At 60.2% G+C, this 57,671-nt stretch carries 40 protein-coding genes (1 of these 40 only partly in view); 3 read left to right on the top strand and 37 right to left on the bottom strand.

Annotated features, from left to right (window positions below; all coding sequences use genetic code 11):
• Positions 1–756: 756 nt before the first annotated feature.
• From PMX72_RS03200 to PMX72_RS03265, 14 genes are all read right to left on the bottom strand, one after another.
• A complete protein-coding gene (locus PMX72_RS03200) occupies positions 757–2,508 on the bottom strand; it encodes a SpaA isopeptide-forming pilin-related protein (protein WP_158567774.1) in 1,752 nt (583 codons plus the stop codon).
• A 114-nt stretch (positions 2,509–2,622) separates the two neighbouring features.
• Positions 2,623–4,293 carry a SpaA isopeptide-forming pilin-related protein gene (locus tag PMX72_RS03205; RefSeq protein ID WP_158567773.1) on the bottom strand — a complete coding sequence of 557 codons (1,671 nt, stop codon included), beginning with the start codon at positions 4,291–4,293 and terminating at the stop codon, positions 2,623–2,625.
• Positions 4,286–7,564 carry a SpaA isopeptide-forming pilin-related protein gene (locus tag PMX72_RS03210; protein WP_118266224.1) on the bottom strand — a complete coding sequence of 1,093 codons (3,279 nt, stop codon included), beginning with the start codon at positions 7,562–7,564 and terminating at the stop codon, positions 4,286–4,288. The genes PMX72_RS03205 and PMX72_RS03210 overlap by 8 nt, the downstream gene beginning before the upstream one ends.
• Before the next feature lie 506 nt (positions 7,565–8,070).
• Entirely contained in the window at positions 8,071–8,892 is an 822-nt protein-coding gene (locus PMX72_RS03215; RefSeq protein ID WP_118266222.1) for an HAD family hydrolase, read from the bottom strand.
• Between the two features lie 211 nt (positions 8,893–9,103).
• The gene (locus tag PMX72_RS03220) at positions 9,104–10,384 is read right to left on the bottom strand and encodes an MFS transporter (RefSeq protein WP_158567772.1); all 1,281 of its coding nucleotides are present in this window, start codon (positions 10,382–10,384) and stop codon (positions 9,104–9,106) included.
• A 236-nt stretch (positions 10,385–10,620) separates the two neighbouring features.
• A complete protein-coding gene (locus PMX72_RS03225) occupies positions 10,621–12,069 on the bottom strand; it encodes a glycoside hydrolase family 1 protein (protein ID WP_118266219.1) in 1,449 nt (482 codons plus the stop codon).
• A 357-nt stretch (positions 12,070–12,426) separates the two neighbouring features.
• Entirely contained in the window at positions 12,427–13,866 is a 1,440-nt protein-coding gene (locus PMX72_RS03230) for a PTS transporter subunit EIIC (RefSeq protein ID WP_271746134.1), read from the bottom strand.
• A 118-nt stretch (positions 13,867–13,984) separates the two neighbouring features.
• The gene (locus PMX72_RS03235) at positions 13,985–14,830 is read right to left on the bottom strand and encodes a PRD domain-containing protein (RefSeq protein ID WP_118266215.1); all 846 of its coding nucleotides are present in this window, start codon (positions 14,828–14,830) and stop codon (positions 13,985–13,987) included.
• A 248-nt stretch (positions 14,831–15,078) separates the two neighbouring features.
• Positions 15,079–15,663: a histidine phosphatase family protein gene (locus PMX72_RS03240; protein ID WP_118266213.1), complete on the bottom strand. Its 585-nt coding sequence runs from the start codon at positions 15,661–15,663 to the stop codon at positions 15,079–15,081.
• Positions 15,664–15,791: 128 nt separating this feature from the next.
• Positions 15,792–17,102, bottom strand: a complete 1,311-nt coding sequence (mobB, locus tag PMX72_RS10290) for a molybdopterin-guanine dinucleotide biosynthesis protein B (protein WP_271729086.1) — start codon at positions 17,100–17,102, stop codon at positions 15,792–15,794.
• A gap of 4 nt (positions 17,103–17,106) precedes the next feature.
• Positions 17,107–18,162, bottom strand: coding sequence for a GTP 3',8-cyclase MoaA (moaA, locus tag PMX72_RS03250; protein ID WP_271729083.1), 1,056 nt, complete (start codon positions 18,160–18,162; stop codon positions 17,107–17,109).
• Positions 18,163–18,397: 235 nt separating this feature from the next.
• Positions 18,398–19,435 (bottom strand): hypothetical protein, encoded by a 1,038-nt coding sequence (locus tag PMX72_RS03255; protein ID WP_271729081.1) that lies wholly within the window; start codon positions 19,433–19,435, stop codon positions 18,398–18,400.
• A gap of 215 nt (positions 19,436–19,650) precedes the next feature.
• Positions 19,651–21,549, bottom strand: coding sequence for an ABC transporter ATP-binding protein (locus tag PMX72_RS03260; protein WP_271729079.1), 1,899 nt, complete (start codon positions 21,547–21,549; stop codon positions 19,651–19,653).
• Positions 21,542–23,317, bottom strand: a complete 1,776-nt coding sequence (locus PMX72_RS03265) for an ABC transporter ATP-binding protein (RefSeq protein WP_416378024.1) — start codon at positions 23,315–23,317, stop codon at positions 21,542–21,544. The genes PMX72_RS03260 and PMX72_RS03265 overlap by 8 nt, the downstream gene beginning before the upstream one ends.
• A gap of 259 nt (positions 23,318–23,576) precedes the next feature.
• Between PMX72_RS03265 and PMX72_RS03270 the strand changes: the two genes are divergently transcribed.
• Positions 23,577–24,977 carry an MATE family efflux transporter gene (locus PMX72_RS03270; RefSeq protein ID WP_334203760.1) on the top strand — a complete coding sequence of 467 codons (1,401 nt, stop codon included), beginning with the start codon at positions 23,577–23,579 and terminating at the stop codon, positions 24,975–24,977.
• 375 nt (positions 24,978–25,352) lie between these two features.
• Here PMX72_RS03270 and PMX72_RS03275 read toward each other — a convergent pair whose 3' ends face one another.
• The 13 genes from PMX72_RS03275 to kdpA form a co-directional block, all read right to left on the bottom strand.
• On the bottom strand, positions 25,353–25,775 hold the full coding sequence (locus tag PMX72_RS03275; protein ID WP_271729074.1) for a type II toxin-antitoxin system VapC family toxin: 423 nt from the start codon (positions 25,773–25,775) through the stop codon (positions 25,353–25,355).
• Positions 25,772–26,164 carry a type II toxin-antitoxin system Phd/YefM family antitoxin gene (locus PMX72_RS03280; protein ID WP_271729073.1) on the bottom strand — a complete coding sequence of 131 codons (393 nt, stop codon included), beginning with the start codon at positions 26,162–26,164 and terminating at the stop codon, positions 25,772–25,774. The genes PMX72_RS03275 and PMX72_RS03280 overlap by 4 nt, the downstream gene beginning before the upstream one ends.
• Positions 26,165–26,432: 268 nt before the next feature.
• Positions 26,433–28,661 carry an NAD-dependent DNA ligase LigA gene (ligA, locus tag PMX72_RS03285; protein WP_271729071.1) on the bottom strand — a complete coding sequence of 743 codons (2,229 nt, stop codon included), beginning with the start codon at positions 28,659–28,661 and terminating at the stop codon, positions 26,433–26,435.
• A 250-nt stretch (positions 28,662–28,911) separates the two neighbouring features.
• The gene (locus tag PMX72_RS03290; protein ID WP_271729070.1) at positions 28,912–30,372 is read right to left on the bottom strand and encodes a S1C family serine protease; all 1,461 of its coding nucleotides are present in this window, start codon (positions 30,370–30,372) and stop codon (positions 28,912–28,914) included.
• A gap of 208 nt (positions 30,373–30,580) precedes the next feature.
• A complete protein-coding gene (locus tag PMX72_RS03295; protein ID WP_271729069.1) occupies positions 30,581–31,243 on the bottom strand; it encodes a response regulator transcription factor in 663 nt (220 codons plus the stop codon).
• A gap of 50 nt (positions 31,244–31,293) precedes the next feature.
• Positions 31,294–32,631 (bottom strand): glutamine synthetase family protein, encoded by a 1,338-nt coding sequence (locus PMX72_RS03300; protein WP_118258528.1) that lies wholly within the window; start codon positions 32,629–32,631, stop codon positions 31,294–31,296.
• Between the two features lie 134 nt (positions 32,632–32,765).
• Positions 32,766–33,788, bottom strand: coding sequence for a LacI family DNA-binding transcriptional regulator (locus tag PMX72_RS03305; protein ID WP_271729068.1), 1,023 nt, complete (start codon positions 33,786–33,788; stop codon positions 32,766–32,768).
• Between the two features lie 125 nt (positions 33,789–33,913).
• Positions 33,914–34,606, bottom strand: a complete 693-nt coding sequence (locus tag PMX72_RS03310) for a GntR family transcriptional regulator (RefSeq protein ID WP_271746136.1) — start codon at positions 34,604–34,606, stop codon at positions 33,914–33,916.
• 540 nt (positions 34,607–35,146) lie between these two features.
• Complete coding sequence (locus PMX72_RS03315; RefSeq protein WP_271729066.1) at positions 35,147–36,400, bottom strand: ATP-binding protein; 1,254 nt, start codon at positions 36,398–36,400, stop codon at positions 35,147–35,149.
• A 367-nt stretch (positions 36,401–36,767) separates the two neighbouring features.
• Positions 36,768–38,717 carry an NAD(P)/FAD-dependent oxidoreductase gene (locus PMX72_RS03320; RefSeq protein WP_271729065.1) on the bottom strand — a complete coding sequence of 650 codons (1,950 nt, stop codon included), beginning with the start codon at positions 38,715–38,717 and terminating at the stop codon, positions 36,768–36,770.
• A 248-nt stretch (positions 38,718–38,965) separates the two neighbouring features.
• Positions 38,966–39,556 (bottom strand): potassium-transporting ATPase subunit KdpC, encoded by a 591-nt coding sequence (gene kdpC / locus PMX72_RS03325; protein WP_148331706.1) that lies wholly within the window; start codon positions 39,554–39,556, stop codon positions 38,966–38,968.
• Positions 39,557–39,568: 12 nt separating this feature from the next.
• Entirely contained in the window at positions 39,569–41,623 is a 2,055-nt protein-coding gene (gene kdpB, locus PMX72_RS03330) for a potassium-transporting ATPase subunit KdpB (protein WP_271729064.1), read from the bottom strand.
• Positions 41,624–41,639: 16 nt separating this feature from the next.
• Positions 41,640–43,463, bottom strand: coding sequence for a potassium-transporting ATPase subunit KdpA (gene kdpA, locus PMX72_RS03335; protein ID WP_271729063.1), 1,824 nt, complete (start codon positions 43,461–43,463; stop codon positions 41,640–41,642).
• A 334-nt stretch (positions 43,464–43,797) separates the two neighbouring features.
• Here kdpA and PMX72_RS03340 point away from each other — a divergent pair, with 334 nt between their 5' ends.
• Together PMX72_RS03340 and PMX72_RS03345 are read left to right on the top strand one after the other, a co-directional pair.
• Positions 43,798–46,533, top strand: a complete 2,736-nt coding sequence (locus PMX72_RS03340) for a sensor histidine kinase (protein ID WP_271729062.1) — start codon at positions 43,798–43,800, stop codon at positions 46,531–46,533.
• On the top strand, positions 46,526–47,230 hold the full coding sequence (locus PMX72_RS03345) for a response regulator (RefSeq protein ID WP_118328368.1): 705 nt from the start codon (positions 46,526–46,528) through the stop codon (positions 47,228–47,230). The genes PMX72_RS03340 and PMX72_RS03345 overlap by 8 nt, the downstream gene beginning before the upstream one ends.
• 98 nt (positions 47,231–47,328) lie before the next feature.
• Here the strand turns inward: PMX72_RS03345 and PMX72_RS03350 are convergent, their stop codons facing one another.
• The 10 genes from PMX72_RS03350 to PMX72_RS03395 form a co-directional block, all read right to left on the bottom strand.
• Complete coding sequence (locus PMX72_RS03350) at positions 47,329–47,475, bottom strand: hypothetical protein (RefSeq protein ID WP_271729061.1); 147 nt, start codon at positions 47,473–47,475, stop codon at positions 47,329–47,331.
• Between the two features lie 46 nt (positions 47,476–47,521).
• Positions 47,522–47,722 (bottom strand): hypothetical protein, encoded by a 201-nt coding sequence (locus PMX72_RS03355; RefSeq protein WP_148331710.1) that lies wholly within the window; start codon positions 47,720–47,722, stop codon positions 47,522–47,524.
• 175 nt (positions 47,723–47,897) lie between these two features.
• Positions 47,898–50,225: a ferrous iron transporter B gene (gene feoB / locus PMX72_RS03360; RefSeq protein ID WP_271729060.1), complete on the bottom strand. Its 2,328-nt coding sequence runs from the start codon at positions 50,223–50,225 to the stop codon at positions 47,898–47,900.
• A 123-nt stretch (positions 50,226–50,348) separates the two neighbouring features.
• Positions 50,349–50,570, bottom strand: a complete 222-nt coding sequence (locus PMX72_RS03365; protein WP_006234774.1) for a FeoA family protein — start codon at positions 50,568–50,570, stop codon at positions 50,349–50,351.
• A gap of 39 nt (positions 50,571–50,609) precedes the next feature.
• The gene (locus PMX72_RS03370; RefSeq protein WP_271729059.1) at positions 50,610–50,852 is read right to left on the bottom strand and encodes a FeoA family protein; all 243 of its coding nucleotides are present in this window, start codon (positions 50,850–50,852) and stop codon (positions 50,610–50,612) included.
• A 188-nt stretch (positions 50,853–51,040) separates the two neighbouring features.
• Complete coding sequence (locus PMX72_RS03375) at positions 51,041–51,289, bottom strand: HPr family phosphocarrier protein (protein ID WP_035136856.1); 249 nt, start codon at positions 51,287–51,289, stop codon at positions 51,041–51,043.
• A gap of 297 nt (positions 51,290–51,586) precedes the next feature.
• Positions 51,587–52,906, bottom strand: coding sequence for an IS256 family transposase (locus PMX72_RS03380; RefSeq protein ID WP_271729058.1), 1,320 nt, complete (start codon positions 52,904–52,906; stop codon positions 51,587–51,589).
• Positions 52,907–53,223: 317 nt separating this feature from the next.
• Positions 53,224–54,687, bottom strand: a complete 1,464-nt coding sequence (locus PMX72_RS03385; protein WP_271729057.1) for an amino acid permease — start codon at positions 54,685–54,687, stop codon at positions 53,224–53,226.
• Between the two features lie 153 nt (positions 54,688–54,840).
• Positions 54,841–55,296, bottom strand: coding sequence for a NanQ anomerase/TabA/YiaL family protein (locus PMX72_RS03390; protein WP_271729056.1), 456 nt, complete (start codon positions 55,294–55,296; stop codon positions 54,841–54,843).
• 3 nt (positions 55,297–55,299) lie between these two features.
• Positions 55,300–57,671 carry the 3' portion of a glycoside hydrolase family 2 TIM barrel-domain containing protein gene (locus PMX72_RS03395; protein WP_271729055.1) on the bottom strand. 637 nt of this gene lie beyond the right edge of the window, so 2,372 of the gene's 3,009 nt are visible here — the last part of the coding sequence; the start codon falls outside the window, past its right edge — the gene reads right to left on this strand; it ends in the stop codon at positions 55,300–55,302.

Raw genomic sequence — 57,671 nt, forward strand, 5'->3', positions numbered from 1 at the left:
TTGCGCTTTCGGCGCAAATGCCTTCTACCGTCCGCACCGCGCGTGCGCCTACGGACCTTAAACCGAACCTCATACGAGTCAAGAAACGCGATGATGAACGAGCCCACCGCCGCGAGGGCGGCGAGCGCGTTAAGGAATTTCAGCATTTGGGGACCTCCGATCGAGTCGTCGGCCGCCCGCGCACGGGATGCGTCGCAAGGCCATTTTACTGCGAGCGCATGCACCCACGGCTGGTAAACGCGATTTTGACAAACATTTGTTCGATAGTTACACACACGGCTCCTCGCCCAGCGGAGCCTGGCCGCATTGTCCGGGTTTGCCCGACGTGTTTGCGTTTTCAAATGTCCCGAATCGGCGGGGCGATTCGGGATACAATCGTTACAGGAAACGACACGCCCCGCGTAAGTGTTCGAAAGCGCGAGCGAGCAGTTTCCGGTGTTGTTAAATGCCCGGGCCTCTAACCCCGGGCATTCTTATTTGCGCTTGTTGCGGCGCAAATGCCTTCTACCGTCCGCACCGCGCGTGCGCCTACGGACCTTAAACCGAACCTCATACGAGTCAAGAAACGCGATGACGAACGTGCCCGCATCGGACGATGGAGGCTGACTGCGTTATCCCAAAAAATCGGGGCAGACTCCAGTGCGGAGTCTGCCCCGAAAAGAGAATGGCAAAGCAAGAACGTCGATGGACGAGAAAAGTGTCCGCAAGTCTCATGGCCATCACATCCCACCTGCCAAAGGGATGGGTGAGCGAGCGTTACTCCTGCTCGGACTCCTCAGCCTGCTTACGGCTGCGGATGAGGTGCGCCACGCCGATGCACAGCACCGCGCCACCAGCGATCCAGGTGAAGGTCACACCGTTGAGGCCGGTGAGGGGAAGGCCGGAGCCCTGCTGGTCGGTGACAGTGAGGTGTACCTTGCCGTCAGCAGCCTCGGTATTAGTTTGAGCCACCTTGACGAGATTCTCATCAGTACCATTAGCAAGAGTGCAGCCCGGGTTAACAACAGTCGTATCGTCTGCCGGAAGCGCCCCGCGAGTAATGGTGAACGTGATGCCAGCGCTGTGGGAGTTGTTATATCCAGGCGCCGGCTTGACCTCCGTAAGGACGTAAGTACCCTCATCAAGACCAACAACGTTGATCTTGCCGCTTGCGTCGGTCGTCAGCTTGGCCTGCTCGCTATCAGGCGTCTTGGTACCATCCGCCTTGATATAGTTACCATCATCGCCCTGCTCCTGCAGCGTGAACTCAACGCCCGCGAGCCCCTTATTTTCATCATCGGAGCCCACCTTGGTGACATCGATGCCATAGGTGTAGTCATAAGCAGAGTGCTCAACCGTGGTGCCGATTCCATTGCCGTGCGGGTTGTTAGAATAGGTCAGCGTAACCGTATTTTTCTGGGGTTTGCCAACCAAACCCTGGAAAGCATCTTTAATCTTACCCTTATCATCAAAGATCTTGGTAGAGTCGAGTTTTGCCTCGTATTCAACCGTCACATTAGACGAACCGTTAACGCTAATTGCATTATTTTTTTCATCAACGCAGGACTTGAGGTCTACAAAGCTAACGGTGAGTACGCCGCCCGAATAGCTTTTTGTGTAGCCGGATGCAGGATCAGCCTTGACGGTCTTGCCATCAATCTTGACATCGACGATCGGCGAGCCGTCCTCGTCGCACTTAACCGTCATGGAGCCAGGCAGATTATCCGTAAATAAATACGCATAGGTGCTGTAGGTGTTGATGTTGCTCGCAACTGTACCGGCAAGCTGGTACTTGATAGGCTGATCCATGCGGGAGTCGGCGGACTTATTAAACGTGGCATCCGTCGCGTCGTCCTTGACGGCCTTGGTCACGTTGGGGACGCTCTTCTTGGGGGCTACATTAACGTCAGAGCCACCGACAATGGTGAAAATCGGCGAAGTGTACACGTCAGTATTGCCGGTCTTACTGGGCACATCGGTCACGAAAAGCCAGTAGCCTTGGTCCAGACTCTCAAAGTTACCCTTGTTGGAACCGCTCGGTTTTGCCCAGGTTAGATTCGAGTCCTCAAGTGCGGCAGCGATCTTGTCGAGCACGCTTCCGGCATTGACGTTATTACCATCTTTATCGTTCCCGTGTTTTTTGATGAACTGGGCCCACGCCTGAGGAGATTTAGCGTCTGCGTCGGTTGGGAAACCAGCAGGCTTGGGCTCATCAGTATCGAACGCCGTAGTCACTGCCCTCATTACGGAATCGTTTGCCCAAGCAATGTCGGAAAGTGTCTTGTCGCCAGTCCAAACGCCCTCATCCTTATTCTGTGTGACCGTCGCCTTGAAAATCTGGATGCCCTTGAAAGATGTGTCGGCATATTCAGCAGTGCCAGGGTCAGTGATAAACACCTTGCCCTTCTCCGTAGCCACCGTTGGCACACCCTCAGCAAACGCCATGGTCACCGGGGCCATGACGCCGCCGAAGCTCAACGCCGCCGTGAGGCCTGCTGTCACTGCCAGGCGTGCAATGTTCTTGTTCATGCTCATCTTCTTTTCCTCCGTTTTCCGTTTGATTCTCATTCGATCGGTCATCATCTGTCTGTGTCTTAGCATCTGCTTCGCTACGTCTCGCCCCGCTCTCTGTGGGGCTGCCAGCTACTCTTTATGGCTGCCACCTCCCCGCTTGACCAGGAGCGCGACCACGATGAGCGCGGCTCCGGCGACCGCTGCGGCGGCCGCGGCGTACATTGCCATATCGCCAGTCGAGGGCATAAAGCCTCCGGTGGTAATGCTAGGGGGTGTGCCGGTGGGCGTGTTAATGAGCGACGCCTCCAGGCTACCCGTCGACCCGTCCGCGCTGTCGGCGCGCAGGGGCGACTCGGCCGTGATGGTGAGCTTGGGCTTGGCGGCGGCCACCTGGTCGACGTCCAGCCCCTCGGCCTTGACCGTCACGGAGCGCGTGCCCTCAAAGGCGGTGTAGCCCTTGGGCGCCTTGAGCTCGCGGACCTCCAGCTTGCCCGAGTCCACGCCCGAGACGGTCACGCGGCCGTCCTCGCCCGTGGTGACGGTGGCCTTGCCCTCTGCATCCCACGTGCCGTCGGCCGCTAGCGTGCGGTCGCGATCGTCAGCGATGCTCAGGACCGCCCCGGCAAGCGGCTTGTCGCCGTCACTGCCGCGCTTGGTGAGCGCGAGATCCCAGGTGTAGGCGCACGCATCGTCGCTCGGCGTGTGGGTGAAGCCGGCGTCGCCGGACTGGTCGGCAAAGGGAGAGCGCGGGTAGCGCAGGTAGACCTCGTTGGGGTTGCCCTTCGCGATGCCGTGGTTGCAGCCGGCGGCGAGCGGTGCGTCGTACACGGCAACCACGCGGGCGCCCGCAGTGAAGGCGTCGGCCCCGCCGAGCGAGGCGATCAGGTCGCCGGTGCGCACGGTGAAAGTCTTACCGTCCGCCGCTACCTTGGTGGCGCACTGGGCCGTGATATCGGTCCAGCCCTTCGCGGGCTCGGTGCCGACACGGTCGTCCTTACCGACCGAGACGGCGTCGAAGCCGCCGTCCGTGCCCGCCGCCGCGTACACGCGCATGCTCGCGGCCACCTTGGAGGGGTCGAGCCCCGCGCCCATGGTGTCGACGAACTGCACCGTGTAGGTGTCGTAGGCGGTGAGCCCCGCCGGGACCGTGGCCGAGAGGCGCCAGTACAGGTCGTCGCCGACCGTGGCGTCGGCGGCCTTGCCCCAGGCGGCGGTGCTGTCCTCCAGCACGTGCTTTTGGACCTTGGGCGTCGCCGCCTTGGGCTTGACGGTGACGGCGGCGCCGCCGACCAGGGCCATGATCGGCGCGGTGCCGGCCTCGCCCTGGGCGATGGCGTCGTCGTCGGCGACGATGAGCCAGTAGCCACAGGGCAGCTCGGCCGCCGTGCCCGCGTTAAGGGCCACGAACACGGCGCCAGAGCTCTGGAGGGAACGAGCGAGCTGTGCGCTCAGCGCGCTCGTAAGGTGGGAATCGGTGTTGAGCCACTCGGCAGCTTCCTGCGCGGTGGTCTGGGAATTGGGCATGCCGGCGCTGTGCAGCACGGGCAGCGCGGCGTCGCGCGCGGCGTCGCTTGCCCAGGTGAGGTCGGTGGCGATCTTGGCGTCGCTGTCGCCGTCGACGACGTTGGCGCTAAAGATCTGGTAGGCGCCGTAGCTGCTCGCCACGGTGCCGCTCACCGTGATGGAACCGGTCGAGGTCGGCGCGGCCTGCGCGGAAGCGGGGAACACAACCGCGCAGGTGCCGATCAGGAGGGCAAGCAGCGCAAACAAGATCGGGAAGGAGCAAACTTTCTTATTCACGACGCTTACCTCCCTTCGCATTCGCCTTGCGACGAATGTGCATCCAGGCCGCAGCAGCGCAAAGCACCGCCGCGCCGGCAAGGTACGTCAGAGTGACGCCCGACATACCAGAAAGGGGCAGAGTGGTGGAGTAGGTGTTGGTGAAGGTGGAGGCGGGAATGGCGTTGGGCGCGGCGTCCTTGCCGATGGTGTTACTCACGGTGTTGCCCATGTCGTCCTTCACCTGCGTGACCGTGGTGGAGGTGGTGAGGCCGGAGTACTTGCCAGTGGTCTCATCCATGACGGCCTTCACCGTGACGGCCACCTGGTACTCGGCCTTGGAGTAGCGAAGCTTGTCGATGGCACCGGTGGTAGGCGCGACCTCCTTCACCGTGTAGGTGTAGGTCTTGGCGCCAGTCGGGTTCGAATCGTCGATCTTGGCGAGGTACTTTTTGGAGAACGAGATACCGCCAAAGGATGCCACGATGTCGTTGACCTTGGTGGAGCCCGCTGCGGGAGCGACGGAAATAGTCGTCGGATCAAGCTTAGGTGCGCTATCCTTATTTGCCCCCGTAGCCTCGATGCTGAACTCGAACGGCACATATTTGTCTTTATCGCCCTTCGGCCAGTCCGTATTGCGAACAGATTTGGTCACCGGGATCTTCACGGACGTAGTGGTAAGGGCGTCGGAAATGTAGACGTTGTTCCCGTCAATCGTCGGGCTCTTTCCCTCGGTCCACGTGACGGAACCGTCCTCGTTGGACACCGTGAACTCATAAACCGTGGTGTTCAAGTTGTAGCCAAACGGAGCCTGGGTCTCAACAAGCGTGTACGTACCCGGCAGCAGACCCTCGAGCGTGAACTTGCCAGGCGCGGTGTCGGTGTCTGCCCACGTGGTATCGCTCGAAGTCGACTGGTCGCTCTCCCGGTCGATCACGGTCCAGGACTGGTCGGCCGTACCATCGGCGTCCTTTTTCTTGGTGAGCTTCCACTCAGAACCAGGCAAAGGAGTGTGTTTTGTGTCGTCCTCCGCCACCTTGGTCCAAGACACCGTACCGGTGATCCTGGCGTTGGGAATGGCACCCGTGGGGTTATTCTCGAACGGAACATTTTTGCCGTTCTCATCCACGTAACCCTGAACGTAGTTCGGCTTCTCGCCAGTATTGTTCATAGTGGCATAGTAGATGGTGTCTGACTTCTGGTAGCCAGCCGGCGCCGTCTCCTCTTTGATGTAATACGTGAAGTAGTTGGTATCGTTGGAATTGCCGATGTTTGCCTTCTGGTTCAGATAGTTGAACTGAAGCTTGCCATCACCCGAAGCGTAATCATTTGCGCCACCGTCAGTCACCGTCACGATAGCGTCCTTGCCCGCGACAGCATTCTCGACAGAACCATAGATAGCCCACGAGGAACCAGGAAGCGACGTGTTGCCGTTCGCCGCATCGACCTTGCTCCACGCAACGGCGGAGCCGTCGGGCGTATACGACCCAGACCACGGGAAGTTGTGACGCTCCTGATCCATATCGATGACGGAAGCCGAGTTACCCTCACCAAATGCTGCGGCAACCTTCGGGCTGTTCATTGAGAAATCGACGCCCACATAAACGCGGCCGTTGGTAGTCACATGGTCGTCGAAACTTCCGTTGGGAACGAGAATCGATCCGATCATAGCCGCCGCAGGATCGTCGTCAGTCCACTTGGCACCGGTGGCTGTGCCGCCGTATCCCCAGTCCGCGCGGTTTTCTCCCGCGATGCCGCCTCGAATGGTAAGGCTTTGCGTATCGACAAAGTTCCACATGATGGACTGGGAAGCCGTCGCGTATGCCTCGCCCAGCTCCTTGCCGGAATATTGAGTTTCGTAACCACGCGAAATCTCGGTACCGTTCCACCAAAAGCGCCAGCCATTGTGAAACTCAATATTCGAAGATCCGGTAACGTTCACAACAACCGAGGCGCCCTTGGGAATGCCCTCGAATGCGAAATCAACGCCACGATAATACTCGTTGTTGTATGTATTGCTCAGCTGAGAAGCATCGATGGTGAACACCTGCTGCATAGAGGTGTTGTCGCCCTTAAACGTGATAAGACGCTCGCTATTCTTGAATTTCTTACCATTGAGCGACGTATCGGCGCAGTCCGAATATATGGTCTTATACGACTCATCAAACACCAGGCCATAATTACAATCCGTCTTGTCGTACTTGTTGATTACGTAGTTGTTGTGATTGCTCGCGAAACCAACCTCGAGCGTGCCGGTATTTGCAAACGAGTTGAGCTGTTTCGATAGCTTCGAGAGGTACCCATCTTCACCGTTGTAGCTCGAATAATCGTTATTGTTGACATTAGTCAAATCAACAGTTTGATTGAACAGGTTGCTTTCCTGAGAGTTCATGCCCTCGTACCAATTACCCTGCGTTGTCACCACGGATTGGCGTTCATTGTTATCGCGCCAGTATGTGATGGGGCCTGCGATCTGCGCAGTGTAGGCAAAGCCGGAAGGAGTCGCGCCCTCAGAAGATTTCTGCCGTCCGACCCAAGCGCCTTTCTTCCAAGCGCCAACGGTAGTCGTCTCCGGCGAGTCGCCGCTATAACCAACGCTCATCTTGGTGATCGCACTTTTAATTCCGGCCACCGCAAGCACGGTGCTGCCGGCGACAGGACGGAACTGGGAACCAAAACCAACGGTGCCAAAGCGGAAACCAGCACCAATTGATTGATAGGGCCAGCTCTCTTTGACTGGATTCATGGCAAGCTTGCCACGGACCAAGGTAAGGCCCTCCGCCTCAGCGGCATATGAGCCGGTGGGGGCGTTCTTCGCATCAAGATTACTAGTGTCGCTCGGCTTACCACCGATGTACATGTCGCGGCCGACGTAGGTGGCCACGCCGGGATCGGGGGTGGAGACATCGATATTCGTACCGATACCGATAGACGTGGGAACATAAATTCCCTTCTCCACGGTGGCCGTCGCTCTCGCTGAAGCCGCATTCGCACTCTGAGCCTGCTCAGCACTATTTGAAGAGCCAGCCTCGCCGCCATTGGTCTCGTCGCTATTCTGGTTTTCGGCATCCTCGCTGGTGTTATCTACAGCAGCGGACTCACTTGAGGAACCCCCCCCCATTACAGTTTCCTCGGTAGAAACCGTCTGGGTGTCGCTGGCGATGGCCTGCGAGATCGGGGGCATAACGAGCGACAGTACCAGGCTCAAAACGGAGGCTCCGCACAAAACGCCTGCCAGTACACGGCGCGTCGCTTTATTACTCTGCTTAGATTTGTCCGAATTCGCTTTCATCGATGTCTCCTCCCCAAGAGACCGCGATCTTGCTCTTTCACCATCAAACGTATCTGCGCAATCTGTAATTGCGCTCGTTTAGTAATGCAATTATAACGATTGTTTAAACATCTGAGCAAATAAAACCGATAGTTTTGTAGTGAGTTCTCAATTCTCTTGACAATTGCTCGGATTTGCCTTCGTTTATTCGCTATCTATTTTTTGTTTCTGCTGGTAATTTAGTTGCGTATTATTTTTTAATGGCATTAGATTTATTTGCACAACATTTTGCTCAAGAGCAAACATCCTGTGAACGGTCGAAAATCGACCGTGAGCGGTAGGTCATTAACCGTGATGAATATCCTGCCAAATTGATGAGAATATCTTAAACCCATCGGTGGTTAGAAGTATGATGTTCAGACAACAATATTTGAATTTTCCCACAGATTTTAGGTATCAATTCGCCCAAATCGCCTGAGGCCACCGCAAAAGAGCCTGCCCCCTTCTGCGGTGGTTCTCCCCCAGCGCTACAGCAGATGTTCCTCGATAAAGATCGCGATGCCGTCTTTGTCGTTGCTGGCGGTTACAAAATCGGCGGCGGCGCGGGTGGCGGCGCTGCCGTTTGCCATGGCCACGCCCACGCCGGCGTCAGCCACCATGCAGGTGTCGTTATCGGCATCGCCAAACACGCAGATGTCCTGGAGCTCCATGCCGTTGAGCTCCGCCACGCGCACAAGGCCGCGCGTCTTGGACACGCGCGGATCCATGAACTCGTAGAGCCGCTGCGTGGTTTGCAGAGCCGCCGCCTTAACAGTGTTATCGGCAAACGTCGACGCCCGCTCAATCACCCGCGGCATTACCTCGGGCGCCATGGTAAACATCACCTTGGGCTGCGGCTCGCGCAAAAACTCGGCAAAATCGACCACCTGGTAGGGCACGCCATCGACGCGCGACAGGTGCTCGACGCACGCGTTGCTCTCGGGCACGTAGAACACGCCGTCTCGGGGGCAGACGGGCGTTGCCGGAAGGTCCGCCATGTGCTTGCAGATGCGCGCGATGGTCTCGCCCGGCAGCGGATAGCTCAGCTCGTTGATGTCGTGTGCGCGGTCGATGACCTCGGCGCCACCGCAGCCCACGAGCACATCCACCAGGCCTTCGATGCCCCAGAGCTCGTACATGGCCTCGGTCGCGTGGGCGTCGCGCCCGGTGCACAGGCCAAAGAGCACGCCGCGCTCGCGCAGGGCGCGGATCGCCGCCACGGTGCGCGGGGACACCGTGTGCCGGCTCGTGAGCAGCGTGCCGTCGATATCGCAGAACACGGCTTTGATGTGGCTGAAGGTGGTGTCCATGGGGGCCTTTCTGGGATGTGCGGCGGTGTGGGGTGTATTCGTGAACGGCGTACATGGTATACCAAGGCACAGGCGCGGCCCGTCAAAGCAAAAACCACCACAAAGGTGCCTGGCCCCTTTGCGGTGGAAGTGACGTTTGCGGGCCAAACCATCACAACATTCGATGTTTTTCGGCAAAATCGCGATTTTCATCGAATGTTGTGATGGTTTCTTACCGCTTTGCGGCACGATCCAGATGCCGGCGTCCAAACAGCAGCAACGCCGCGGGAACCGCCGTCACGACCATGCCCGCCCCTACGAGCGTCTGCTGCACGCCAAATGTCGCCGCCAGCCACGGGGCAATCGCCAGCGGCGCCACGCCGGCAAACATATTGCCAAAGCCCATGACCGAGTTCACGCGACCGAGCTGCTCGAGCGGAGCCGTCGTTTGCACAATGGTGTTGTGGAGCGGGTTGACGACACCCCAAGCTATGCCCAGGGCGATCTGGCCGACGAGGGCCACGCCCACGTACGGTGTCCCCACATAGAGCAGGCTTCCCAGGCCCACGGACATGAGCGCCACGAGCAGCGTTTTTAGGTTTACCAAGTGCGGCGGCATCCGGAGCGCGACCATGGCGCCCAGCACCGCGCCGACACCGCAGGCCGACGAGAGCCAGCCCATCCACTCAACGCCAACATGCAGAACATCGCGATAGAAAAACGACTCGAGCGGATCGAAGGCTCCGTAGCCAAAGTTCGAAAGAAAAATGATGCAAAACAGCAGGGTGAGGACGCTGTTGGTAAAGACCGTCTTGATGCTGGCTGCGAAGGTGGCGCGGGCGGACGTGCTGGGGTTGGAGCTTTGTCCCGCACGTTCCCCTTCCTCTGCCGAATCGGCATCCGCATCCCCGGCGACATGGCTGGTCTGCGGCCTAAAGCCCCAACCGACGACGAACGCCAGCACAGTAAAGAGCATCATGAGCACGAACACCGCGCGCGACGACGCAGCCGCCGCGACAAAGCCGCCCAGCGTGGGGCCAACGATGATACTCACATTTGAGAACATGGCGATGGCGGAGTTGATGTCTTTGAGCTCGACGGGATCATCGGTGAGGTAGGCCGGATAGGATGTAGCAATGGGCTGGGCGAATCCCATCGTAAAGCCTAGAAACACCGCGCCGAGCAGGACGACGCCGGTCGCGCTACCAAAGGCGATGATTGCCGTGCCAGTTGCGAGCGCGCCGATGATGCTCAGCAAGAAATGGCGGCGCGGACCCCATGCGTCAAGCGCAGCGCCACCCGCAAAGGATCCCAGGATCACAAAGACGTTCATAAACAGGACCGCCAGCGATGTCGCGACGACCGAGGCATCGTCCGCATAGGTAAGCGTTCCGATGACGCCGATAAAATAACTGGTCTGAAACCCGGTGTAAATGAGAAAGCGCATAGCCACCAGGCGTTTAGCCTGCGCGGACAGCGAAGGTTGAGGTTTTGAGAGAAGAGATGCGAGCATGGAGACTCCTTGTTTCATACGAATACGGGCGGTGGGCATTCGCCACCGTCTATCGAATCAATCTATCCGCATGAAACATTAAGGACACATCAGGACCCTTCTCTCCGTTTTTCGCCCGTCATGAACTACTTGGTAGATTGTAAGGCATGTCACACACATCTACCAAAGCAAAAACCACCACAAAGGTGCTTGGCCCCTTTGTGGTGGTTGCGACGTTTACGCTGGTTGAGACTTGGCTAGGCCAGGTCAGCGCCGTTGGACTCGATGACCTTCTTGTACCAGAAGAAGCTGTCCTTGCGGCTGCGGGCGAGCGTGCCGTTGCCGTCGTTGTCCTTGTCGACGTAGATAAAGCCGTAGCGCTTCTTCATCTCGCCGGTCGAGGCGCTCACCAAATCGATGCAGCCCCACATGGTGTAGCCCATCAGGTCCACGCCGTCCTCGATGGCAATCTCCATCTGCTTGATATGCTCGCGCAGGTAATCGATGCGGTAGCTGTCGTGAATCGAACCGTCCGCCTCGACCTCGTCCACCGCGCCCAGGCCGTTCTCGACAATCATCAGCGGCACCTGGTAGCGGTCGTAGACCTCCTCCAGGTAGTAGCGCAGGCCCTCGGGGTCGATCGCCCAACCCCAATCGCTCTTCTTGAGGTACTCGTTGCCGGCGCCACCAAAGATGTTGCCCTGCTCCAGCAGCACCGGGTCGGCCGTGGCCGTGGCGCTCATGTAGTAGCTAAAGCTATAGAAGTCGACCTTGCCGGCGGCCAGCGTGGCGGCATCCTCGGGCGAGACCTCCACGCGCGCGCCTTCGCGGCGCCACACGCTGGGCGCCCACGAGGGATACGCACCGCGCACCTGCACGTCGCCGCAGTAGAAGTTCATCTCGCGCTGCTGCTTTTGCGCCGCCAGGACGTCAGCCGGATTGCACGTATGCGGGTAGCAGGCGTTGCCGGCGATCATGCAGCCGATCTTGTTCTGGGGATCGACCTGATGACCCATGGTGACGCACTTGGCGCTTGCCAGGAACTGATGGTGCAGAGCGTCGAAGCGCGCCTGCGGATCGTCCCAGTCGCAGTTGCCAAAGGCCATGGGCGTGTCAGTTGCCTCGGGCACCATGCCGCCGCCCATCACCCCGCCAAAGCCGCCCATGAGCAGGCAATTGATCTCGTTAAAGGTGAGCCAGTAGCGCACCAGCCCCTTGTACTCGGTCATGACGGTGCGAGCGTAGTTGAGGTAGAAATCGATGAGCTTGGGGTTCTTCCAGCCGCCGTAGTTTTTGGACAGGCCATAGGGCAGCTCGTAGTGGCTGAGGGTGACCATGGGCTCGATGCCCTGCTCCTGACAGGCCTGGAACACGCGGCGGTAGAACTCGATGCCGGCCTGGTTGGGCTCGGCCTCGTCGCCGTTGGGGAAGATACGGCTCCAGTTGATGGACATACGGTAGCACTTAAAGCCCATCTCGCCAAAAAGCTTGATGTCGTCGAGATAATGATGGTACATGTCCACGGCCTCGTGGCTGGGATAGTGGTACTGGGGCAGAATGCCATCGGTAATGTGGCGTGGCTCGGAGACCGTGCCGCCGGTCATGATGTCGGGAACACCGAGGCCCTTGCCGTCCTCGTTGTATCCGCCTTCGCACTGATTGGCGGCAGTGGCGCCGCCCCACAGAAATCCATCGGGAAAAGCCATGTTGGCTCCTTTCGTACGTGTTGGGAGGGTTCCACGGACGCTGGGACGGCGTCCGCAAGGTAATTTGCGTCCCGATCGGGGTTCGCGTTGAGTCGGCCGCCACGAAACCGGCCCATCTACTACGTTTAGTCGTGAACCCCCGACCACGCCGCAATTGTCAAAAATAAAACCGCAGGTAGACGGCTTGGCGATTTTTGGTAAACCGCCGTATGGTTGGCCCCTACCGTTAAAAGGTAGTAGATAGGCCAGTTTCGTGGCGAGGCCTCTATCGACGCCTGTGCGGGACCCCTCGTCCATTTGAAAAAAGCCGGCGGGGCGCTCCCCCGCCGGCCTGGTACCGAGTCTTTGTCGTTTGGGCTACTTGGCAGCCTCGGGCTTGTAGGTGACGAACTCGATCGCAAAGCCCACGGCGGCACCCACGAGCGAGGCAACGATAGCCCAGATCATGTGGTTGATGCCGTTAACACCGGAGGGATCGATGAAGGACAGCCAGTTGAAGACGCCCAGACCACCGGACATGTACACCACGGCGCCGGAGATACCGATGATGAGGCCGCCCACGGCAGAACCGATGCTGGCGTTGATGAAGGCCTTCTTATCGGGCAGGGCGACACCGTAGATAGCGGGCTCGGTGACACCAAAGAAGAAGGCGGAGATCATGGCAGGCAGGGCGATGCCGCGGAACTTCTCGTCCTTGTTCTTGAGGTACATGGCAAAGAGCACGGCGCCCAGCGAGAAGGAGTGGGCGATAACGGAGCCCAGGATGTAGTCGTGGCCCAGAGTGGACAGGTTGACCAGCGCGATGGGCACGAGCGACCAGTGGAAGCCAAAGATGACCAGGCACATCCAGAAGGCACCGACGAGGGTGCAGCCCAAGAGGGAGCCGATCATGGGCAGGCCAAACAGCAGTGCGAAGAACTCACCGAGCAGGTTGGTGATGAGCGTGGCGATAGGGCCAATGACCAGGTAGCCAAGGGTAACGGTGACGCTGACGACGATCAGCGGGGTGAAGAACATCTTCATAGAAGCGGGCATCCACTTCTTAACCCAGTGCTCGAGGGTGGAGCCAAACCAAACCATGAGCAGGATGGGGATAACGGAGCTGGTGTAACCCGAGGCAGGCATGATGAGCGGCAGGCCCAGGAACGTGGTGTACCAAGAGAAGGTACCGGCAAAGCCGAGCTCGACGGAGCCGACGACCTCACCCGAGGTCAGGGCAACCATGGTGGGGTACACAAGCGCAAAGGCAATGGCCATGCCGTTGAACTCGCTCATCTTGAACTTCTTGGCCGCGGTAAAGCCAAGCACCACGGGCAGGAAGTAGAACATGCCGTCAGCGACGGTGTAGAGCAGCGTGTAGGCGCCGTCGTTGGCAAAGCTCGGGACCAGGAAGGTAGCGAGCGCCAGCAGGCCCTTCATGATACCGGCAGCGGCGAAGGTGCCGAGCATGGGGGCGAAGATGCCCGAGATGAGGTCGATGATCACATCGGTAGCGCTCTTGGGAGCGGCCTCGTCGTCATCGGCGTCGACGGCGCCGCCGTCGCTAAAACCGCCGGCCTTGAGGACGGCATCGTAGACGTCCTCGACGATGTTGCCCACAACAACCTGGTACTGGCCGTTGGCGCGCATGACCTTGATGACGTTGGGCAGCTGAGAGATTGCCTCGTCATTGGCCTTCGACTCGTCCTTGAGCTTAAAACGAACACGGGTAATGCAGTGTGCGACGCATTTGACGTTGGACTTGCCGCCAACCAGCTCTACGATCTGGGCAGCAAGATCGTCGTATTTACCTGCCATGATCTGTCCTCTCTTTTCCAAATTTCGACAAAAATATCCCCTACCGCGAGCCGGTACCTTGCCCGCAGTTAGAAACCAAAAAGAATTGTTGCGATTGCCGCCAGGCTGGCGGCTTTACTCATTCGGTCTGCGAAGCCGATCGCAGACGGTTGATATGCATCATCAGATACAAGAGTTCCTCGTCCGAACAGCTCTGCTTGAACTCTTTCTCGAACACGCGGTTGATGGCGTACGCGCACTGGTAAGCCTCGGGAAAATCGCGGGCGGCCTGCATAAACAGCGAGGAGTTCTCGGTCTGCGTGCACTTGCCCTTAACGAGGCGGCGAACCAAAAAGCGCAGGTGCGCAAGAAAGCGGATGTAACTATACGATGCCGTGTCGAGCGAGCAGCCGAGCTGCTTTTCCACGGAATGAGTCACCTCGTCGAGCACGCGGGTGCTCTTCATGATGAAGTCCATATCCTTGGCGCGGCCCATGCCGTCGACCTCGGCGTTAACGATGTGGAGCGCGATGCTCGTGGCCTCGTTCTGACCCAGCTTGGCGCCGGTGCGCTTTTGCACGATGGCGAGCGCGGCCTGGCCGATCTCGAGCTCGCGCGGGTAGATGAAGGCTACCTCGTGCTCGAGCGGGTTGGGAGCGCTGAGCTGGTCGTCGTCGCGCTGGACGGCAAACTGCAGGTGATCAGCCAGGATAAAGGGCAGGCCACCGGATAGCTTGCAGCCAAGCTGCTGCGACGCGAAGCAGGCAATGTCGCTTGCCGCGAGCAGCACATCGTCGGGAAGGGTGCCGACCATATCCTGCAGGCTCTCGGGAACGTTATAGAATTTGCGCTGGATGAGGGACTCATCGGCAAGCTCGTAGGGCATCTCGTGGAAACCGATGCCCTTGCCAAAGACAACAACCTCTCGGCCGTCATCGCTGGCGGCAAGAGCAACGTTATTGTTGATCTTCTTTAAAATGAGCATGAAAAAACTCCTCGGACATCGGCGCTAGACGACGGGGCGATATTCCTCGTCTTCTATTATGCGCAAGTGATGCCTCCCAAGGAGTAACAAACTTGTGAGCATGTGGGCAATTGTAGGATGAAACTTGCATGCGGCGTAAGCCCCATTGGCGCGAAAGTCCGCCGAACGGTAGGAAATCGCCCGTAAACGGCAAAACCACCGCAAAGGAGTCTGGCCCCTTTGCGGTGGTTTTGGCTGATGCCCCGATGCTACTCGCGCGGGGTGCCGTAGGGGTTGTACAGATCTGCGAGAGCGAATGTGCTGGTGGCAGGATTAAAGTCGAGTTCGAGCACGCAGCAGTTGCCGATGCGGTTCTTCATCTTGAGCGGCTCCACGCCCACGCCGCGCATAACCTGAGCCGCTGCGGCGCCATGGCTCACGCATAACACGCTCTCATGCCCAGGGCGCTGCATGAGCTCGGTGATGGTCGCCATGATGCGCTCGCGAAACTCGTCTTCGCCCTCGCCGTCATACTGCTTGTAAAAATCGCCGTACGGCAGGCGCGGATTCAAATCCTCGCTCGCGCCCTCAAACTTGCCAAAGTTCCACTCCTTAAGGCCCTTGACGCGCTCGTAAGGCTGATCAGGAAACGCAAGCTCAAGCGTGTCGCACGCACGCTCGGAGGTGGAACTGTACGCATAGTCGAACGCAAGGCCACGCTCTCGCAGGGTCGCGCCGACAGTTTTAGCCTGCTCGATTCCCAGCTCGGTAAGCGGCGAGTCACACCAGCCCTGCTTGCGACGAAGCAAGTTAAAGAGCGTTTGACCGTGACGCATAAAGTACAGTTTTGGCATGAGACCTCCGTAATCGCAATCGTTTGTCAGCGATTATTGCACCTTGAGGTAGGTTTAAGTCAAAGCCTCTTTGGCAAAAACCACCACAAAGGTGCCTGGCCCCTTTGTGGTGGTTTTGGCTGATGTCCCTAAAGTCTACCGAGATGATCTTGGATGAGATCGCAGATGGCTCGGGCGTCGTTGATGTTGATGGCTCGGGTCGCAAAGCCGGCGTCGAAGGCCTGACGTGCCAGTGCCTCGTTGCAGGCAAGGGCCAGCGTGTGGCCATCGACCAGGTCGAGTGAGCTCTTGCCGCGCAGACGGTCGACACCCGAGCGCGCGACCACGATGTTGTCGAAGCCCTCGGTCTTGTAGCCCTCGATGATCACCACGTCGACATCGTTGTAGCGCGACAGCAGCTCGCGCGCGGGCATCTCGTCCTCCTCGCGCGTGTCGGCGTACTCCGCCCAGCGCGTGGCGCAGATGAGGCCCACGTGCTTGGATCCGGCTTGGTGATGGCGCCACGTATCCTTAGCGGGCACATCGATATCAAAGCCATGATGCCCATGATGCTTGAGCGAACCCACGCGAAGGCCGCGGCGAGTGAGCTCGGCAATGACCTTCTCGACGAGCGTGGTCTTGCCCGAGTTTTGGTAGCCGATAAACGCGATCGCGGGGACGGCCGGTGTCGGAGCTGCGGGTGCGACGGCGACGGGTGCGCTCGCGGGCGCGGCACCGTCAGCGGCCACGGCCTCAGCAGCAGCGGCCTGACGCTCGGCACGATCCCACACGCCCGAGCGGCCGCCCTCCTTGTGCAGCAGGCGCACGTCGACGATCTCCATGCCACGATCGACCGCCTTGCACATGTCATAGATCGTTAGGCACGCAGCGCTCGCGCCGGTCAGGGCCTCCATCTCGATACCCGTCTTGCCCGTCACGCCGGCCGTAACCAGTACGTGAAAGCCAACCTGCCCGTCTGCGCGCGCCGGTGCCCAGCCCTCGGGCACGTCATCGGCCGGCGTCCCCGCCGCAGCGATGGGCGCAATGTCGCACTTGCTCTTAGTAATGAGCAGCGGATGGCACATGGGAATGATGTCGCTCGTGCGTTTGATGGCCATAATGCCCGCCACGCGCGCGCAGGCAAGCACGTCGCCCTTTTTGGCGCGGTCCTGCAGCACCATGGCCTGCGTCTCGGGATGCATGAGGATGGTGCCCTCGGCGATGGCAATGCGATGGGTCTCGGCCTTGTCGGACACGTCGACCATGCGCACCTCGCCCTTGGCGTCCACGTGCGTAAGCTCGTCGCGACGGGCGTCGCGGGCGGGCTCGGTGGCAGCACCGGCAGTCGGCTGCGCGGACGCGTCGGCGTTGCCAGCATTCGCCGCAGCCGTGACTTTGTGGGCAGACATCGCGGCCCTGCGAGCGGCCTTGGTGGCATCGGCGTACCTGCTCTTGGCCATATGATCATCCTCCGATTTGGGACATAAATCGTTGCGTGCCCTCAATTATCGCGTGTTCCTGCGGTTTGTGGGCCACAGCATCGCGCCAAATCGAAAGTACCTGCATATCATCACCACGGCGCAGCGCCTCACGCACCGAATACTCGGCATCGCTGAACAGGCACGGACGCACGTTGCCATCGGCCGTCAGGCGCAGACGGTTGCAATTCGCACAAAAATGGTTGGACATGGCGCTAATAAAGCCAACCGTTCCCGCCGCGCCCGGAAAGTGCCAGTACCGCGCAGGACCCGCGCCGGCAGGAGCGTCGTTGATGTCGAGCGGCTCGAGCTCGCCCAGTCCCGCCGCGGCGGCCCCGGCATTGATGCGCGTCCGCAGCTCGTCGCTCGGCACGGTGTCGCTCGCATCCCACAACTCGGGATTGAGCGCGGGCGCATGCGGGTCCACAGCGCAATGCGAGCTCGTGTGTTCGTCGCCAATGGGCATGTATTCGATAAAGCGCAGGTGGATGGGGCGGTCGACGGTCAGCCGCGCGAGGGCCGCCACATCTTGGTTGAGTCGGCGCACGACAACGCAGTTGACCTTAACGGGCTCAAAGCCCCAAGCCAGCGCCGCGTCGATGCCAGCCATGGTCTGCTCGAGTCGACCCAGGCGCGTGATCTTTCCAAAGAGCGTAGGGTCGAGCGTGTCGAGCGAGATGTTGACGCGGTTAAGCCCCGCGTCTTTGAGCTGCGGCGCCAGCTTGGGCAGCAGGGCGCCATTGGTGGTAAGCGAGATGTCCTCGATCTGCGGAATCGCGCGGATGTCGCGAATAAGCGGAATGATACGACGGCTGACCAGCGGCTCGCCGCCCGTCAGGCGCACGCGGCGAATGCCCTCCCCCGCCACCAAGCGCACAAAGCGGGCGATTTCCTCGGCGCTGAGCAGCTCGTCGTGTGCGCGGGGTGCCACGCCATCGGCCGGCATGCAGTAAATGCAGCGAAAATTGCACTTGTCGGTAACGGCAATGCGCAGGTAGTTGATATCGCGGCCAAAACCGTCATGTTGCACGTGCCCGTCCACGCAGCCCTCCCCTCACGCGGCGTTTTATTCTTCGGAAAACATAATACCCCACGAGAGAATCATGCCGACACCCGTACGACAGGACAGGTCGCTTTGAGCAAAACGGACTTTCCAAGCCCATCCTCAGCATACAAACCATCACAACATTCGATGCTTTTTTCGATTTTGAGGAAAAGCGTCGAATGTTGTGATGGTCTGCCTGCCCGCAGCGCCCCGTAGAAGGACCAAAACGCCCCTAAAGGCCGCCGTCCCAGTGTCGAATCACGAATTCTCGCAGGTCGTTTTGACGTTTCTGGAACGCTTCGCTTCGGTCGCACTTAAGCCCCATAGCGAGTGCGATGGCGTTCATCGCCCTGTGCAATTGCAGCTGGTGGGCAAACTGAGTCCCGGTGAGGACGATCATCCTAAAGCCCAGCGCGCTCAGCACGGTCATACGCTCCGCGTCCGACGCGCTGCGCTGTTTATCAAGATGGTCCGAGCCGTTGTATTCAATCCCCGTACCGCTCGCGGGCGCATATACGTCGATCTCGAAATACCCGGCCTTAGCGAGATACTTGAACTCGTTGGGGACATCGACCCGATGGTTGAGCTCGATCTTGACGTATCCTAGCCCGCCCTGGGAACGTTTTGCTACGACCATGATTGCGGTGGCCGTCTCCATGGGCGACCGCGCGCCATCGTGCACGCGCTTGAGCACAGCGACCGCGCGTATAGCCCCCTGACGAGATCGGTTCTCATTGCAATAGGCAATCAAATCGGCAACGGCATACCTCTGCCCCATCTCGATATAATCGCCTGTCGACAGATGATTCAAATGGTATCGGGCGCAGATTTCATACCCATATTCCAACTGCTCGGGCTCGCTCATCCACGAACCCGCTTGGACAAAGCACATGGCCTCATCAACCACCAGAAGGCCCTCCGCCACCTCGATAAGATGGCCTGGAGGCACCGGCGCCCCAAACACGTGGCACCTAAATCCAGCCGGCGTCGAGCGCTCAAAATCGAAGTTGACGAGCGTGTCGATATGATCGAGCTCTTCTCGTGGAATACCAAGCGAAACCAGATAGTCGGTAACGATCCCAACTGCCGTTGAAGCCCTCAGCCCCTTGGCATCGAGTCCCAATTTGGGCAGGCTCGCGGTCGGCTCCGCCTCGTTAGCAAGCGAGTCCTCATCGTATAGGCTGCTTGCTCGCGAGAGCGGCTCGGACGGGCGCGCCACGTTGTGGTACAGCCAGGCAGTCTTATGGGACAGGACGATCGGCAGGTCCATGAGCCCTCCAATGGAGTCGGATAACCAACCTTATTCCCCTGCCCACGGGTCCGCACACCTTCGTGCGCAAGAAAGCGATTCCGCCCGATCGAGTGGTAGAAAAACCATCGCAACATTCGATGCTTTTCCCGTTTTTGGCAAAAAACGTCGAATGTTGTGATGGTTTGAGGCGAGGTGAGGGGCACGGAGGGGTCAAAGCATCGTGCTCGAACGGGTTAATCCAGCTCTTTTAAGCCATGTGCCAGCTGCCAGTACTCGCCGTGCTGGGCGAGCAGCTCTTCGTGCGTGCCGCGCTCGATGATGCGGCCGTGTTCGAGGACCATGATGGCGTCGGCGTCGCGGACGGTGGACAGGCGGTGCGCGATCATAAACGTGGTGCGGCCGCGCATGATGCGGTCCATACCGCGCTCGATGAGCTTTTCGGTACGCGTATCGATGGAGCTCGTGGCCTCGTCCAGGATGAGCACCGGCGGGTCGGCGACGGCAACGCGCGCGATGGCGAGCAGCTGGCGCTGGCCCTGCGACAGGTTGGCGCCATCGGCCGTGACCGGCGTATCGTAGCCTCTAGGCAGGCGGCGGATAAACGAATCCGCGCAGGCGGCCTCGGCGGCGGCGCGCACCTCCTCGTCGGTCGCGTCGAGCTTGCCAAAGCGGATGTTCTGCGCGATGGTGCCGCTAAACAGGTGCGTGTCCTGCAGCACAATGCCGAGCGATCCGCGCAGGCTGGCCTTGGCAATGTGCTTGACGTCGATGCCGTCGTACGTGATCTCGCCGTCATCGACCTCGTAAAAGCGATTGATGAGGTTGGTGATGGTCGTCTTTCCGGCGCCCGTCGAGCCCACAAACGCGATCTTTTGCCCCGGCTTGGCAAACAGGTTGAGGTCCGTGAGCACACGGGTGCCCGGCACGTAGGAAAAGTCCACGGCATGGAAGCGCACGTCGCCGGCAAGCGGGACCAAGCCGCAAACAAGCTCGGTACCGTCGGCAGCCACCGCACGGCCCGACTCATCAACGGCTGCCACGTCATGCAGGTGCCCGTACGCGCCCACGCCCTGGCCCTCGGGAATCTTCCACGCCCACGCGGCGTCGCCCGTCTGCACCAGCTCCACGCAGCCCTCGTCAACCTCGGGCTTAAGGTCCATGGCGGCAAACAGGCGCTCGGCGCCGGCCAACGCGTTGAGCAAAAAGTTGCCCAGCTGCGTAAACTGGTTGATGGGCATGGCGGCCTGGCGTACAAAGACCAGGTAGCTTGCAAGCGCGCCTACGTCGGCGAGCCCCTTGATGCAGAGTATGCCGCCCGCCACGGCAACGATGGCGTAGTTGGCATAGCCGATCACCACGGTCATGGGAACCATCGAGTTGGCGTAGGCCTGCGCGGCACCACCGGTGCGGCGCAGCTCTTGGTTGCGCACGTCAAAACCGGCCACGTTGGCCTGCTCGTGATTAAAGACCTTGATGACCTTTTGGCCCGAGACCATCTCCTCGACGTATCCGTCCAAATCGCCCAGCGACGCCTGCTGAGCGGCAAAAAAGCGCTTGGAACGCATGCCCGAGTAGCGCGCGTACAGCACAATGGCCGCGTCGCACACGAGCGTGATAATCGTGAGCTGCCAGTTGAGAATGATGAGCATAGCCGTGGTACCGACCATCTGGATGCTCGCCTGAATCACGTTGGCAAAACTGTTGTTGAGCGCCTCGGAGACGGTGTCGACGTCGTTGGTAAAGAAGCTCATGATGTCGCCCGAGCGTGTGCCGTCGAAATAACTGAGCGGCAGCGTCTGAATGTGGGCAAACAGGTCGCGGCGGATATCGGACACCACGCGCTGGGCCGCGCGCACCATGATCTGCGAGTAGCCCAGAGCCGAAAGCACGCCCGCGGCGTAGATGGCGGCAGTAAAGATGACCTGCCTGGCAAGCAGTTCCTCACCGCCCGTTGCCAAACCGTTGACGATGGGACGTACCATGTAGGTGCCGGCAAGGCTTGCGATGGCGGCCACAGAGGCAAGCACACCAACTGCGAGCAGCGAGAACTTGGCGTGACCCATGTAGGAGAGCAAGCGGCGAAGCGTCTGCGTCAGATTGGTGGGACGGGCCTGAGCGGATGTCTTAGGCATGGCGCTCACCCCCTTCCAAGGTCAATCCGCTGGGGACGGAGGAAAACGGATCATTCGCGCAGCCATCGTCGCGGCCGTCACCGGCGTCCGCATCCCCCGCAAACTCCATCTGCGAGGCATAAATCTCCTGATAAATGGCGTCGCCCGCCAGCAGATCCTCATGCGTGCCCACGCCGTGGACACGTCCGTCGTCCAGCACAATAATGCGATCGGCATCCATGACGCTCGCGATGCGCTGCGCAATGACAATCACGGTTGTATCGGGAATCTGCGCGATATGCTCGCGGATCTTGGCGTCGGTCGCCATATCGACCGCGCTGGTCGAATCGTCAAAGATGAGCACACGCGGATGCTTGAGCAACGTACGCGCGATGCACAGACGCTGTTTTTGTCCGCCCGAGACGCCGGCACCGCCCTGGCCCAGATAGCCGTCGAGTCCGCCGATGCGATCTAGGAACTCGTCCACGCATGCCGCCCGGCAGGCACGCAGCAGCTCCTCGTCGGTGGCATCGGGCGCGCCCCACTGCAGGTTCTCGCGCACGGTACCCGTAAACAGCACGTTCTTTTGTAGCACGATGCCCACGGCGTCGCGCAAGGCGGCCAGGTCGTAATCGCGCACATCGCGCCCGCCCACGAGCACGGCGCCTTCGGTGGCGTCGTACAGGCGCGCGATCAGCTGCACAAGCGAGCTCTTGCCCGAGCCCGTGCCGCCGAGGATGCCCACCGTCGAGCCGCTCTCGATGCGAAGGTCGATATGTTCGAGCACATCCTCGGCTGCATCCTCGCGGTACTTAAACGACACGTCGCGAAACTCGATGCTTCCGTCGGCCACCCCGTGCACGGCAGTGGCAGCGTCGGGCGCCTGGATAAGCGAACGCTCGTCGAGCACCCGCGAGATGCGCTCCACGCTGGCAAGTGCGCGCGTGAGCAGCAAAAACACGTTGGAAATCATCATGAGCGAGTTCATGATCAGCAGCACATAGCTCATGAAGCCCGTGAGCGAGCCCACGCCGAGCTCGCCGGCAAGAATCATGCGACCGCCGATCCACAGAATGGAAAGCGCCGCCACGTACATCGACAGCTGAAACACCGGCAAGTTGAGCACAGCGTTGCCAAAGGTCTTCGTCGCGGTGCGCGCAAGCTCGGTATTGACGGCATCGAACTTGGCCTCCTCGTGCTCGGCGCGCACGTACGCCTTGACGGCGCGCACGGCGGTGAGGTCCTCCTGCACCACGCCGTTGAGATGGTCCATCGAGGTCTGCAACTGGCGGTAGAGCGGACTGACGCGATAGGTGATAACGCCCAGTACGATCGCCAACACCGGCAGGATGATCGCGAAAACGGTGGCGAGCGGACGCGACAGCACCAACGCATAGACCAAGCCGACGATGAGCGTCACGGGACCGCGCACCATGGGGCGGAAGCCGTTACCTACGGCGTTTTGAATCACGGTGATGTCGGTGGTCATGCGTGTGACAAGCGAGCTGGCGTCGTAGTTGTCCAGATTGCCAAAGGCGAGCGTCTGGATCTTGCGATACTCGGCCTCGCGCAGGTTAGCGCCGAGGCCTGAGGCGACGCGAGCAGACGTGCGTGCATAGCCCAAGCCAAGTACCAGCGAACATGCGGCGCATGCCAACATATACGCGCCCTGCAACAGCATGTAGTTGATGTCGCCCGCGGGCACGCCTACATCGATGATATTTGCCATGATGACCGGGATAAACAGCTCGAGCGCCGTCTCGGCCGTCACAAAGAGCACGCCGAGCATGGCATCGCGGCGGTATGCCCCCAGATAGGAAAACAAAATCTTGAGATTGCGCACGCAGATTCATCCCCCATCAAACGTTGTTCGCAAACCCACGTATTATGGCGCGCCGTGCGGCGGTGTCAAGTGATGCGAAATCGATTTCTGCAAGGCTAGTGCAGACGCCATGCTCACAGGGCACGCGCCCGTATTCAATTAGAAATGAACGCGAGCGTGACTTTTTCGCCCTGCCGCCAATACAAACCTTGACTCTACAATCGTTATAGGGTTTTCACTACACTGGTACGTAAACAAACCCAGCCAGAAAGCCCCGCCCATGGAACACGACCTCACACGCGGCAATGTCCTCAAGACCATCGCGGTCTTTGCCCTGCCCTATATGCTCTCGTACTTTTTGCAAATGCTCTACGGCATGGCCGACCTGTACATGATGGGACAGTTTAGCGGCGCCGCCGGCATCACCGCCGTGGGCAATGGCGCGCAGACGCTCTATATCATTACCGTGACGCTCGTGGGCCTGGCCATGGGAACGACGGTCATCGTCGGCCACGCCGTGGGCTCGCGCCGCTTCGACCGCGCCGAGGTTGCCATCGGCAACACCATCACGCTCTTTATGGGTGTCTCGGTGGTGCTGGCCGCTGTCTTGCTCGCACTGTGCCCGCAGATCGTGGCACTCATTGGCACGCCGGCCGAGGCGGTCGAAGGCACTGCCGCCTACCTGCGCATTTGCTTTGTAGGCATTCCCTTTATCGCCGCATACAACATCCTCTCGGCCATCTTTCGCGGCCTGGGCGATTCGCGCTCGCCCATGTACGTGATCGGCGTGGCGTGCATCATTAATATCGCGCTTGATTTTCTGTTTATCGGCCACATGGGGCTCGGCCCCGTGGGCGCGGCACTCGGCACGGTGACCGCGCAGACAGCCAGCGTTGCCCTCGCGCTCGTGTGGCTCAAGAGCCGTCGCACAAACATCCACGTTAAGCGCAGCGACCTGCGCCCCCAGCCCGAGGTGCTCGGCAGCATTCTTAAGATCGGCGTGCCCGTGGCCGTGCAGGACGGCTGCATCCAGGTGGCGTTTATGTTTATCACCGTCATCGCCAACCACCGCGGCCTGGTCGACGCCGCCGCCGTGGGCCTGGTCGAGAAGATGATCAGCTTCTTGTTCATCGTGCCGAGTTCCATGGGTGCCACCGTCAGCGCACTCACGGCGCAAAATGCCGGCGCGGGCAAGGGCGACCGCGCGCGTCAGGTACTCAAGGATGCCATGACCATCTCGGTCGTGTACGGCTGCCTGATCACGGTGCTGATGTGGCTGGTGGCGCCGGCGTTTATTGGCTTTTTTGCCAAGGACGCCGCGGTGGTCGCGGCCGGTACCGGCTATATGCGCAGCTATATTTTCGACGCGATTTTTGCCGGCATCCACATTTGCTTTAGCGGCTTTTTCGCTGCATACGGCAAGAGCTACATCGGCTTTGCACACAACGTGCTGGCCGTGGCGCTCATTCGCGTACCGGGCGCGTGGCTGCTGTCGAACGCCTATTCCGACACGCTGTTTCCCATGGGCATCGCTTCGCCATGCGGATCGATTCTGTCGGCGGTCATTTGCGTTGTCGCGTTTACCGTGCTCAACCGGCGCGGGGCTTTTGACAAACTGGTAGCGTAGCGGGGCGACGCGAGATCACCCTGATCGATGACATCATCAGCGACGACCCCACAACCTACGTGACGCAGATCACGGTGCCGGTTGCCCCGTCCAGATAAGAACTGCCTAGAAAACGTTCAGCTGTAGGCAGAATCTTGACGTTATAGGCCATATTTTGCCTCAAAGGCATCACGTGCCGTGCCAGCAGCACGCTCCCGTTCGGCCACAGCTATGCGAGCCATCAGACGAGCCTTAGCCTGTTCCTGAACCATGAGGTCATAGTCCTCAGATCGGAGTACGACAAATTTGCTATAGCCGTTTTTTGTAACAGTCACTGGGCCGAGAGCCTCCCAACAAGCTCGCTAAACGCCGGGGACACTCCCCGGCGTGGTGGTTTTACTCCTCCGGTATCGGAAATGCACGGATGAACTCTGCGGGCGAGAAGGTCTTGATAGTCGAGCGTACAAAAGCGGCGCGATCGCGCGTGATGATAAAGTCCACACCGGCACGCTCGGCCATCGCACGAATACAGCCATCCTCAAAATCCGGCTCATCGGAATAGGCGGAGGTAAAACAAGCTTCTTGGTCGAGAGGCTCTAACGAGTAGCTCTTAAGGCAGTCGCGCACCACCTCGCGGGCGCGCGCCTCGCCGGCCTGTTTGGTGAGAATGTAATATGCGTCCTTGAGAGAGCAGGCCGAAACAACGCCCTCGATAAGCCCCACGTCAACAAGCCCCTTGATGGTTTGCGCCGCCCCATGCTCCGGCCGACCAGGAAGCACGCAATCGAGCAGAAAATTGGTATCGAGAAAAGCCCTCATAGGTAGCGCTCCCTCGCGACGCGCTTTTCATCTTCAACCGTCATCGTATCGAGCGGCGTTCCCTTTGGCATTTTAGCCACGATATCGAGATACTCCTGGTAGTCCTCATCCTCCGCGAGCATCTCGCGAATCTCCTTCCAGGTGATCTTGGGATGCCACATCGTACCCACGTCGCGCTTGGGCTTGTCCGTGCCGCACGTCGGCTTTGCGCCCCCACGTTCCTGGGCAGCGTCATATTCCACTGCAACCGGGCCTTGATAGTCGAGCGGTACGATCTTGAACAACGGCTTGCTCCGCTTGAAGACCACAACCTCCTCGCCCTCATTGGCAACCTTTTCGGCCACCTGCGTAAGGTTTTGGCGCAGCTCCGAAAATGCGACGGTAACCATAACGGCTCCTCTCAACATATATCTTCACTGCTCAGTATACACGTTAATGTTAATGTTAACGTATATGAGAATCACCACAATGAGGGACAATTCATCATTGCAGACCCCTCCGCTTTGTATGAATCTCCTATCGCTCCGGAACGACACCGCTCCGCAGGATCACCCTCAGCAAGCTACGTGGCGAAGATCATGCCACCTGCCACCACGCCCAAATAATAACCTCCCGGAAAGCGTTTCCGGGAGGTTTTCTAATTTGATTATCGATGTCTTAAGCCTGGGGCACCTGACCAGTAGCCAAGATCTGCTCGAGTGCGTCCTCGTCCAGCACGGGTACGCCCAGCTGCTCGGCCTTGGTAAGCTTGGAGCCCGCCTTGGGGCCGGCGACTAGATAGCTCGTCTTCTTGGATACGCTGCCCGAGACCTTGGCGCCGAGCACCTTGAGCGCCGCGCCCGCCTCGTCACGCGTGCGGTTGACGAGCGTGCCGGTGAGCACGAAGGTCAGACCCGCAAGCGGCTGTGCGTCGGCAAGCTCGCCTGCCACGCCAGCGTCGGCCGCGGCTTGCGCGTGCGCGGCGCCCAAGTCGACCTCGAGCGACAGGCCCGCCTGGCGCAGGCGCTCCAGCACGGCAAGGTTCTCGGGCACGGCCAGGAACTGCTTGACGCTCGCCGCAATCTTGGGACCGATGCCCTCGCACTCGGCGATATCCTCTTCGCTCGCCAAGATGAGCTTGTCAATCGACAGGAATCGCTCGGAAATGACCTCGCCCACGCTCTTGCCCACGTGGCGGATGCCCAGGGCAAACAGCACGCGACCGAGCGGCTGGCTCTTGGACTTGTTGAGCTCGGCGATGATTTTCTCGGCCGTCTTGAGGCCTACCGGAATGGGGTCGCCCTTCTTGACGCCCTTTTTGCTGTTGGAGCTGGCATAAGTGCGCCCCGTGTCCAGGCCGGCGATGTCGTCGACTGTGAGCTGGTAGAAGTCCGCGACATCGTGGATCAGCCCGGCGGCGATCATCTTGTCGACGATCTCGTCGCCTAGGCCGTCGACGTCCATGCAGCCGCGGCTCACCCAGTGGAGCAGACGCTCCTTGAGCTGCGCGGAGCAGTCGATGGAGACGCAGCGGTAAGCGACCTCGCCATCCTCGTGGACCACAGGGCTGCCGCACACGGGGCAGACCTCGGGCATCTGCCAGTCAACGCTGTCGGCCGGGCGCTTGTCGAGCACCGGGCCCACGACCTCGGGAATCACGTCGCCCGCCTTGTGCACGATGATGGTATCGCCCTCGCGCACGTTTTTGCGGCGGATCTCGTCGATGTTGTGCAGCGTGGCGCGCGCGATGGTGGAGCCGGCGACCGTCACCGGGTCGAACTCGGCGACCGGCGTGAGCACACCAGTGCGGCCCACCTGGATGCGAATTTCGCGCAGAACGGTCTGCTTTTCCTCGGGTGGGAACTTAAAGGCAATGGCCCAGCGCGGCGCGCGGGCGGTAAAGCCCAGGTCGAGCTGCTGCTGGAAGCTGTCCACCTTTACGACCACGCCGTCGATGTCGTAGTCCAGGTCACCGCGGTGCTCGAGCGCCTGGGCACAGAACTCGTGGACCTCGGCCGGCGTGGCGCAGCGTGCCACGTTGGGGTTGACGCTAAATCCGGCGCTACGCAGCCAGTCCAGAAACTCGCGCTGGCTGTGGACGTGCAGCGGATCAGTATCGGCGATGGCGTAGATAAAGGTGGCCAGATCGCGACGCGCCGTGACCTTGGGATCCTTTTGGCGCAGGCTGCCGGCGGCGGCGTTGCGCGGGTTGGCGAAGGGGTCTCGACCCTCGGCATCGGCCTCGTCGTTCAGGCGCACAAAGCTGCCCTTGGGCATATAGACCTCGCCGCGTACTTCGATGGTGCGCTCGCGGTCGGCGCCCATGTGGGCGAGCGCCGGCTCGGACAGATGCATGGGCACATCCTTGATAGTGCGCACGTTAAGCGACACGTCCTCGCCCGTGGCGCCATCGCCACGTGTGGCCGCACGCACGAAGGTGCCGTTTTGGTAGGTAAGCGCCACGCCCAGGCCGTCGATCTTAAGCTCGCAGGTATAGGTGACGCTGCCGGCACCGAGCGCATCCTCAGTGCGTTGGAGCCACGCGTCGAGCTCGTCCAGGTCCATGGCATCGTCCATGGAATACATGCGCGCCATGTGCGTGACCGGCGTAAACTGCTCGCTCACGTAGCCGCCCACGCGCTGGGTATAGCTGTCGGGCGTCACCAGATCGGGGTAGGCCGCCTCGATTTCCTGCAGCTCAACGAGCATTTTGTCAAAGGCAGCGTCCGTGATCTCGGGCGCGTCGAGCATGTAGTAGCGATAGGCGTGGTAATCGAGCTCGTGGCGCAACTCAGCCGCGCGCGCGGCGGCCTGGGCACGGGCATCGGCCGGTGCGGCGGCATCCGCGCTCGCGGGCGTTTTGGTATCGATGTCCACGCCGTCACCAAACAGGCTCGATTGCTCCATAGCGGCACTCCTTCGCTCGATTTCAAACGGATACTAGAGTACCACCGGTCGCAATGGGGCCGAATAACCCTTTCGAACCGCACCGAATCGGCAGCCGTCAGACCGGGGTGGATCGCGCGATCAAACCATGCCCTTGCCATTTCTAAATGATCCGTTTTCCTCCGCCTCCAACGGATCAATAAGAAAAAAAGGGGCTGTCCCACGTTGATGGGACAGCCCCCTCTGGCCTCGATATGTGCGATACGACTCGTTAGAAACCCTGACCGTAGCCCTGACCCTGGCCCTGCTGGCCCAGCAGCTCCTCCAGATACTGGCGCAGCTGCTCGTCGGTAATACCGCCGTTGCCAGTGTCGGTCGAGCTGTCGTCCTGCTGCTGACTCTGCAACTCTTCATCGGAGCCCAGCTCGACGGTGACTTTCTTCTCTTCCTTGCCGCGCACGAGCGTGATCTCGACCTTCTCGCCCACCTCGTGGCTGCGCAGCGCGATGATCAGGCCGTCAGCGCTTGTAATCTCGTCGTCGCCCAGCTTGGTAATGACATCGCCCTCCTGGATACCGGCCTTAGCGGCAGGACCGTCCTCGACAACGCTCGCCACGTACGCGCCGCTATCGGTGCTCAGCTTGTTGGTGCGAGCGTTGAGCGCATTGACGCTCGAAAGCGTGGCGCCCAGGTACGGATGCACCGGCGTCTTGCCGTCGATGATCTGGTCGGCAATGTTCTTGGCATAGTTAACGGGAATGGCAAAACCAACGCCCGAGCTGGAGCCCGAGTAGCTCTCGATGAGCGAGTTGATACCCACGAGCTCGCCATTGTCGTTAACGAGCGCGCCGCCGGAGTTGCCCGGATTGATGGCAGCATCGGTCTGAATCATGTTGGCATAGATGGTGTTACCGCTGGTAGAGCTCATGGCCGTGGAGCGATACAGCGCCGACACAATGCCCGTGGAGACAGACTGCTCGTTGCCGAACGGCGAGCCGATCGCCATGACCCACTCGCCCACGTTGAGCTTGGAGGAGTCGCCGATCTCGATCGGCGTGAGCTTGGAAGCATCGGCGTCCTTGAGCTTGATGACGGCCAGGTCGCTCGAGGCATCGTTGCCCACGAACTCGGCCTCGTACGTAGTGCCGTCATCCATGGTCACCACGTACTGGTCGTAACCATCGACCACGTGGTTGTTGGTAAGGATGTGCCCCTCGGTATCGAGCACCACGCCCGAACCGACGCTGCCCGAGTTGTCCGACTCGTCGGCAGACTGCGAAAGCGAGCCATTCTGGCCGCCGCTCGAAGTGGCGGTGATGGAAACCACGGAGGGCAGGGCCTTGGCAGAAACGGCCTCGGCCAGCGTGGTGTCCTCGGAATCAATCGTAATCTTTTGCGTCGATGAACCCGAAGCACCCGCCGTCACGGCATTCTTGCCGCCGCCAATGTTGAGCGTGCCGCTCATAATGAGCGCAATGACCAGCAGGGCGCCGCAGGCACAACCGGCAAGCGCCGTAATAAAGATCGGCAGCTTTTTGGTCTTAGTCTTGACCACTGTGTGCTTGTTTACAACCTGCTGGCTGCCCAGCGGCTTTCCGGTCTGCGTGTCGTAGGCCTGCACGTAGGGAATGTTGCTGTCGGCAGGCGTCGACTCTACCTGCACACGCGGCTGCTGTTGGGTCTCGCCGGCGTTGCCCGCATCCTGGGGACGCTGGGAATCGTTCTCGCTCATAGCTGCGATCCTTTCGTCAAATAACCAAAGGCCCGCCAAACATGTGGCGGGCCATCATTGTTCACGTTGAGTTGTACCCCAATATGCGGGTGCAAGTGTATGAGAACGCAATCTTTTAGGAAGGCTTAAGTTCTGTTGCAGACCCGAAAGAGCCCCTCACCTGTGGCAAAACCGCCACAAAGGCGCCTGTTCCCTTTGTGGCGGAAATCTAGTCCTTAAACAGATAGCCCACGCCGCGGACGGTGGTGATGTGTGCCGCGATCTGCGGGCCCACCTTGGAGCGGATGCGTCGGATATGCACGTCGACGGTGCGCGTACCGCCGCAGTACTCAAAGCCCCACACGCGGTGCAGCAGTACCTCGCGGCTGTAGGCGCGGTTGGGATGCGTCGCCAAAAAACTCAGCAGCGAGTACTCCATCAGCGTCAGGTCAATGGGCTCGCTATCGAGTGTCACCTGGTAGGTGGCCAGGTTGATCTCAAGGTTATCGATGTTGAGCACATCATCGGAGGCGACGGGCTCCTCCTCGCCCATCAGACGCTGCGCACGAGCCTTGAGCTCGTTGGGCGTCGCCGTGGGACATACAAAGTCGGCATGCGCATGATTCGGCAGGCGCAGGGTGCCGAGCGCCTCGTCGTCGACGATCACCAGCATGGGAACGCCGCCGCGATCGTCGAGCCACTTGGCAATCTGATCGATGCGGTCGCTGCGGATGCCATCGGAATCGAGGATCAGCAGGTCAAAGTCGTGCGCCGCAGTTGGCGAATCGGGGGTGGCCAGACTCACCTCGACACCCATGGTGGTCGTCAAGCTGCGGGCAAACTCGTGGAAGCGCGTCGTGCGCGCCATGAACAGGGCACTCTTTTCGGACATATCGGCCTCCAAAGAAATGAGCTCAATCGTACTGGGACAAGCCAGCGCGATTAGGAGTTCGCCAGGTAGTGCTTGATCTCCCATTCGGTGATCGTGGACTCAAACTTATGCCACTCGTCGCGCTTCTTTTTGAGGAAGAAGCTATGGATGTGCTCGCCGAGGGCATCCTTCATAAACTGCGAGTCCTCAAAGACGTCGAGTGCCTCTTTAAGCGAGCGCGGCAGCGGCGTATAACCGGCCTCGAGCATCTGGCGGTCGTTGAGCTTGAGCGTCTCGGCCGTGGCCTCGAGCGGGAGCTCCAGCTTGCGCTCGATGCCGTCGAGACCAGCCGCCAGCGTGACGGCGTTGACCAGATACGGATTGGCCATGGGATCGGGGCTACGAAGCTCGATGCGCGTGGACAGCTGCTTGCCGGGCTTGTAGACCGGGATGCGAACCATGCTTGCGCGGTTGCGCAGGCCCCACGTGGCGTACTGCGGCACGGAGTCGCCGCCCGTGGTGATGCGCTTGTACGAGTTGACGGTGGGGTTGGTGATGGCGCTGATCTCGCGCGCGTGCGCCAAGATACCGGCCATGTAGTGCTTGGCGACGTCGGAGAGATGGTACCTCTCGTCGGCCTCGCCCCAAAAGACGTTGTTGCCGTCGTGGTCGAACAGCGACTGATGCAAAAACATGGCGCTGCCGTCCTCGCCCGCCAACGGCTTGGGCATAAAGGAGGCGTGGCAACCGCTCTCGTAAGCTTGCTGTTTAATGATGAGCTTGGCCGTGGTAATGGCGTCGGACATGCTCAGGGCCTCGGCGTGGCGCAGGCTCATGCCGTGCTGCGAGCGACCGGCGGCGTGGAAGGTGTACTCCACGGGCACGGACATCTTCTCGAGCGTAAGGACCGTGTTGCGGCGCAGGTCGCGCGCGGCGTCGCTCACCGAAAGATCGAAGTAGCCCACATTGTCGAGCGGCTCGGGCGTGCGCTCGTCGGGGAAATAGTAGTACTCCAGCTCGGCACCAACGTTGAGCAGGTAGCCGGCCTTCTCGGCCTTATGGAACATGCGGCGCAGCGCAGCGCGCGGGTCGCCGGCGAAGGGCTCGCGATCGGGAGTGCACACGTCGCAGAACACACGGGCGACGCCGTTGTGGCTCGGACGCCACGGCAAAATCTGGAAGGTCGAGGCATCAGGGAACGCCAGCATGTCGGCTTCCTCGGGCGTAGCAAAGCCCTCGATGGCCGAGCCGTCAAAGCCAATGCCCTCCTCAAATGCGACCTCGAGGTCCTCGGGGCTAATGGCAAAGTTTTTGAGGCGGCCGAGAATGTCGACAAACCACAGACGCACAAAGCGGATGTCACGCTGTTCTACGGAGCGGAGTACGTAATCGATGTTCTGCTGGTTCATGTCGCTCCCCTTTCTTTCGGGCGGGTTTCGACTGGTCTATACCGCAGATACTATCGCAGAAAAATGTTTCCGCAGGGTTAAAGCGTATCAAGCGCTCAAAAAACGTGCGCGAGCAGGCCGTTGCGAACGAGCGGCTAGCGCGAGGTCGAAGCGCGGTGTTCGATGCGGCCGGGGACCTCGATGCGCTTGGGGGCGAGCTTTGCGGCGTCGCCCACCGTAGTGGTAACGACGTCGATGCGCTCGGACAGGCGCTCGACTACGCGCTCGGCAATGGTAAGGGTGTCTTGCGCGGCCGTGGTCACACCGCCAAAGAGCACGTGGTTCCAGGGATAGTCGTCAAACGTCGCAATCTTGAGGCCAGCCGGCAACGAGGGTCCCAACTGTGCCAGTGCCTCGGTCAGACGCAGAAAGACCAGACCGTTGACGGCAATGAGGCCGAGCTTTTTTCCCGCATAGTCACGGATGGTCTCGTCCAGGCGACTGACACCCTCGACGCCACCATCGGCCAGGGTGACGACCTCACCCGCAAGGCCGCGGCGCGAAAGCTCGTCGACAAAGGCCTCGGCACGCTCGCGACGCACAGGGCTGTCGTCGCTTGCCTCGGTGAGCAGGCACAGGCGCTCGCTGCCCGCGACAGCCAAGGCGTCTACCAGGCCGGCGACCAGCTCACGGTTGTTGGAGGTCACCAGATCGACACCGCCGGCGGCAATATCGCGGTCGAGCAGCACGACGGGCAAGCGTCCCGCTGCCGCGGCGATTGCCTCGTCATTGCCGCCACAGGTGTTGACGACCAGGCCGTCCACGCCGGCATCGATAAGTCTGGTGAGCGACTCTGCTTCCTTGGCGGAATCATTGCCGCTAATGGCAGTCATAAGCGAGCAGCCGCGCGCGGCGGCACTGGCGGAAAGCCCTTCGAGCATGGCGCTGGAGAACGGGTTAGCGATGTCGGCCAGGATCACGCCGATGAGGTTGGTACGCGAGCTGCGCAGATTGCGCGCGGCGGCACGTGGGCGATAGCCGGTGCGATCGATAACCGCCGCGATGCGCGCGCGAGTTTCCTCGGTCATCTGCCCGGGGCGGTTGTTGAGATAGCGCGAAACCGTGGCCGGGCTCACGCCCGCCTCGGCGGCAATGTCCTTGATTCTCATCTGCGCCATAGCGCACCCCGTTTCCCAATTGTCGGCAGTCTGAGCCATTTTAGGCATTTTTTTAAAAATCTCGCTTGCAAAACGTTGTAGGTGAGCGGCATCGTTTTTGCGCCTCGAGCAGATGCGATGATGGGCTAGATAGACGAATCTTTGGACAGCTCGAAATAGTCAGGATGCAAGGCGATAACCGGGCCCTGCTCCTCGGGCATCAGATGCAAGTGCGTCTCTGCCAGGTAGCTCGCCGTGTCGGTATCGCCCCTCTTAATGGCCTCGAGAATCCGACGATGTTGTCGACGAATCGGCTCCCAATCCAGGTCCTGCGACACCATACGCAACCAGTTGTATCGCTCAAAATGCGTGTTGACGCTCTTCATCCAATCCCACAGCATGTGACGACCGGCAATCACGAAACACGTCTCATGGAACAGGTTGTCCAGGTCAAAGAAACGACGCGTTTCGCTATGGTCGAGCGACTCGGACTCGGCAAGAATCTGCTCGAGCCGATACTTTTGCTCGGGCGAAGCGGCCGAACAGCATTTAATAAGCACGCTTCTCTCGAGTTTCTCGCGCAAGAAACAGGCATTCTCGGCGTGTTCCATGCTGATCTTAGAGACGTAGGTGCCGCTCTTGGGACGCGTTTCCACCAGCTCCTGCTCGCGCAGGCGCACAAAGGACTCGCGAATGGGCGTACGCCCGATTCCCGTCTCCTTTTCCAGACCAATCGCCGAAAGGCGCGTGCCGGGCTTGAGCTCGGCATAGATGATCTTGGAGCGCAGTGCGTTGTATGCCTGATCTTGCAGGCTCTGATAATGCTGGTGTTGTTCCATAAAGCCCTCGGATGAAGCCCACGGTTTGTCGAATTTCACCACGTAATACTATCGCATCGACACGCCCCAGCTCCCAATCAGTCTTTTTGGGACGGGGCTCTTTTAGCTACCCTGGCCCGCAGATCGGCCCCCTTGCCACAAAAGTGGCCCATCTACTACGTTAACACGGATAGCCTCGGCCATACCGAAAACCGTGAAAACAAAACCGCAGGTAGACAGCTTGTCGATTTTCGAAAAAGCCGGCTATGGTTGACCCCTGCGGCTTAAACGTAGTAGATAGGCCCTTTTCGTGGCGCAGCACTACTGCACCCCAAATTGGCACCCCGAGCCTGTTATAAGTTGCTGTGAAATACGGACGGTTGATAATCAAGGGTTGAAAATCAAGGCGCACTATACGGCTTGCTATATCTCACTATACTTTGCTGTACGTCGCTATACTTTGCTATAACTTGACAATAATCGGCCCGTTACCATCCGGGATATAACGGACCCCAAGCCAACGCTGGCTTGGGGTCCGTCTTGTACCATAGCTCTTTTGGACTATGAGCGCTCGTATTTCGTGGCCCGCCCGGTTCCCTGCCTTACGATTGCATTCCGTTCAAGCAGAGATTCGAGTGCCGCCAACGTCCGCATGCGGCTCAGCCCCGTCTGTTTTTCAATCTCGCTTCGCGACATAATTCGCCCGCCCGACAAGGCCTTGAGAACCTGGGCCTCTTCCTCGGACCCTTCAAAGGCATCGGTAACGGGCAATGTGACGGCCACCATGCCGCCGCGAACATCAAAAATTGGTTGATTGATCGAATCGCGATAGGCACGTCTAATGCGCGCAATTCCCGTACCAAATTTCTCGATATAATCCAGCTTTAAGAAGGCCTCTGCAACGATGGGGTTTCTGAGCACGGATATCTGCCCATACAGGTATTGTTCTGTCGTCAAACCGGCGGGCAGCGATCCGGGGGAGGTCACAACGACACGATCATCGTACAGGGCAATTTGAACGTTCGCTCGAACGTCCCACGTCCGATGCACCAAAGCGTTTGCAACAGCTTCGCGGAATGCCTCAAGAGGAATTCGATCGGTTTGGACGCGCTCCATCCCTTCGATACGCTCATAACGGTAGTAGCGTGCAAACATAGCCACCGCGCTGTCCGCCTGCTCAATTGCGGATACATTTGTCGCCGCCTCGCGATCCAAGATCACATCCTCGGTATCGCCAAAACGGACGCAGTCAATGCCTGGAAAATCATTCTTATCCGCTAAAATCGCCGCGGCATTGGTATAGCCATCCTTGCCGAGCAAGCGAAGCGTGCGCATAATATCCGGCGTTAGCTCGGAAATGCCGAGATGTTCAACACACTTATGCTCGAGCGTGTGAAAACTCAAGTCCTGGCGAGCCGACGTGAGCGCGTCGAACGTTACGTTGCTGCCTTCGAGCGTCAGCCTGCCATACTCAAACCGGTCGACCTCCACCGTTGCCGAATCGTTTCGCCTGTAGGCCTTTCCCTTGCTTCGATAGGGTTTGTCCTGGCCCTCATAAACCGTAAGGATTACGGTCCCGTGTTTCTCATCGGGCTCGAGCGTGTAACGGGGAGCGGGATCCAAGCTGTCATTAATCATGTTCTCGATGCGGAGACACTCTGCGACCGGATCTGCAAGGCCGACAGCCACGCCCTCGTCATCAACGCCAAACTCAATCTTGCCCGTCCCGTAGTTTGCATAGGCGCTCACCGTTTTAAGAAACGTCGGCGTAACGCTTTCCTCGTATTCGACTGTAGGGCTCTCTCTAACAACCATATGCACAACCCTCTCGTTTCGTACCATTCATAACCGTATTATAAGACGAAAACCGTTTGCGTACTGATTTATCAAAGACGCAAACGGTTTTCGTCTTTATTTGCGTACGGAATTAAGACGCATAATTTCGCTTTCGTATGGCTCAATACCGGACACAGACTGTTTTCGTCTGTCAATACGTCTGCAATCCAAACGAAAAGAGCCCCGAGCTCGTATGAACTCGGGGCTCTTTGTGCCGCACATCTATGAGAGGAGAAATTCGATGCGTACGGGCGCTACTCCATGAAGCCGCAATGGTGCGATGGGGCCAGATTTACATGCACCAAGTTGGTGCAAAGTAACCTGCCCCCACGCAACAAGGGGTTGACTAGAGCTCGCAGGCAACCTTGTAGCCATCGCCGATGGCATCGCGGATGTTGCCGCACTTCTGGGCATCGCCCAGCACGTGGGTGACAACGCCGGCAGCGGCAAGGTCATCGGCCAGCTTGGTGTTGGGACGGTAACCCATGGCAAGCACCAGCGTATCGGCGTCGGCGATGGTATGGACTTCGCCATCCTTCTCGTAGCTGATGGCATCCTCGGTGATCTCGGTCACCTTGGCCTCGGTCAGCACGTGAACGCCCTTGGAAAGCATACGCGTGATGAGCACCGCGCGACCGGCACCGCCCTCGTTGGCGGCAAGCGTCTTGGTCATCTCGATGACGGTGACATCGCGGTTGGCCGGCGACAGGTCGTTGACCAGCGGGGCCAGGTAGTCGGCCGTCTCGCAACCGACGGTTCCGCCGCCGACGATGACAATCTTCTTGCCCGGGAAAGCCTTGCCGCCCAGCAGGTCATCGGCCGTCATAACTTGCTTAAAGCCCTGCATAAAGGCTGGAGCAATGGGCTCGGCGCCATAAGCCAGGACAACCTCGTAGCCCGCGTAGTCGCGCTGAATGTTCTCGGCCGAGAGCTCGGTGCCAAAGACGCACGTGACGCCGGCCTCGGCCAGGCGACGGTACTGATACTTGATCACGCGGGTGAGCTCCTGCTTTGCCGGCGGCACGGCTGCGATGCGCATCTCGCCACCCGGTTCGTCCTGTTTATCCACGAGCACCACGTTATGACCGCGCTTGGCGGCAATGTAGGCTGCCTCCATACCCGCAGGACCAGCACCCACAACGAGCACGTTCTTTGCCTCGGCGGCAGGCTCGTAGCCAGCCTCGTCGCGCTCCACGTCCGGGTTGACGGTGCAGGAGATGCGCTTGCCAAACATGATGCCGTTCAGGCAGCGCAGGCAACCGATGCAGGGGCGGATGTCGTCGGCGTTACCGGCAGCAGCCTTGTTGCAGAACTCGGCATCGCACAGATTGGCACGGCCCATCATGCAGATGTCGGCAGCGCCGTCCTCAATTAGCTCCTCGGCAATCCAGGCCTCGTTGATGCGTCCGACGGTGGCGACGGGAATGTTGACGTGCTTTTTGATCTCGCGCGAGCAGGCGGCGTGCGAGGCCTGCTGCGTGCCGGCGGCGGGAATCGCAGAGCCGCGCTTGATGGTGGTGCCGCCCGACACGTGAATCATGTCGACGCCGGCCTTCTCCAGGCGACGCGAGACGTAGATCATGTCGTTGAGGGTCAGGCCGCCGTCGGTGTACTCGTCGCCCGAAATACGGACGTCGATGATGAAGTCCTTGCCGCAGCGCTCGCGAATCTCGGCGATGACCTCGAGCAGGAAGCGCATGCGGGCGTCGAGCGAGCCACCGTACTCGTCGGTGCGCTTGTTGTAGAGCGGGGTCAAAAAGCCGCCAAGCATGCCGTGAGCGTGCGCCGCATGGACCTCGACGCCATCGACGCCAGCCTTCTGCATGCGCACAGCGGCATCGCCAAACTGATGTGTGAGCTCGTGGATCTCGTCGACCGTAATGGGGCGCGGCGCCTCGCGGGCATAGGACGGGCCCACAAAGGACGGAGCGATCAAGCGCGGCGTGCCCGGAATGTTAAAGGCCATGTAGGCGGGGTGGAAGAGCTGCGGCATGATCTTGCAGCCATACTCGTGGACGGCCGCGGCGAGCTTTTCCCAGCCGGGGATAAATGTGTCGTCGTAGCAGCACATGTCACCCGGCAGATAGGTATAGGTGGGCTCGACCGTCACGACCTCGGTGATGATCAGGCCCACGCCGCCCTTGGCGCGGGCACGGTAATGATCGACCAAGTCGTCGGTCACATAGCCATGATCGGCCAGGTTGGTGGACACCGGCGGCATAAAGACGCGGTTCTTGACCTCGGTCGTACCGACCTTGATCGGGCTAAAGAGCATTGGATAGGCGGAGGACTCCATACAGGGTTCCTTTCGTTTGAGCCGCTCGGCGGCAGTTGCTAACGTACCTATCGTATCAGTAACCGCCGCATTCGCACTCGCTCGCACTCCCCACCTTCAATCCCGACCCTCATAAAAAAGTTGCGGTGGAATACGGAGTAGATGAAGCTTTTGACAGGCAAAACAGTCCGTATTTCACCGCAACTGATGGGCGGGGTGGAATTGAGGGCTCAGATAGTCAGTCATGCCCTCATCCGCCACTTCCTCACCTACAGCGCGCCGTCCAGCATAAGGTTCACCTTGAGCACGTTGACCGTGGGCTCGCCGAACACGCCGAGGAAACGGCCCTTGGTGCACGCGGCGATGATGTCGCGCACCTCGTCCTCACTTTTGCCCGTGGCCTTGGCAAGGCGCGGAACCTGGTACTCGGCGGCATCCGGAGAGATCTCCGGGTCGAGACCGGACCCCGAACACGTCACCAGATCGACGGGCACGGCGTCCATATCGGCATCGGGGTTGGCGGCGCGGATCTTCTTCACGCGCGCATCTATCAGCTGCCGATACTCCTCACTCGCCGGGGACAGGTTGGACGGGACACCATACGCCATGAGCTCGCCGTCTTCGCCTTCGACAATTGACACGTTCTGGATACGACCCCACATGTGGGCTTCGTCATCAAAGTTCTGGCCGATGAGTTCGGAACCCACAACCTTGCCGTCGACCGTAATGAGCGAACCGTTCGCCTGATACGGGAACGCAACCTGGGCGATGCCGGTCACGACGAGCGTATAGCCCAGGCCGCAGACAACGGTAAACAGCGCGAACACGCCCAGTGCGCGCGATGTAACACCTTTGAACATACAAACCTCCACTTACATAATGCCGCATAACGCGAGCAGCATGTCGATGAGCTTGATGAATACGAACGGGGCAACGATGCCGCCCAGACCCCACACGAGCAGGTTGTGGGTCAGCAGCTGTCCGGACGGGACCTCGCGATACTTAACGCCCTTCAGCGCGGCCGGGATCAGCGCGACGATAACGAGCGCGTTATAGATGATGGCCGAAAGAACCGCGGACAGCGGGCTTGCCAGACCGAGGATGTTGAGCGCGCCAAGGCCCGGGTAGATCGGCGAGAACAGGGCCGGGATGATAGCGAAGTACTTCGCCACGTCGTTGGCCACCGAGAAGGTCGTGAGCGAACCGCGGGTCATGAGCAGCTGCTTGCCAATACGCACGACCTCGATGAGCTTGGTGGGGCTGGAGTCGAGGTCGACCATGTTGCCGGCCTCCTTGGCAGCCTGGGTGCCCGTGTTCATGGCCACGGCGACGTCGGCCTGGGCCAGAGCGGGCGCGTCGTTGGTGCCGTCGCCGGTCATGGCGACCAGGTGGCCCTCACGCTGGAACTCGCGGATCTTCTCGAGCTTGCCTTCAGGGGTGGCCTCGGCCAGAAAGTCGTCAACGCCGGCCTCGGCGGCGATTGCCGCGGCGGTGAGCGGGTTGTCGCCCGTCACCATGATGGTCTTGATGCCCATCTTGCGCAGGTCGGCGAACTTCTCCTTAACGCCGGACTTGATGATGTCCTTGAGGTACACAACGCCCAGCACGCGGCAGTTCTTGGTCACGACCAGCGGGGTGCCGCCGGCCTTGGCGATGCGCTCGACGACGTCGTCGCACTCCTGGGAGAACACGCCGCCGGCTGCCTCCACATAGGTGCGCACGGAATCGGCAGCGCCCTTGCGGATCTCATTGCCCTCGTAGTTCACGCCGGACATACGCGTTGCCGCGGTGAACGGGATGAACTCCATGCCCTTATCCTCGAGTGTGCGGCCGCGCAGCCCAAACTGCTCCTTGGCGAGCACGACGATGGAACGGCCCTCGGGGGTCTCGTCGGCCAGCGAGGAAAGCTGGGCGGCATCGGCCAGCTCCGCGGGATCGACGCCGTCGACCGGGATGAACTCGGCGGCTTGGCGGTTACCCAGGGTGATGGTGCCGGTCTTGTCGAGCATGAGGATGTCGACGTCGCCGGCGGCCTCGATGGCGCGGCCGGACATGGCCAGCACGTTGGCCTCGTTCAGACGGCTCATGCCGGCGATGCCGATGGCGGGCAGAAGGGCGCCGATGGTAGTGGGAGCCAGGCACACGAGCAGCGCCACGAGCGTGGTCACGGCCGTGGGGTTGACCATGTCGTTAAGACCGGACGAGAAGCAGGAGTAACAATACAGGGCCAACGTGACCAGGATAAAGACGATGGAGAGGGCCACCAGGAAGATCTCCAGAGCAATCTCGTTAGGGGTCTTCTTACGCGCGGCACCCTCGACCATCGCGATCATCTTGTCCAGGAAGCTCTGGCCGGGCTCGCTGGAGATCTTGACGATGATCCAGTCGGACAGCACCGTGGTACCACCGGTAACGGCAGAGCGGTCGCCGCCAGCCTCGCGAACCACGGGTGCAGACTCGCCGGTGATGGCCGACTCATCAACCGAGGCGGCACCCTCGATGACATCGCCGTCTCCCGGAATCTGCTCGCCGGCGCGTACGATCACCAGGTCGCCGCGCGTGAGCTCGGTGCCGGGAACGACGGTGAAGTGCTCCTTGTCCTCAACGGACTCGATGCGATGGGCCTCGACATCCTTCTTGGCCGCACGCAGGGAATCGGCCTGGGCCTTACCGCGGCCCTCGGCAAGCGCCTCAGCGAAGTTCGAGAACAGGTCGGTGAGCCACAGGATGACCGCGATGGCGACCACATAGTAAGTGGGCACACCCGCGTCCTGCACACCGAAGATGGAAGCGACGGCCAGGACGGAGGTCATGACGGCGGAAAGCCACACCAGGAACATGACCGGGTTTTGAATCTGGACGCGAGGATCCAACTTGGCAAACGAGTCGCGGACCGCGCGGCCCATCATGTCTTTTTGCATAGCCATAAATCTGCGCCCTCCTTTACGCAATCATCTGGAAGAACTCGGCAACGGGGCCAAGCGCCAGGGCCGGGAAGAAGCTCAGAGCACCGATCAGCAGAACGATGAACACGAGCAGGAATACGAACATGCCGTTGGTGGTAGACAGGGTACCGGCGCTCTCGGCGACCTTACCTTTCTTGGCCAGCGAGCCGGCGATAGCCAGCGTACCGATGATGGGCATGAAGCGGGCGAACAGCATCTCGAGGCCGAGCATGACGTTGATCCAGGGAATGTTGCAGTTCATGCCTGCAAACGCCGAGCCGTTGTTGCCGCCGCATGAGGTGAAGGCATACAGCACCTCGGAGAAGCCGTGCGCGCCACCATTGTTGAGCTGGTCGGCAAGACCGGGCACCATGCAGGCGATGGCCGAGCACACCAGAATGGCAAACGGAGTTGCCAGGCACAGGACAACTGCCCAGCGCATCTCGCCCGGCTCGATCTTCTTGCCCAGGAACTCAGGCGTGCGTCCGACCATGAGGCCGGCGATGAACACCGTGAGGATGGCGAAGCCGATCATGCCGTACAGGCCGCAGCCCACGCCGCCGAAGACGACCTCGCCCAGAGCCATCTGGAGCATCTGGACAAAACCGCCCAGCGGGGTGTAGGAGTCGTGCATGGAGTTAACCGAGCCGTTGGAAGCAGCCGTCGTGAAAGCGGACCAGGTGGAAGAGGAGGCGATACCGAAGCGGCTCTCCTTGCCCTCCATGTTGCCGCCGGCCTGACCGTCGGTCATCTCGATGTTGGCCGCTCCGCCATCGGCCAGCTGCGGTGTGCCCGCATGCTCGTTGAGGGCGATGATGCCGGTGAAGATCACCAGCAGGATGAACATGGCGGCAAAGATGGCCTTGCCCTGCTTGGTGTTTTTGACGCCGATACCGAAGGTGAAGCAACAGGCGGCCGGGATCAGCAGCAGGCTGGTCATCTCGATGATGTTGGTGAAGGCACTGGGGTTCTCATACGGATGAGCGGAGTTCACGCCGAAGAAGCCGCCGCCGTTGGTGCCGGACTGCTTGATGGCGACCTGAGGAGCCGCGGGACCCTGGGGCAGGAACTGCTCGGTGACCACGCGTGCGCCCTCGACAACCTTGCCGTCGACCTTGACCGTGTCGCCCTCAATCTCGGCGCCGTCGATGACGCTCCAGCCGCCGTCTGCATTAGGCTGGACAGCGACGGGCTCTACGAGCTCAGCCTTCTGAGCCGGCTGGAAGTTGGAGATGACGCCACCGGCAGCCAGGCAGATGCCGAACACGAGGTTCAGCGGGATGAGCACGTACAGGACGGTGCGGGTGAGGTCGACCCAAAAGGAACCCAGACCCTGCTCCTTGACCTGACGGAAGCCGCGGATCAGCGCGAACATGACCGCGATACCGGTGCCGGCGGAAACGAAGTTCTGCACGGTGAGACCCATGAACTGCACAAGGTAGGACAGGGTGGTCTCACCGGAGTAGGACTGCCAGTTAGTGTTGGTTATGAAGGAAGCAGCCGTATTGAACGACAGGTTCCATGACACACCCGGCAGGTGCTGGGGATTGCCTGGCAAGAAGGACTGAAGCACCTGGAGTGCCACAAGAGCCACGAGGCCGATCCCCGAAAAGACCAGCACGCTCGCCAGATAGCGCCTACACCCCATCTGCTCTGCCGCGTCGATGCGAAGCAGACGATAGACGCCACGCTCCACAGGAGCAATCACAGGCGACAGGAACGTATGCTCACCATCCATGATATGGGCCATGAACCGACCGAGCGGAACGGCCAGGACGACGAGCACGGCAAAGTACAAGATGTACTGAATCGCAGCGTCCATAGTTTACGAATCACTCCTCATCAGAATGTAGATGTAATAGATAAGGAGTCCAATGCAGACGACTCCGATGATGGGAATGAGGATGTCCATTCACCGCCCCTTTCACGCGCGGTCCGATGCCTCGGACGCCTGCTCTCGCAAGCGCCTGGGGACAGTAAACGCTTCTAGGGATTAAAGAGGCGTGAGGGCTGGGGCTCACGACCTTAAGATGCCGTAAAGATGCAGGTAGAAAGCACTATTGCTGCTGCAGTGCGCCTATACTCGACCTCGCGAGCATACAGCGGCGCCCTCACCGCGTATGCACGCATGGACAACGCTTCAGAAAGGCTACGCTATGCAGCGCGACGCATCGGACACTCGCGTCAATCCAGACCTCATCCTCAAGGCAATTGAGAAAGACGAGGTCGCCGACGACGCTCGAACCAGCCGGGGACACCTCAAGATTTTCTTTGGCTACGCTGCTGGCACAGGTAAAACCTATGCGATGCTTCAAGCCGCCCACGCCGCCAAGCGGCGAGGTGTCGATGTCGTCGCGGGATACATCGAGCCGCACGAACGTCCGGCAACTGCCCATCTTGCACAAGGGCTTGAGAACGTGCCCTGTAAACTCATCGAGCACAACGGCATTGCGCTCAGCGAGTTCGATCTAGATACGGCTATCGAACGCGCCCCTCAGCTCATCCTTGTCGACGAGCTTGCCCATACGAATGCGCCGGGGTCTCGCCACGACAAACGCTATCAAGACGTCGAGGAACTTCTACATGCGGGCATCGACGTCTATACGACCGTGAACGTTCAGCACATCGAGAGCCTAAACGACATGGTTGCATCCATCACCGGCGTTGTCGTGAGCGAACGAATCCCCGACCGTATCTTCGATGATGCCGACCAGGTCGAGCTCGTCGACATAGAGCCCGAAGACCTACTTGAGCGCCTTCGCGCCGGCCTCGTCTACCGTCCCGCACAAGCCGACCGAGCGCAACAGCATTTTTTTACCGTCGAGAACCTCACCGCACTCCGAGAAATCGCGCTGCGCCGCTGCGCCGATCGCACCGGCCACCTCACAGATGCCGCACGCGTGCTGGGAAACCGTGACTACTACACCAGGGAGCGTATCTTAGTCTGTGTCTCCCCGGCGCCGACCAATCCCCGCATCGTCCGTGCCGCCGCACGCATGGCGAAAGCGTTTCGCAGCGAGCTCGTCGCCCTGTTCGTAGAGAGCCCGCGCACGCAAGCCATGAGCGATGATGAGCGCGCCAAGCTTGCAGCCAATATCGCCCTAGCCGAGCAGCTCGGAGCACATATGGAAACCGTCTATGGCGACGACATCGCGTTTCAGATCTCCGAGTTCGCGCGCCTGTCGGGTATTTCGAAGATCGTCATGGGGCGCACGGGCGAGCGCAGCAGCGTCCGTCAGGCCCTCTTCGGCCGCAAATCTCTCGTAGAACAGCTCATAACATTCGCCCCGAACCTCGACATTTACATCATTCCAGACCAGTCGACTCCGCCCTCCCGGCCCAAAGGACGCCGCCGCGCGGTCGCCCTGCAGCCGCCCAGCAGCCGAGACGTGCTTCGCACGCTGGCCCTCTCTCTTGTCGCCACGGCGATCGGCACGGCTTTCCGCCATCTGGGATTTGCCGATTCCAGCATCATATCCCTCTATATCCTCACGGCCCTGCTGACCGCCGTCACCACGACGGGGCGTATCTGCACGATCGTATCGAGCGTACTCTCTGTAGTGCTTTACAACTTCTGCTTCGTCACGCCTCTGTTTTCGCTCGCCAGCTACGACCGAAGCTATCTGGTCACGTTCGGCATCATGTTCGCTACCGCTATGGTCGCCGGCGAGTTAACTGCGCGCATCGCCGACAACGCCCGTACCTCCGCCGAGAACGCATTCAAAACGCGCGTACTCCTCGAAACGAACCAGCTCTTGCAGCAAGCCCATAGCGCGGAGGAGTGTGCCCGCGTCGCCATGAACCAACTCGTCAAACTGCTAAAACTCGACGTGGTCTTCTACACCGCCGAACACGGCACGCTCGGCAAGGCGCTCTATGAGTCCGCTGGCACCGAAAACCGATCCGCGTCGCTGCTCACCGACTACGAGCGCGCCGTTGCAACCTGGACCTACACCAACAACAAGCGCGCGGGCGCAAGCACGCGGACCCTGCCTGAGGCGCGCTGTCTCTACCTCGCGGTTCGCACCGGCGACAAGGTATTCGGTGTCATCGGCATCGACCTGGAGGGGCGCGAGATCGAAGCCTTCGAGCATTCGATCGTCCTATCTATCGTAGGTGAATGCGCCTTGGCGCTCGAAAGTGACCGGGCGGCGCAAGAGCGCGAAGAGGCTGCGGTCTTGGCGAAAAACGAGCAGCTGCGCGCCAACCTTTTGCGCTCCATCGGCCACGATTTGAGGACACCCCTCACGGCTATATCCGGATCTGCGGCAATCCTTCGGAAGAGCGACGAGAGGCTTAGCCTCGAACAACGCTGCGATCTTGCCGATGCCATCTACGATGACTCCCTCTGGCTTATCGATACCGTGGAGAACCTCCTCGCCATCACACGCGTCGAGGACGGCACCATTCGCCTCAACTTAACATCCGAGCTCATCGACGAGGTCATCGAGGCCGCCCTCAGCCATGTCGCCCAAGCATCGCATGGACGTGCCGTCACCATCGAGCACACTGACGACATCCTGCTGGTACGCATCGACGTCCATCTCATCATGCAGGTGCTTACGAATCTCATCATGAACGCCTTCAAATACACGCCCGAGGACTCGACTGTCACCATCAGCGCACGTCGCGAGGGTGCGTTCGTCGTGGTGGACGTCGCAGACGATGGGCCGGGTGTGGCAGACTGCGACAAGCCTCATATCTTTGAGCGCTTCTTCACCTCAAGCAATACGCAGCCCGTGGATTCGCGTCGAAGCATCGGCCTTGGGCTGTCGCTCTGCCGCTCCATCGTGGAGGCACATGGCGGCGTCATCGAAGTTCGCGACAACCACCCCCATGGGGCCGTCTTCCGTTTTACCCTGCCCGCCGAGGAGATCGAGATTCATGAATAATGCCGCTAAGCCACGCATCCTCCTGGTCGAAGATGACCTGACCGTTCAAAACCTCGTTTCGACCGCGCTTGACCTCCACGGCTACGTCGTGAGCAAGGTTTGCAACGGCCAGGCTGCCATCATGGATGCGGTGTCGCACGGTCCCAGCCTCATCATGCTCGACCTCGGCCTTCCCGACATTGACGGTATCGAGGTCATCACGAAGATCAGAAGCTGGTCGGCAGTCCCCATTATCGTCATTTCGGCGCGCTCCGAAGATTCCGACAAGATTGCAGCACTTGACGCAGGGGCAGACGACTACCTCACCAAGCCCTTTTCTGTGGATGAGTTGCTCGCGCGCGTCCGTGCGAATTTGAGGCGCTCCTCGATGGCGTCGAGCGAGTCGACAGAAGCGAGCACGTTCGACAACGGTCCGCTGCATATCGACTACGCCGCGGGATACGCGACGAAAGACGGACGCGAGCTCTCGCTCACCCCAACCGAGTACAAATTGCTCGTCCTTCTGGCGAAAAACGTCGACAAGGTGCTCACCCACACCTTCATCACCCGCGAGATATGGGGCACGAGCTGGGACAGCGATCTGGCGAGCCTGCGCGTGTTCATGCGCACCCTGCGCAAGAAGATCGAGGCAGACCCCTCTCACCCCAAGATGATTCAGACGCACATGGGTGTCGGGTACCGCATGCAGCGTCTCTAGCCCACCCCACAAAAAAGTTGCGGTGGAATACGGAGTAGATGAGGCCTTTGACAGCCAAAACAGTCCGTATTTCACCGCAACTGATGGGTGGGATGGAGTTAGAGGCCCAGGTAGTTGGTCATGCCTTCGACGGCGAGCTTAGCGCCTGCCACGGCATGAACCACGGTGAGCGGGCCGTTGACCACATAGTTAGCGATACCCCAAAAATACTCTTCAACTTGCCGCGCTCGCGTCCAAATGCACAAAGCGCCCCGCGAACGGATACTCGCGAGGCGCCTGGATGCCTGGACCTTATTTGATACCGCGACCCAAGTCTTCGGCGATCTTGTCTACGCCCTTAAGCGCGGCGCAGGTTTTTTTGTTAGAACAATGCCCCGTGCAAACGCCACCCTGAGCGCAGTCGGCGCAGGTGCCCTTGCGGTAGATGCGCACGCACACGGCGGCAAACGCAATGCCGATAACAGCCAGTACAACAATATCGATAGGTGCCATAGCAAGCCTCCTCTAGTTAACCTCCACTTACTTTACCCCATTCTCCACCTACCAAATAGGGACAGGTTTATTTTGGTCGGTTTTATCTGCGGAAATGCCACATCTCCCTCACCAAAAAGCCCGAGTGTCGCTGGGACACCCGGGCTCGTGGAAAGGGGCTAATCCTTATTCGGACTTAAGCGGAAACTGCGGCGGAAGCGGTATTGCTCTCATCCTCGTCGGTCCAAGCGTGCTTAGGCATGGGACGGAAGATCTGGAAGAGCATCGCAACCAGCAGAACGATGGCCACAACCGTCCAGATACCAAACTGGCCAAGGACAAGCAGGTTGTAGAACTGGTTGATGAACAGGCCGATGACCCAAGCGAAGGCGCACTCGTAGCCGATGGCAATCGCGGTCCACTTGCCGGAGTCCATCTGGTTGCGGATAGTGCCCATGGCGGCAAAGCACGGGGCGCACAGCAGGTTGAATGCGCCAAAGGCAACGCAAGCGCCCATAGTCGGGAACATGCCGGCAAACGCGGTCCACAGGCTCGGGTCGGTCTCGGCGGCGTCGGCAACGGACAGCAGCGAGCCGGCGGTGGCGACGACGTTCTCCTTGGCGACAAGACCAGAGACGGTCAGCGCGGTGGCCTGCCAGGTGCTAAAGCCGAGCGGGGCGAAGATCCAAGCGACCAGGTTACCGAGCATGGCGAGCACGGAGTAGTCCATGAACTCCTCGGGGATGCCGTCCATCGCGGGCAGGAAGCCAAAGGAACCGTTGTAGCTACCAAAATTGGAGAGGAACCAAACGACGACGGTGGACGCGAAGATGACCGTGCCGGCCTTCTTGATAAAGGCCCAGCAGCGCTCCCACACATGCAGCGCCCAAGAGCGGATCGCCGGGAAGTGATAAGCGGGCAGCTCCATGACAAACGGAGTCGGGCGGCCGGCAAAGAGCTTGGTCTTCTTGAGCATGAGGCCCGAGGCGATGACGGCAAAGACGCCCAGGAAGTAGAAGAGCGGACTGATCCACGCGGCGGTGGTGGAAGAATCGCCGATGATGGAACCCATGAGCAGGGCGATGATCGGCAGCTTGGCGCCACAGGGAATGAATGTGGTGGTCATGACCGTCATGCGACGGTCCTTCTCGTTCTCGATGGTCTTGGTGGCCATGACGCCGGGGACGCCGCAGCCCGAGGACACGAGCATGGGGATAAAGGACTTACCGGACAGGCCAAAGCGGCGGAACACGCGGTCCATGATAAAGGCGACGCGGGCCATGTAGCCGCAGTCCTCCAGGAAGGACAGCATCACGAACAGCAGGAACATCTGCGGCACAAAGCCGAAGATGGCGCCCAGACCGCCGACGATACCGTCGCAGACCAGCGAATCGACCAGGCCACCGTCCTCGGTGCCGCCCGCCACAAGGGCGTCGTGCACCATGGTGGTAATACCGGGGACATAGGGGCCGTACTGTGCCGGGTCGACCGAGTCGGCATTGTCGCCCGCAGCCTCGACGGCCGCGTCGTAGGCATCGCGGCCCTGACCGAGCACGTACCAACCGTCGGTACCGAAGAGCTGGTCGTTGGTGAAGTCGGTCACCGTGCCGCCCAGGGTGGAAACGGCGATGTAGTAGACGCAGAACATGATAACCACAAAAATCGGCAGGCCCAGGATACGGTTGGTAACCACACGGTCGATCTTCTCGGAAGTGCTCATCTTGGCCGGAGCCTTGGTGAGGCACTCGTCGATAATATGGGCAATCACGCCGTAGCGCTCACCGGTGATGATGGACTCGGCATCGTCGTCGCAGTCCTGCTCGCACTGGGCGACCAGCTGCCCCACGCGAGCAGCCTTCTCCTTGGTGAGGTTAATAAGCTTGCAGGCGTCCGCATCGCGCTCGAACAGCTTGACGGCGTAGTAGCGGCGCTTGTTGGCGGGAACGCTCGCCGGCAGGTTGTTCTCGATGTGGTCCAGAACGTCCTCGATGGAGGAATCGAACTTATGCTCCGGCACCTGGCCCTTGGAAGCGGCAGACTTCTTGACCTGCTCGAACAGCTCCGTGATACCCTTGTTCTTAAGGGCCGAAATCATCATGACCGGGCAACCGAGCTTTTTGGAGAGCTTGTCCGTGTCGATCTTATCGCCGTTCTTCTCGACCAAGTCGGCCATGTTGAGGGCGACGACTACGGGCAGGCCGGTCTCGATAACCTGAAGCGCCAGGTACAGGTTGCGCTCGAGGTTAGTGGCGTCAACCACCTGGACAACGACATCGGGCTCGCCGCTCATGAGGTAGTCGCGCGAGCATTGCTCCTCGGGGCTATAGGGCGAAAGCGAGTAGATGCCAGGGAGGTCCGTGATGGTGACGCTCTTGTCGCTCAGGAGCTTGGCTTCCTTTTTCTCAACCGTGACGCCCGGCCAGTTGCCAACGTAGCCGTTGGCGCCGGTGATCAGGTTGAAAAGCGTGGTCTTGCCGCAGTTGGGGTTACCCGCCAGCGCGACATGGATCTGAGAATCCGCCATTCAATCCTTCTTCCTTGTGTGCCCGCGCTGCTTTCTCCGCGCGAGCTGGATAATGTGCTTCAAAGTTGCTGCATTAAGTTAGAAAAACCTAACTTTATCTGCAGAAATATGCGCAGCGGGTCCTTACTGGACCTCGACGACGGCCGCCTCCTCCTTGCGGATAGAAAGCTCGTAGCCGCGCACGTTGATCTCGACCGGATCGCCGAGCGGTGCGACCTTTACGACCTTAAACGACGTGCCCTTAATGAGCCCCAGGTCCATAAGGTGGCGGCGCAGCGCACCCTCACCGTGAAGCTTGACGATGGTAGAGCTCTCGCCCACCTTAACGTCACCCAACGTCTTCATGTACTTGTCCCCCTTTCAGTTTTTGCGGAATGTTGCGAACTAACCGACGGTCATGATGTGCATGGCGACCTTGGAATCGATGCCAAAGCGTGCGCCCAGCACGGTGACGATGATATTGGCGCCACTCGAGCTCACCACGTGGACCTCGCTGCCCTCGACAAAGCCGAGGTCTTTGAGGTGGTGCTTCATGTCCTCATTGCCTTTTACACGAGACACGCGCACGGTTTCGCCCGCTTTTACCATCGAAAGCGGCATAGCCGGCATCTGCGGTCCGCAAGACATGAATGAGCTCCTAACGTCGGTTCGTCCTCAACATCGACGCAGCAAAAGTTAACCACGTCTATGTTCGCTATAGTAAACTAGCACGTGGTTAACTTTTTGGAAAGGGTCCTATTCAGTTTTCGAAAAAGTTTCCTATATGAAACAAAAGGGCGCGGCAAAGGACCATCCTTTACCACGCCCTGTCATGCTTAGAGCGAGAGGTTTCTAATCGATGTGACGCAGGAAGCCTCGTCTACGCCCGAAACGCGGAACACGATATCCTCGCCGCACTCACCGTAGAGAGCCATGAGCCCCATAACGTCGCGACCATCCGTGTGGCGATCGCCGATACTGACTGACACATCGCTACGATGCTTGGCAATGATGTCATATAGCAGCGCAACCGGGCGGGCATGAAGTCCCAACGGATCTTTAATCGTCTTTGTAAACTCGACCATGTCCCCTCCCGCGGCATCGCACATTCGGCCGGCAAAACCCAGCCACGTGGTAGTTATTGTACCGTTAGATGCTTGTCGAGAGCTCCTCTGAACACCTCGTGGGCAAAAAGTGGCAAATATGAGTACTGTCACCGATTTAGTAGCAGCAAAATCGAGAGCAAATTGCCTACTTTGAGCGATTCGAAGAGGTTGAAAGCCGTCAAACGCCCTTTAAAGGGGGTTATAAATTGATTTTGAGGTGGCGCGCGCAGACGTGGTGTAAGAGCGTCCCGAGGTCCGTCGCTGCAAGTCCCGATGTTACTCCTTCTTGAGACCGCGCCTCTCGACTATCTCGTCCACTATCTCCCTGGCGCGCCGCCCGAGCGCGCGGCGCCTCCCCTCTGTCGGGGCCGGCCTGTCCGCGGGCTCGGCGAAGCCCTCGGCGGCCGAGGCCTCGGAGAACACGCGCTGCTGGGACCACTGTCCCTCGGTCTCCATGAGGCTCGCGCACGTCAGGCGCAGCATCGACTCCCTCGAGGGGAAGGACTGCACGACCCTGTAGCGGCGCTTGATCTCGCGGTTGGCGCGCTCCTGGACGTTGTTGGTGCGGAGCTTGGCCCAGTGCGCCCTGGGGAAGGCCGTGAACGCCAGCGCGGAGTCCTCGGCCTGCTCGAAGACCTCGCCGGCCCTGGCGGACACCGACGCCACCCAGGGCGCCGCCTCGGCCCACACGCAGCGCGCGAGGTCGGGGTCGTCCTGGTAGACCGCGGCGCGCACGAGGTCCCTGACGGCCGCCTTGGAGTCCTCGGGCCTGCCCGAGCAGGCGCTCTGGAGGTTGCGCCGCAGGTGCGTCACGCAGCGCTGCCAGGCGCAGCCCTGGAACAGGCGCGAGACGGCGGCCACGAGCCCGGCGTGGCTGTCGGAGACCACGAGGCGAACGCCGGCCAGCCCGCGCTCGCGCAGCCCGCCGGGGAATGCCGCCCAGGAGTCCTCGCTCTCGGTGTCGACCACGTCGCAGCCCAGGAAGTGCTTGCGCCCGTCGGCGCCCAGCCCGATCGCGGTCACGACGCCCTGCGAGACGACCGACGAGCCGACCCTGCAGCTCATGTAGGTAGCGTCGAGCCACAGGTAGCAGCACGGCGTGCCCGACAGGTCGCGGCGGCGGAACTCCGCCACCTCGGCGTCGAGGTCGGAGCAGAGGCTCGAGACCTCCGAGCTCGACAGCGAGGATATGCCCAGCTTGGACGCCACGCGCTCGACCTTGCGGGTGGACACGCCGCATACGTACATCTCCTGCACGATGGCGGCCACCGAGGTGTCGACGCGCGACCATCGCGCGGGCATGCCCTCGGGGCAGTAGGTGCCGTGCCTGAGCTTGGGTATCTCGAGCTCCACGTCGCCCACGGCGGTCTTGAGCGACCTGGGGCGGTAGCCGTTGCGGCTGTTCTCCCTGCCGTCGCTGCGCTCGTTGCGGCTCGCGCCGCACATCTGCTGGGCCTCGGAGTCCATCAGCGCGTTCATCACGCTGCCCAGCACCCTGCACGCGAACTCGCGCGCGTCGCCGCACTCCTGCCAAAGCCTCGCCGCCTCGAGGGCCTCGTCGCGGCCGAGGCGCAGTACACTCTCTTCTTGGGGCATCGCCTTTCCTTCCATTCGTCACCTTCATTACTCCAACGACGAATTCTAGGCGGTGTCCCCTCCCTTTCAAGAAAGGGCGGAGGCGGGGCATGCCCCGCCTCTTACACCACATCTCTGCGCGCTACCGATTTTGAGCCCGTTTTTGCTCAGAACAGGCCGAAAAATATGACACCTCTTTTGCAACAGTACTCATATTTGGCATTTTTTGACCACGGGGTCCAAAACCATGCCCCAAAACACAAAAGGAGGGGCCTCGTAAGGCCCCTCCTTAGGAAAGGGAATCGATTTATTCCACAGCCGTAGATTAATCCTAGCCGCTACTCCATCATGTCAAGGACGGAGGGGCGCAGCTCGCTCTCGGCGGCCTCGGGATCGGTCTCGCGCAGGCGGTTGATATAGCGGTTGTACCACATCACGGCAAGGCCCAGGAAGACAACCACACCGCCAACGTTGTAGACCAGCGTCAGCCACAGAGGCTGATCGAGCGGAATGGTGCCGCAGATAAGCACGAAGCAGAAGACCACAAGCAGGAATGCAGCAATGGCCAGGCCAAAGGTACGCGAACCCATGCGGAAGCCACGGGGAGCAGCGTCGAAGTTCTTGCGCAGCATAAAGTAGGCAAGCAGGATCAGCAGCGGCGGGAGCAGAGCGGTGGCAGCCGTCATGTTGGTGACGATCATGAGCAGGTCATCGAGGTTACCAGAGCCCAGGGCCGGGATAATCAGGATGGGGACGACGATAGCGAACTGCAGCCAGGCAGCGCGGGCGGGAATACCATGCTCGTTGAGCTCGACGATCTTGCTACCAAAGACACCCTTGGGGATCTCGGTGAAGAAAACCTTGATGGGAGCGGAGGTCCACATCATGAGGGAGCCCAACGTGGCGGCAAGAAGGATCAGGCCAATGACGCGCGTGGACACTTCCATGGGAATGCCAAAGTGGGCAAAGACAGCGCCGAATACGTCGAAGATACCGGTGGAGATGGCAACGCCGCCCTCGGGAATGAACAGGTTGACCAGCAGCGAAGCGCCTGCGTACAGAAGGCCGATGGTCAGGCCGGCGATAACGACGGTGCGCACGAAGGCCTTGACGCCGCCCTTAAGGTCGTTAAGGAACACGCCGACAGACTCAGCGCCGCCAACGCCTTGGATGATCCAGGCAAGCGTACCGAAGAAGCCCCACATAGTTGCGAAGTTGCTCGTGTCGGGAGCCATGTTAGCGGGGGTAGGAGCCGTAGCGAACTCGACGCCGCCAAAGGCAGCAGCCAGGGACAGCAAGATGAACACGGCAGTCAGGCCGAGAGCCGCGGTCGAGCCGAAGGAGGAAATGGAGCCGATCCACTTAGCGCCCTTGGTCGAAACCCACGTGGCGATAGCAAAGACGACGATCTCGATAATGGTGATCCACAGCTGCGAGAGCTCGGCATTGGCACCAAAGAACACGTAGCTCGCGTAGATGATGACGTTGGGCAGGACGGACGCAAAGTAGAACAGGCTAACGAACCAGTAGCTAAATGCCGTCAGGAATGCCCAGCGACCGCCCATCGAGGTCTTGACCCAGGCGTACACGCCCGACTCGGAGTCCTTGTTAAGGCCGACGAATTCGGCGGTAACCAGGGTATAGGGGACAAAGTACAAAAGCGTAGCGAAAAAGAACGACGGCGCAGCTGCCAAGCCGATGGCCGCGTTGTTGTTGATGATGTTCTTGATACCGAACACGGCGGCGACCGTCATGCCCAGCAGAGCGAACGAACCAATCGTTCCTCGTTTTTCAGAGCTCATAAGCCCTCCCAATCATCCGTTATATCTCATCTAAAACCGTCCGGACTGCAAGCGCAATCGTGGACGGCGCACCTGCTAAGGGGAATGGGGAAAAGGGAGTCAACAAAGCCATCCCCCTTAACGGCGCGAAGCAAACGCCCAAACGGACGAATACTACTTGTTGGGGAAGGAATAACCTTCAACCGTCACGTGCAGTACCACGACGCGGGAATCCGCGGCATCGGCCACGACACGGTAGGCCTCGTCAATTTCGACGACGGCAACGCCGCCGGCGGGAATCGTCACGGTCTCCCCCGCACCCTCAAAGCGCTCGCGATCATCGATATCGCTGTAAGCGCGGATGCAGGTGAGGTCTGCCTTGGGGGCAACCTCGACGGTCAGGTCGCCGTCGAGCGGAGCGAGCACGGCATGGTAGCGACGGTGACCGACCAGATCGGCAGTAGCCGCCTCGTGAGCGTTCACCCACCAATACACCAGCGAGTCGCCGATGGAGTACGCCACGTCGTGCTGCAGGTCGGCAACGCCATCGAGCGCCTGGCCGGTGCGCACCCACTTCTTGACGGACTTCATCTGAGCGTCGAAATCGGCGCGCGAGTTAAAGACATGCATGACTTATGCCTCCTTAATGGGTGCCAGCGCCTGAGCCAGATCGGCAGACGTCAGCGGTCGCAGGGACACCTCAAAGCTGAAGCTCTCAAAACGGGTGCGGTAGGAATCGAGTACCTCGGAACCCCAAGAGTTCGAGCCAAGGCCGAGCAGCTGGTCGTTGATGTTGACCGTGACCGTGTCGCCCTTGACAAGGTCGTAGACGTGCTTGGCGTTATCGATGGCCTCGCAGCTATAGGGCCATGCCGAGAACGAGAACGGGTTGGAGGCGGCGTCAGTCGGACGAGTCACCAACACGCCGTCACCGTGACTGGAGCGCAGGGCAACCCAGCGGGTACCCTCACGGTTGGCGCAGTCCTGAGGCATAACGTAGGGCGTGAACATGTCGTCGACCGTAGTGCGGTAATGACCAACTGGGTTGGCGCGCAGCGAGTCCGGATAGTTCTCGCCCGGGCCGTGGCCATACCACTCGACGGCACGATCACAACCGGGGACCTCGAAGGAGATGCCGATGCGCGGGATGATATCCGAGTAATCGCCGTAGGGCTCGCCGGAAACCTTGAGGTCGACGCGACCGCTCGGAAGCACGGTGTAGACGAGCTCGACGCGCATGCCGAACGCGCGGACGGGAGGAGCGATACGCTGGCTCACGGTAACGACGACCGCATTGCCGTCCTGCTTCCAAGAAACCTTGCGGGTAGACGTCTGCATCACATCGATGAAGTTGTCCTTCCACAGGGAGTCATACTCCTGAGCGTGGTTGTCGACGAGCGGATGCCAAAAACCAACCTGGGGACCAGAGGACATTACGTCGCGGCCGGATGCCTTCCACTCGCTCACGGTACCGTTGACTTTGCTGAAGGCCAGCTCGCCGTTGAGGGAGTGAATGCGGATCTCCTGCTCGGTCTCCTCGACCGTAAGCTCAGGACGAGCGGGGGCGGCGATGGCCGGCGCCGGATGGTTTGCGATGGCAAACTGGCTTGCGCCCAGCTGGAACATCGGCTCGCACCAGGCGTGAGCCGCCATGGTGTAGGCGCGCACGGTCAGCAGGGTCTCGCCTACCGCGGCCTCGCGAATCACCAGTGGCAACTGGACGGATTCGCCGGGAGCCACCGCGCCGGGCATAAGCGTCTTGCGGCACACTACATCGCCGTCTACCAGGGTCTCCGCCGACAGGCAGACATCCTCGAGGGTAGTAAACCAGCGCTTGTTCGTGACGGTCAGCTCGCCCGCCTCGGTGTCATAAGCCATGCGAACCGGGCAGATGACCTGGCCATACTCAGTGAGGCCCGGGCTCGGCTGCTGCCAAGGGAACACCATGCCATCGATGCAGAAGTTGCTGTTGTTGGGGTAATCGCCGTTGTCGCCACCATACATATCGTAAGCAACGCCGTCCTCGGTCACAGCAGCCAAACCGTGGTCGCACCATTCCCAGATAAACTGGCCTTGGATGCAATCCCAGCGATCGAAGACCTCCTGGTACTCGGACAGGCCTCCGGGGCCATTGCCCATGGAGTGGCCGTACTCGCAGTTGATGCGCGGCTTGGGGAACGGATGCTCACCAAAGTCGTTCATCTGCGACACACGGGAGTACATCGTGGAAATGACGTCGACGGTATCGGCGTTGCGGTCCTCCTCGTAATGGACCGGACGATCATCGAGCTCGTGAGCCTTGGCGTACATCGCGCGGATGTTGCAGCCATAGCCGCTCTCGTTGCCCATCGACCACATAATGATGCAGGCGTGGTTGCGCTCCTGCATCACCAGGCGCTCAATGCGGTCGACGTAGGCCGGCTCCCATGCCGGGTCGTCGGTGACCAGGGCGATATTGCCGATATTCTCGAAGCCGTGACTCTCCATATCGGTCTCGGCGACCAGCATGATGCCATACTCATCGCACAGCTCGTAGAAGCGCGGGTCATTGGCATAGTGAGAGGTGCGCACCGCGTTGATGTTGTGTCGCTTCATGAGCTCCAGGTCACGGCACATGCGATCGAGGCCCACGGCGCGGCCCTTGTGATCGTCGTGATCGTGGCGGTTGACGCCATGCATCTTAAAGTAGGTGCCGTTGAGGTAGATATGATTGCCCTCGACCGTCACCTCGGCAAGGCCCTGGCGATGCGGAACGTACTCGCTGACCTCGTCACCGTCGTAGACCTCAAACGTAAGGTCATAGAGGAAGGGGTCCTCGGGGTTCCAGAAGTGGGCATCGGCAACGCTGCACTCGGCATGGCCGTCGACGCACTCGCCCGTAGCGACCACGTTCTCGCCATCGCTGAGCGTAAACACGACGCGGGTAGCGCCCTCGGCCACCGTATCGAGCGTGATCAGAGCGGCATCGCCCTCGCGGTGCGTGCGGAACCTAAAGTCGACCAGGT

The organism is Collinsella aerofaciens, assembly GCF_028207065.1.
In the GTDB taxonomy this organism is placed as follows: Bacteria; Actinomycetota; Coriobacteriia; order Coriobacteriales; family Coriobacteriaceae; genus Collinsella; species Collinsella aerofaciens_AR.

Bases quoted from the DNA above. Each gene is read 5' to 3' on its own strand.
- PMX72_RS03200 (WP_158567774.1), bottom strand. From the start codon at position 2,508: ATGAACAAGAACATTGCACGCCTGGCAGTGACAGCAGGCCTCACGGCG.
- PMX72_RS03210 (WP_118266224.1), bottom strand. From the start codon at position 7,564: ATGAAAGCGAATTCGGACAAATCTAAGCAGAGTAATAAAGCGACGCGC.
- PMX72_RS03215 (WP_118266222.1), bottom strand. From the start codon at position 8,892: ATGGACACCACCTTCAGCCACATCAAAGCCGTGTTCTGCGATATCGAC.
- PMX72_RS03220 (WP_158567772.1), bottom strand. From the start codon at position 10,384: ATGCTCGCATCTCTTCTCTCAAAACCTCAACCTTCGCTGTCCGCGCAG.
- PMX72_RS03225 (WP_118266219.1), bottom strand. From the start codon at position 12,069: ATGGCTTTTCCCGATGGATTTCTGTGGGGCGGCGCCACTGCCGCCAAT.
- PMX72_RS03230 (WP_271746134.1), bottom strand. From the start codon at position 13,866: ATGGCAGGTAAATACGACGATCTTGCTGCCCAGATCGTAGAGCTGGTT.
- PMX72_RS03235 (WP_118266215.1), bottom strand. From the start codon at position 14,830: ATGCTCATTTTAAAGAAGATCAACAATAACGTTGCTCTTGCCGCCAGC.
- PMX72_RS03240 (WP_118266213.1), bottom strand. From the start codon at position 15,663: ATGCCAAAACTGTACTTTATGCGTCACGGTCAAACGCTCTTTAACTTG.
- mobB (WP_271729086.1), bottom strand. From the start codon at position 17,102: ATGGCCAAGAGCAGGTACGCCGATGCCACCAAGGCCGCTCGCAGGGCC.
- PMX72_RS03255 (WP_271729081.1), bottom strand. From the start codon at position 19,435: ATGGACCTGCCGATCGTCCTGTCCCATAAGACTGCCTGGCTGTACCAC.
- PMX72_RS03260 (WP_271729079.1), bottom strand. From the start codon at position 21,549: ATGCCTAAGACATCCGCTCAGGCCCGTCCCACCAATCTGACGCAGACG.
- PMX72_RS03265 (WP_416378024.1), bottom strand. From the start codon at position 23,317: ATGCTCGGCGTGCTCTTTGTGACGGCCGAGACGGCGCTCGAGCTGTTT.
- PMX72_RS03275 (WP_271729074.1), bottom strand. From the start codon at position 25,775: ATGAGGGCTTTTCTCGATACCAATTTTCTGCTCGATTGCGTGCTTCCT.
- PMX72_RS03280 (WP_271729073.1), bottom strand. From the start codon at position 26,164: ATGGTTACCGTCGCATTTTCGGAGCTGCGCCAAAACCTTACGCAGGTG.
- ligA (WP_271729071.1), bottom strand. From the start codon at position 28,661: ATGGAGCAATCGAGCCTGTTTGGTGACGGCGTGGACATCGATACCAAA.
- PMX72_RS03290 (WP_271729070.1), bottom strand. From the start codon at position 30,372: ATGAGCGAGAACGATTCCCAGCGTCCCCAGGATGCGGGCAACGCCGGC.
- PMX72_RS03295 (WP_271729069.1), bottom strand. From the start codon at position 31,243: ATGTCCGAAAAGAGTGCCCTGTTCATGGCGCGCACGACGCGCTTCCAC.
- PMX72_RS03300 (WP_118258528.1), bottom strand. From the start codon at position 32,631: ATGAACCAGCAGAACATCGATTACGTACTCCGCTCCGTAGAACAGCGT.
- PMX72_RS03305 (WP_271729068.1), bottom strand. From the start codon at position 33,788: ATGGCGCAGATGAGAATCAAGGACATTGCCGCCGAGGCGGGCGTGAGC.
- PMX72_RS03310 (WP_271746136.1), bottom strand. From the start codon at position 34,606: ATGGAACAACACCAGCATTATCAGAGCCTGCAAGATCAGGCATACAAC.
- PMX72_RS03315 (WP_271729066.1), bottom strand. From the start codon at position 36,400: ATGGTTGTTAGAGAGAGCCCTACAGTCGAATACGAGGAAAGCGTTACG.
- PMX72_RS03320 (WP_271729065.1), bottom strand. From the start codon at position 38,717: ATGGAGTCCTCCGCCTATCCAATGCTCTTTAGCCCGATCAAGGTCGGT.
- kdpC (WP_148331706.1), bottom strand. From the start codon at position 39,556: ATGTTCAAAGGTGTTACATCGCGCGCACTGGGCGTGTTCGCGCTGTTT.
- kdpB (WP_271729064.1), bottom strand. From the start codon at position 41,623: ATGGCTATGCAAAAAGACATGATGGGCCGCGCGGTCCGCGACTCGTTT.
- kdpA (WP_271729063.1), bottom strand. From the start codon at position 43,463: ATGGACGCTGCGATTCAGTACATCTTGTACTTTGCCGTGCTCGTCGTC.
- PMX72_RS03340 (WP_271729062.1), top strand. From the start codon at position 43,798: ATGCAGCGCGACGCATCGGACACTCGCGTCAATCCAGACCTCATCCTC.
- PMX72_RS03345 (WP_118328368.1), top strand. From the start codon at position 46,526: ATGAATAATGCCGCTAAGCCACGCATCCTCCTGGTCGAAGATGACCTG.
- PMX72_RS03355 (WP_148331710.1), bottom strand. From the start codon at position 47,722: ATGGCACCTATCGATATTGTTGTACTGGCTGTTATCGGCATTGCGTTT.
- feoB (WP_271729060.1), bottom strand. From the start codon at position 50,225: ATGGCGGATTCTCAGATCCATGTCGCGCTGGCGGGTAACCCCAACTGC.
- PMX72_RS03365 (WP_006234774.1), bottom strand. From the start codon at position 50,570: ATGAAGACGTTGGGTGACGTTAAGGTGGGCGAGAGCTCTACCATCGTC.
- PMX72_RS03370 (WP_271729059.1), bottom strand. From the start codon at position 50,852: ATGTCTTGCGGACCGCAGATGCCGGCTATGCCGCTTTCGATGGTAAAA.
- PMX72_RS03375 (WP_035136856.1), bottom strand. From the start codon at position 51,289: ATGGTCGAGTTTACAAAGACGATTAAAGATCCGTTGGGACTTCATGCC.
- PMX72_RS03380 (WP_271729058.1), bottom strand. From the start codon at position 52,906: ATGCCCCAAGAAGAGAGTGTACTGCGCCTCGGCCGCGACGAGGCCCTC.
- PMX72_RS03385 (WP_271729057.1), bottom strand. From the start codon at position 54,687: ATGAGCTCTGAAAAACGAGGAACGATTGGTTCGTTCGCTCTGCTGGGC.
- PMX72_RS03390 (WP_271729056.1), bottom strand. From the start codon at position 55,296: ATGCATGTCTTTAACTCGCGCGCCGATTTCGACGCTCAGATGAAGTCC.